Consider the following 57,671-nt stretch of genomic DNA (forward strand, 5'->3'; position numbering starts at 1 on the left):
GTAAAATAGACATGGACATGAATACTCCTTTGTAATTGGTTTCGACGCCTTAATTATAATGATATGAGTAAGCTCATGTCTATTTTTATACAATAAAATCCCGGTATGCCGGGGTTATTTTGTTATATTCATCTTTCAACCTTTAGTTATCATCTTAAAAAAGACGTGGGGGAATTCGATGAAGAATTTGAGGTTAATATTTTTTGCGGCAATGGCTAGTTGTGTGCTACTTTTGGTGGGCTGCAGCAATGGTGCAAATAAATCAGCTAGTGCCGATAAGCAGGATCTGACAGTTAGTTACAAGAATCATTTCGACAAGTCATCTGAAGATAATGAATCAACAGAAGAAGATGGGAATCAAGAATCATCACAAAAAACTGAGTACCATCGATCGAACAGTAAAAAATCGGGACATAAGACTTCAGCTCATACCTTGTGGAACGATGGCAAGGATCGGCAGTTAGAGGAGTTTATCAATAATTGGGCACCGAAGATGCATCAGACTTATGAGAAGTTCGATGGGGTAAATTCTTTGAGAAATTCAGTTGGGGCCGTATACCCCCAAGACTTATCTCGGACCACAGTTAATGGGGAAACCGCCGATTTGGGTTGGAGTAAAGATGGAAATGGCTCACATGATTATAATGTAGTTGCTATTTATAATTACAACAAAACCGTTCCACCATTCCCTGGTCGAATCACTTATTTATTCGCATTTCATAATGGACAACCAATAGCATTGGTCGATGAAAGTCGCGATGGAGGACCTCGAGCATTTGAAACTCAAAATCAAGACGTGAAGAATAATTTTGCTAGAATCGCCAATATGTAAGCCATACAAAAAGTCGACATAGTCGGCTTTTTAGTTTGAGCTTTAATATTCTATATACGGTTTAGGTATGGAACGGCTCAAGTAATCATCTCTATAAAAGTCGTAAATCATATTACAAATATCACGATTTTGCTCAGGGAATTTTTCGTGCTCAGTTCGAACAGATTTTTCCAAAATGACTTTTGAAGGATGCGATATTTTGTAGTCTTTGGAGTAACCCTTCAAGTAATATCCTTTCTGATAAGTTGCTACTCGACCGTCAAAGCCGACAACATCGCCTTTAGTTAAAATGCCTAGTCGATTAAATCCCAGGGTCAAATTTAACCAAATATGATCACTGATTAATTCGATTTTGTCTTCACCGATCAAATAAATTTCCGTCAGCAACAAAGTCGGCTTGGCGTGTTGCTTTTTCCAGTCACTATATTTAAAGCCATATTTCTCAAAGGTCCCACGGAATCGGTGTCGTTTGAGGGCACCGATTTTTTTCAGATTTTTTCGAGACATGATTTTCCTCGTCTTTTCCTAGAGTTGCAAGGTAGTTATAAATATAATTATATTTTTATTTGAAAACGACGCAGTTCAGGCATAAACTTAACGTATACATTAGGGGATATAGGGGGAAATTATGAAATTCAAACGAATTGAACTAGCCGTAACTGTTGCGGCACTTGGCTTGATTCTAACTGGATGTGGCGGCAACTCGAACCAATCCAGCTCACAATCAAAGCAGTCGACCACATCCGTCAGCAAGAAATCCGATTCCAACAAGGACAAACAAAGCAATGCCCTTTGGAATTCGAAAAAAGATGAAAAACTCAAAGATTTCATCAACGAATGGGCACCAACCATGCATCAAAATTACGACAAGTACAATGGTAAAAAGTCGATCGAAACATCAACAGGATTTACTTATCCAGACGACTTTTCCAAAGTAACAGTCGAAGGCACTCACGACTCGATCGGTTACAGCAAAGATGGAACTGGAAAATATGAATACAACGTCGTAGCAATCTATAACTATGTAGGAACACAACCACCTCTACCTAATCATATTACGTATTTTTTCGCCTTTCATAACGGCCAACCAGTTGCATTAGTCGATCAAAGCAGAGATGGAATGCCTAACTTGCATGAAACTGCTAATACAGATGTTAAGAGCACATTTGCTGAGATTGCTGCTGGGGATAGCACTTCTTATGCGGTTAGTAGTTCAACCTCAAATAGTACAACGTCTAATTCAAAATCTGAATCTAGGGCAAAATCAAATAGCAAGGAAGATCCACTCATTCAAGATCCAGTTCTGATTGGATATCTTCTTCGTGTTAAAGTACGCTACCATGGAGAAATAACTGCTGATCAAGGATTAGGAGTAATGCATAATCAAAGCGGTTATTGGATGGGAATAGGTACATCTGCATTCAATACTGGGTATTTAATTGAGGGAGATAAGGTAATCTTCTTGAAGCAAGACTTTAGTGGTGGTCAATCTGCTGCCGAGGCACCATATCTACATATTCCATATAGTATCCGTGATCTTCAAAATGAATATTATTCAACCCCTGCTCAAAAGAAACAGGTTGATCAAATTGTAAAACCAATGGATTCCATTTTAGAAGAAGACGATTAAATTTTTTGAAGAACAGCTGAGAGGCTGTTCTTTTTTTATAAATATATTCATATATGCGTTGCTTTCCCGACCTCACAATCCTAAACTTAAATCAGACTTTAGGGGGAAATATCATATTTAAGGGGATCCAAAATGAAAGCAAAGCATTTCAGTCTAGCAATCGTGCTAGCCTTATCAACCTTGGCACTAGCTGGTTGCGGAGGTCAAAACAATTCCACGCACCAAAACAACTCGGCAAAGAGTGAGAAAATGAGTCAGTCTAGCAATAAGAAATCCAAGGATTCATCCACAAAGAAGTCAGCAGCATTGTGGAATAATTCCAAAGAAAAAAAGCTTCAATCATACATGGAAGCCTTTTCGGGTTCAAGAAATATGGCATTAAATCAATACAACGGGAAAGGCAAGCTAGTAGCCTCAACGTCAGTAACCTACCCAGCAGCTTTTTCAAAGGCAAAAGTCAATGGCACCAAGGATACAATCGGTTGGAGCAAGCAAGGAAACGGTAAATATGATTACAACGTAGTAGCCATTTACGACTACGACAACGAAAAATCAGCCCTACCATCACACCAAACCTACTTCTTCGCCTTCAACAAGAAAAAGCCAGTCGTCCTGATCAGCAAAAGCCAAAGCTCCAAACCAGTAATTGAAAAGGACAATGAAGCACAACTACAAGGCGACTTCTCAAAAATCGCCAAGAACCAACCATATGAAAATCCAATGGTCGGAAATATGAAGAATTATCAACCAAAGGAAGACGACATCAAAAAACCAAGCGATGCCGACATCACCATGACTGATCCAAAATTAATTGGAATCATGACGTTTGCTTATACAAATCCAGGCTATGAACCAAATGATGAACATCCAGTATTTATGTACACCACAGATGATGGCCGATATGAAATCGATTTAGGAAATATGGCATCAGAAATGACATACAAACTAGAAGGAGACACAGTTCATTACTGGATTCACGATTTACAACCAGGAAAATCAATGGCAGAATCAGGCATGAAGGAAAGCACAGTAAGTCTCGAAGAATTAATTTCAAAATACTACACAACAGATGATCAAAAACAGCAAGTACAAAGAGCCGCTGACATTATCGAAGAACAGTAATAAGTTCAAAGAAAAATCTCATTCAGAAAAAGAATGAGATTTTTTGCATTCAAGGTCTTACTCTTCAGAATAGATCTGAGATAGACAAGTGCAAATTAGGAAGCACTAAAAGTGCCGATTTTACCATCAAAAATCGGTAAAACTCAAAAAAAAGGGAAATTGCTACACTATCTAGGTGGAAGGGCGGGGCGCTATATGGGTTCAGTAGCCAGATTATTCTTAGCGGTTTACCGCTTAGAATAAGACTCGTATTTGAAATGCCCGAGTGAACTTCTCGGGTAGTTCAAATCGATGTCGGCTACGTTCCAATCCCATATAGCGCCCCGCCCTGGAACCGGCAATGAACGTCCATCAAAACTATTACCACTATCCCAACCAAACCAAATCAAATCAAATAATCCCACAAGCAATTTCCTTGCAAACATCTTCAAAGCAATTGTTTGAATCATTATCTTTTTTGTTTTACCGTATCGTTGTGACTAAAAAATAGTTAATAATCACGTATACATTTTTATCCTAAAGGAGGATTTTTAATGGACGAAATTAGTGCTTCTAAAGCTGGAACTTTTGAATTTGATAAAGACTTCATCATCAACCGCTTAGGCTACGGCACGATGCAATTAACCGGTAACGGTGTTTGGGGTCCATATAAGGATCCTGACCAAGCAGTCGACTTGATCAAGAAATCATTTGACCTCGGTGTTAACTTTGTTGATACCGCTGATTCTTACGGTCCTTGGCATGCTGACACATACTTGGCCAAAGCTTTGAAGGAATATCCTGACTCTGATAAGATTTTTATCTCTGATAAAGTAGGTCAAGTTCGGACTGGCGAAAATGAATGGACACCAGTTGGTGCACCTGCTTTTTTGCGCCAAGAAGTTGAACTTTCACTTCGTCTCTTCGATCGTGATCACGAAGACTTGTTGTTCTTGCACAGAATCGACGACCACTATCCGATCGAAGACCAAATCGGTGAATTGAAGAAGTTGCAAGATGAAGGTAAGATCAAGCATATTGGTGTTAGCCAAGTTACACTGGATGAGTTAAAAGCCGCGCAAAAAGTTGCTAAGATCGATGCCGTGGAAAATATGTACAATGTTGGACATCACAAGGGTGACGATGCGATCGTCGACTATGCTGAAAAAGAAGGCATGGCCTTTCTACCATGGTTCCCACTCGATACGGGGAATTTGACGAAAGCCGACAGCCCATTAAACGACATTGCTAAAAAGTATAATGCATCTTCAGCTCAAATCGCTTTAGCATGGCTATTGAAACGTTCAAATAATATCATTCCGATCCCCGGAACTAGTTCAGAAGACCATTTGAAAGACAATCTCAACGCTGCCAATGTTGAATTGAGCGATGAAGATTTCGAAAAACTATCAGGGTTAGAAAAATAGCGAGGATTAAGTCATATCTGAAAAGATATGGCTTTTTTTGATGGCTTTATTCGATCGGAAGTAATTCTGAAATTTTCTGGCGTAATCTATTTATGAAGCTAAGGAGGAAATTATGCCGATCAAATACGTCGAAACCGATATTTTTCAGAGTCCAGCACAGGTCCTAGTTAATCCAGTTAATACCGTGGGTGCCATGGGAAAGGGATTAGCTTTAGAGTTTAAAAAACAGTATCCACAAATGTATCCAGACTATCGAAAATATTGTTTGGATGAAACGCTAACGGTGGGAAAATTATACTTATTTAAGTCCGAAGATAAGTGGATCTTAAATTTTCCGACGAAAAAAGATTGGCGAGAACCGTCTAAAATAGCCTATATCGAGCAAGGGTTGGATAAGTTTGTGGAAACTTACCAAGAAAAAGATGTTGAATCAATCTCTTTTCCACAATTAGGTGTCGGAAACGGTGGATTAAATTGGGAAGATGAAGTTAAGCCGTTGATGGAAAAATATTTAGCAGATTTGCCGATCACGGTGTTTGTACATATTTTTCCAAATAAAAAATGACCCTAAAATAAAGGGTCATTTCAAAAGTCTTAATAATCTTTCAATTGAGCTACCGTTTCAGCGATGTCGTCAGCTTGCATGATCTCACTGACCACGGCAACGCCGGCTATATTTATTCCTGAAAACTGTTTTACATTGTGGGTCTTGATGCCACCGATTGCTACGACTGGGATGTCGACGTAAGATATGATCTCTTTGAGTGTTTCCATCGAGGTCCGATAAGTTTTGACTTTGGTCGTTGTGGGGAAAATCGCCCCAACACCGAGATAATCAGCACCTTGTTTTTGTGCTTCGATCGCACGTTCGACTGATTTTGCAGAAACGCCTAAAAGCTTATCTGGTCCGAGCAATTTTCTGACTAGATCGACCGGAAGTTCATCATAACCGATATGAACTCCAGCTGCATCAACCGCTAGACAAATGTCGACTCGATCATCGATGATCAGTGGGATATCGTATCGGTCAGTGATCTTTTTGACGGCTTTTGCCAACCGAAAAATATCCTTAGTCGTGCCAGTTTTTTCTCGAAGTTGAACTAAAGTTACCCCTGACTGGCAGGCATTTTCTACGATGTCTAAAAATTGTTCATCCGAATAGTCGTAACGGGCGGTCACTAAGTACAATCGGTAGTCGATCATATTGAGCCACCTCGAACGTCGAGATACCATTCAGTTTGATTCATCAATAACGACAATTGATTGAGTGTTTCTTGACGGAAGTCGGCTAACCCTAAGGTCGTCTTCATGGCTTTTTCAGCACAAAGATTCAAGTAACTGACGGCGGTAATAGTAGCTTTGATTGGTTCAATTCCCGCTCCGATAATGCTTGTGATCATGGCACCGACGATGTCACCAGTTCCGGTAAAACGGTCTAGCTGCGTTGTGCCATTTTTCAAAAAGACGGAATACTTCTTCGAAACGATCAGATCTTTTTTACCAGTGGCCAGTAAGATGACATCTGGTTGGTTGGTAACGACTTCTTTCATGGCATTGATCAAGGAGTGAAGTGCGTTGTTGCTTTGGTCTTCTGCTAACGTATCAACTCCACGAGCACCACTCTTCAGACCACAAAAAGCCCGCATTTCTGAGATGTTTCCCTTAACAACGGTGGGGTGATATTCCATTAATTGATGTGCCAAGTCGTTACGGCCTTTGGCAGCAGCGACCCCAACCAAGTCGACGACAAACGGTGTCTTAGTTTCTTGTGCCATTTTGGCAGCCTCTAAAATAACGTTGTGTTCACCGTAAAAACGATGTCCCAGATTCAAAAATAAGCTATCGCTTTGTTTCATGAATTCAGGGAATTCTGGTATTTCATCAGCCATGACCGGTTTGGCATTAATGTAAAGGACCGCATTGGCGACCGATTCGACTGTGATGACATTAGTAATGCATTGAACTAGTGGTGATTTTGGTAAAGGTAATACGTCTTCGACAAATGGGTAAAAATAATTATTTGGGCTGTAAATTATCATTGATCAAGCCTCCAAATAATTTTTGTACACGTTTGAATGGACTAGTATTTTTCAACTTGAATAAAACGATGTAGGCGATGATCGAACCGGAAATGGCCCCACCGAAAAATCTTGGTGTGTATAAGAACCAGAACATGCCATTGCTTGAACCGGTGAACCAGACCATGACTGGGTAAGATAAGAGTGAACCGATCAAGCCGGTCCCGATGATCTCACCGAGGACGGCACCCCAGATTTTGCCGGTAAATTTATAACCTAAACCTGCTAAAAGTGCTCCAAAAAAGGCGCCTGTTAGAGCCAATGGTGGGATTCCCATCATCGTCATTCTGATCACCGCACAAACTAAAGCCATGATCGAAACGTAAAAAGGACCGAGCATCACCGCACCGATAACGTTTAAGACACTCGACATTGGTGCCATTCCTTCAATTCTGAAAATAGGTGATAAGACGACATCTAGGGCGATCATGATCGCTAACATCGTCATTTTTTGTACCCCTGAAGCATTTTTCATGTGTAAAACTCCCTCTAGCTTTTTTTTGAAAAAAGACCTGGGATGTCCACCAACAGAAAAAGCCCGCCGAAAAAATCGGTGGGCACAAAAATACCGTGTTCAAACGGTTCGCATTTTCCTTCGCCAGCGTTAACTGTTTCAGGTTCAATGGGTATATTCTCAGCTGTGTGCACCCCAAATGTCTCTATTCAAATGTGGTTTAAGTATAGCATTGATCAAGAGCTATATCATGACATTTTTTAACAAATATATTTATATCAAAGTGTTAAAATAATCACATAAACAGGAGGGGTTAGCATGAAAAAATTAACCATCAGTCTAACATTATTAATTGCACCATTACTTTTAGGAAGTCTTGGAACTGTCAACGCTGCTACAGCTAATACCGATGAAGCAACGACTCAAGTACCAGCAAAGACATGGACCGAAAAGACGACCGATCAAACTATCCATACTAAAGGCTTACTAGGTATGCCGGTTTATGATAAGAACGGTGTGATTCAAGAACGTCAATCAGTTGATGCAGATACGGATTATCACGTAACATCTATCCGCACGAACAATCGGACTGGTCAAATGTTTTATCAATTTGGTGACAACCAATACATCATTTCTGACGATGTTGTCGGTGAGACACCAGATTTAAATACTAGTTACGGTGAGTTAGTCGTCCACACGATCGATAATGCTAACATTCCTTTGTATGACGGCAATTTAAACGAAGTATCTAACGAGAAGCTTGCTGGTGACAGTCTTTGGTATACCAACAAACAGATCGATAACATGGACAACGGGGTTACTTACTATTTAGTTTCTACCGATAGATACGTCAGTTCTGAAGATATCGACCAAGTATCCGGCATTCAACAATAGACTTGCCTTCGAGTTCAGTCGAGGCTATATACTTGAGGTACTAATCAATTAGGAGGACTACCATGAAATATCGTCGTTTTGGTAATACTAATTTCAATGCCAGTGAGATATCACTAGGTATATGGCAACTCGGTTCTAAGTGGGGTGATCCCTTCTCAGAAAAAGATGCCTTAGCAACTCTGGAAGAAGCTTACGATCAAGGAGTCAACTTCTTTGATACGGCTGATGTCTACCAAGATGGCAAGAGCCAACAAGCTATCGCCAAATTCTTGAAGGGCAAACAGGATAAGGTTTTTGTTTCCACTAAAATCGGTCGTCGCCTTGATCCTCACGTTGCCAGTGGCTACACGCCGGAAAACTTGCGTAAGTTTGTTGAAGACTGTTTAACTAATTTAGACGTCGATGCACTCGACAACGTCTTATTGCATTGTCCACCAACGATTGTTTTTTATCGTCCGGAAGTATTTTTTGCGATGGACCCAATGAAAAAAGAAGGCTTGATCAAAAACTACGGTGTTTCCGTGGAAAAAATCGAAGAAGGTATCAAAGCTTTAGACTACGATATTTCTTCAGTCGAGATCATCTACAACATGTTCCGTTTACGCCCAGCAGAAAACTTTTTCCAAATGGCTAAAGCTCACGATGTCGGAATCATCGCCCGTGTGCCATTAGCTAGTGGTTTGTTAACTGGTAAGTACACCCTTGATACTAAGTTTGGTGCCCACGACCATCGAACAACGAATCGTCACGGTGAAGAATTCGATGCTGGAGAAACTTTCTCGGGAGTCGACTACGCAACTGGTGTCAAAGCAGCCGACGAATTGAAGAAACGTCTAGGTGCCGGAGACAAATTGGCAGCCATGGCCTTACGCTACATCTTAATGTCAGATGCAGTCAGCACAGTTATCCCAGGAGCATCAAAACCTGAACAGATCGAAAAAAATACCATCGCTTCCGACATGCCGGCCTTGACGCACGAACAAATGGGAATCGTAGCAGATGTTTACGATGAATACATTAAGAATCCGGTTCATTATAAATGGTAAAAATATATTCATTCTACTTTGGTAGGATGGATTTTTTTTTGCAGTACATTTTAATTTTTCGGCGTTTTGAGCAAATGTAATGCACTTTTAAGCAGTACATTTTAATTTTTCAGCGTTTTGAGCAAATGTAATGCACTTTTAAGCAGTACATTTTAATTTTTCGGCGTTTTGAGCAAATGTAATGAACTTTTAAGCAGCACATTTTAATTTTTCGGCGTTTTTGGCAAATGTAATGAGCTTTTAAGCAGCACATTTTAATTTTTCGGCGTTTTTGACAAATGTAATGCACTTTTAATCATCACATTTTGATTTTTTATCGTTTTTAGAAAATGTAGAATAATTTTTCGAATATATTCAGTTTTTCTCATGCTAGTATAAGCGTAATATTTTTGTGATAACACCCGCGATGAGATAGGCAAAACCACCAAGTCGTCACTTGCTGGCCTGCAATTAGAGTATGTTTTCAAGAGGCAGACATCACCGTGTCCGACTTTGCATACTTTAAAGTTTTTCACAATAGTTAAAAACACTGATCCTATCCAAGATCAGTGCTTTTTTTGATGGCTTTGTAACCAGCTAATGAGAATTGGTTCAGCAGCTGCAATTCTCGATACCATTCGTCATCTTTGACGAATTTGTGGCGCTTGTTGATGGCAAATGATCCGTGGATAACGTAGTTGAACAAGACGTCGGCATCCGCATTTGAGAGTCCGGTCTGGCGCTGGATTGAAGGGACTACTCGGGGGCGTTCGTGTTTGATAATTTTGCCAATGATATACTCGCTCAAGGCGGGGTCTAGTAAGAGTTGTTGATATTTCGATGAGTTGCCGACTCTTTGGCAAGCTGGTAAGAGTGATTCATTGGATTTTAGCATGTCGATATTAACGGCATCTTCGTCAGATATAACAAGATTGCTCTCGTTATCGAAGGCAAAAATATCAGATAAAATGTCATCTAAGACGTCGGTCAAATTATTAAAGTGCAAGTAAAAAGTCGAGCGAGTGATCTCGGCTTTTTTGCATAGGGAAGTGACGGTCATTTGGCTGTAGGTTGTTTCGTTGATCAACTCTAAAAAGGCATCTTTGATGACGTTGATTGTGTAGGTTGTACGGCGGTCAGTTTTACGGTCCATAAAAATCTCCTAGACAGTTTTTGCAAAGTGTCCATCAATCGGTCAATTTGGGAAAACTGTTATTAAGTTTCACTTTATTTTTTAGTATCTTCAAAGAAGTCCGATACAGGTTGTAGTCCATTGTACAACTTGTTCAAAAATAATGAAACAGAGGAGTTTGCTGATGACATCTATCAAACAAGCACAAGAAATGATAAAAAACAGTCCAGCAATTTTGATCAGTGCTAGTAATGGCTTGTCGATTGCCGAAGGATATAACATTTTTGCCGATGATGAAAATTTTCGGAAATATTTCAATGAATTTAAAGCCCTATATGGGATCAACGGTTTGATCCAAGGTGTTTTCGCTCAAATTCCTGAAGCAGATCACAACGTATTTATGAGTAAAGTTCGTCAATATTTGATCGATGACTATCAGCCAACATCGGTTTTTGCCGATTTGAAAGAACTAGTTTCTGGCAAAGACTACTTCGTGGTCACATCTAATGCTGACACGCATTTTCAAATGAACGGCTTTGACGAAGATAAAATTTTTGAAGTTGAAGGTAATTTTGACGGGTTGGAGATGAAGTCTTCCACCTGGGAAAAACAGCAGGAACGTTTTGAAAAATTTGTGGCTGATCATAAAAATGACAACGTATTGCAACTGGAATTAGGTATTGGTGCCCGCAATCAGATGATCAAAGGTCCACTGATGAAATTAGTTGCCGACAATCCAGAGTGGCAATATTTAACGATGAATATGCCTCAAGAAATCAACGTTTTACCTGATATTGAGGATCGAGCAGCCACTTTGACAGGTGACATTGGAGCAAACTTTCAACAATTACTTTTGGAGGTCAAATAATGGAACAATCAGTCTATGAAAAATTAGTCATGCAAACACAAATGAACTATCAAAACTACTTTGAGGCATATGCGAGAAAGTCGACACCAGTCAAATTGACGGAAAAAGAACCTTTACCTTACGATGAGCAAATCAAGATCTTCGCTCAAAAAGTCGAACAAGCTGAGCACATCATTGTCGGATCAGCTTCCGGATTATCCGCTGCTGGTGGTGGTGATTTTTATTATGAAAATAACGATTCTTTCAAAAAATATTTTGGTCCCTTTGCTGAAAAATATAAGATGCCAGGAGCTTTTGCGGGGATGTCATATCCGTTTGAAACTCGTGAAGAATTTTGGGGATATTTAGCAACTTTCTTATACACGACTCAACACGCTGAGATCCGTTCGCCATACAAGGACTTGCAAGCAATCTTGCAGCACAAGGATTATTTCATTGTGACGACTAACCAAGATACTCAAGCTATCAAGGCTTTCCCTGAGGATAAGGTAGCCGAGATCCAAGGCGACCACCGCTATTTCCAATGCTCACAACGTTGTACCGATGAAGTATATGACGCCGTTGGACCAGTAGCTGCAATGAAAGAAGCGATGGGTGATGGAACTAAGGTGCCAACAGAGTTGATCCCTAAATGTCCTCACTGTGGTGCAGAGATGTTCCCTTGGGTCCGTGGCTACGGAACTTTCCTTGAAGGAACTAAGTATCATGAAGAATACAACAAGATCTCAAACGATTTGATCCAACACTCAAATCACGACAGATTATTATTCCTTGAACTCGGTGTTGGTCGTTTGACACCAATGTTCATCCAAGAACCATTTTGGGCTTTGACGACCTCATTCCCAGGTGCCTATGACATCATGATCAATCGTGATTACCAATTCTTGCCTGAACAAATCGAAGACAAGGGTCAAGCTATTAAAGCTGACCTTGGTCAAGCATTGCACGATGTCCGTGTTGAATTAGGAAGATAGCAAAAACCTCGTAGTGACTAACTAAAGTCACCGCGAGGTTTTTTTATGTTCTTTAAATGTCTTTAACGTAAAAACCGTCCATTGCACCACTGTGGTGGCTTTGTTTAATAGGACCGTCGAGTCGTGTGAAACCGGCTTTTGGGTAAATGTGAATGGCAGCTTTTAAGTTATGATGCGTTTCGATGTAAAGCTTTTTGTAGCCAGCTTCTTTGGCGTGCTTTTCCACCGTATCGATCAATCGGTAGCTCAAGCCATGTCCGGTGGCAGATTTGTCTAAGTATAATTTTTGCAGTTCAGCGATCCCAGCATCCAGATCAAATTCAGCAAAACCAGCACCACCAACAACTTGACCGTCATCATCAACAACCACGAAATAGCCACGTTGAGGGTTGTCATCGTAAAAATCATTCAGAGTATCCAAGTTGTCATCAAAATAAGCTGTCCCAGGAATATCGAGATGAGCCTCTTTTAAATCAGTCTGCAAAATATGCTTGATAGTTTGATTGTCGCTTTTTTGAATAGGTCTAATGATCATGATCTGCCTCCAGGAAATAATGCCATATTTTAGCATATTTTGGGAAAATTGACTGAAATTAGGATCCGTGGTACTTTCGTATTAATAAATTTTTGGAGGAACCGCTTGATGATTGCTTAAGACTAAGGATCAACGGTATTACCGCAGAAGGTATCGCAAGATACTAATCCTTGTGCAGGCACACTGCAATTTTTTGTATTCTGCAAAACAATTCAGGAGAATACAATGACAGAAAAAATAGATTTTACATTAAGAAACGAAACTGTTGCTGACTATGCAGAGACAGAGAACATGACTCGAGAGGCATTTTGGAACCAATTTGCCCCTGGTTGTGCGGAACATTATTTATTGCATCAAATCAGAAACATCGATGCTTTTGTTCCAGAGCTCGATTTTATAGCGGAACATCGTGGCCAAATTATCGGGAATGCTGTTTACACAAAAAGTATCATTAAGACCGATAACGGCGAAGAAGTTTCCGTACTTTGTTTGGGACCGATCGGCGTTTTGCCGAAGTATCAAGGCCAAGGCATTGGCACAGCCTTGATCAAGCATACGCAACAAATTGCTTATCAGATGGGTTATCGTGCTATTTTTATTTTTGGTGACCCCAATTTTTATAAGAGAGTTGGCTTTGTCCCCGCTGAAAAATATCAAATTAGAACGAGTGATAATGTCTTCGCCACAGCACATCAGGTTTTGCCACTTGATGAGACGTTTCTATTAGATAAATCAGGCCAATATTTTGAAGACCCACGATTTACAATCGATGAAGTTGCCACCGAGAAATTCGACCAGCAATTTCCACCGAAAGAAAAAATCGTTGGGATCAAGTCGCAACCTATATTTAACAAGTTGATCACGATGACCAAAGAATATCACGGCTAGAAAAAGCAGTCTGGAATAATTTTCCAGGCTGTTTTTTTATGCAAAAATCCACGCTCGATGGCTACTATTTTGAGCAAGACTAATACCTCTGTGAACCCCGTCACAATAGGCCTGAGAGCCCGAAAATATTTTTTAAAAAAGTAGTGTTTTTTACCCATTACATGTTATATAATTAGCTTCTATATTTTATATGTACGAGGGAAAGTATTATGTTAAGAACTAGACTTGCTACTACAGCAGACGCGCAAAGACTTTTGGAAATTTACGCGCCATACGTCCTGGATACGAGCATTACTTTTGAATATGAAGTACCAACAGTATCCGAATTTGAGAATCGCATTGCGACTACTTTGAAAGATTATCCGTACATCGTCGCTGAAACGGAAGAGGGGACCGTCGTAGGATATGCTTATGCACATCGAATGCGCGAGCGCAAAGCCTACGATTGGACAGTCGAAGAAAGCATCTATGTTGACCAAAAGGCCCGAGGATTGGGAGCTGGCAAGAAATTGTACGCCGCTCTAGAAAAGGAGTTGGCGAGGCAAAACGTCGTCAACCTTGCTGTTTGCGTAACCGAGAAGAATCAAAACAGCATTGAATTCCACGAACATCTAGGCTACGAACAAACGGGCAGATTCATCGACTTTGGCTATAAGTTTGGCGAATGGTACGATGTCGTTTGGCTTCAAAAACGCTTGGGAGACCCGGAGCATCCGGGTGCTTTTATTCCTTATAGCAAATTACCTGAAAATTACATTCAAGAAGCTATGTAAAAATCCTTATTGGTTTATGACCAGTAAGGATTTTTTAATCGGATTTAGCATACGTCATACGTATGCTTCCATAGCTTTAAAGTAATTTTTTTATCAAAACGCAGGCCTTATACTAGATTCATCGAAAGCAATAAAGGAGATTCTTAATGATAAATACAAACATTCCCACATTTAAATTAAACGACGGTACAGAAATCCCATCATTCGGATTCGGAGTTTTCCAGATCCCAGCTGATGGCACAACTTATCAAGCAGTTAGCGATGCCCTCAAGCTAGGCTATCGTCACATCGACACTGCTGTGGTCTACTTCAACGAACAAGAAGTCGGCAAGGCTATCAAAGACAGCGGCATTCCTCGTGAGCAAATTTGGGTGACTTCAAAATTATGGTTACAAGATTTCGCCTATGAAGATGCGAAAAAAGCCATCGACACTTCACTGCAAAAACTCGGCTTAGACTATATGGATCTTTACTTGATCCACCAGCCTTATGGCAAAGTTGATGAAGCTTGGAAAGCTATGGAAGAAGCTAAAAAAGCTGGCAAAATCCGCTCAATTGGTGTTTCAAATATGACACCTAAGATCTGGAATAAGTTCGTGCCAAGCTTCGACACCATGCCAAGTGTCAACCAAGTTCAATACAACCCATACTTCCAACAAAAGGAATTGCGCAAGTTGATAGCTGAAAATCACGTCACACTTGAAGCCTGAGGTCCATTAGGCCAAGGTGATAAAGACTTGTTCAACGAAACAATCTTGAAAGACATGGCTGCTAAATATGGCAAAGATGTCGGTCAAGTTATCCTACGTTTTGAACACCAGGAAGGCATCATCGTCTTCCCTAAGTCAGTTCACGAAGCAAGAATCGAATCGAATAAAGATATTTTTGACTTTGAATTAACATCAGACGAAATGGATGCTATCCGTGTACTGGATAAAAACGGTGCAGGAATGCATGATCCAGATGCTGACGGTGTGCAAGATATGTTGTTGAACGCTTTTGATGTTCATGCTAATGACTAGAATTTTTATCCTTATCAGAAATGGTAGGGATTTTTTTGTGTCTCGAAATGCTTCAAATATAAAAAAGCTATCATCTCATTGTGGTTGAGATAATAGCTTTATTTTAAGCCTAGGCAGAGCTTATAATATAACTGAATTAATTATTGGGGGGTTCTTATATGAAAGGGTTAAAAAAAATTCTTATATCTATGTGTTTGTGTCTTGGCCTGGTTCCGGTCTCAGTTCCAAGTATTCCAGCCCAAGCTAGGGTGCTAACTGATGATGAAGGAGATCAAATAGATGTTCCTGATGATTATTTTTTGGATGATAAAGTTATTAGGGAGACTAAATTATGGATCAAATACGCATTACCTTCATTTCAAAATTGGGTGAAAAATCCAGATACTAAAATGTCAGATATATCTTCGATTGTCTCAAAGTTTTACCCTGATTTAACTACCTTTAATAAATTTATTGATGCCTATGCCGATAGTTACAAGAATGGTACTAATGCTTTTTATAAGGAAAACTTGAAACGATATTATACATCATTAGCCTTTAGCCCTGACGTCGTCAATGAAATGGCTGATAGTCTAGATGATGGTAATATTCACTTTTTTACATCCAGCATATATGGAAGCATTGTTAAGCCAAAGGATATTACAGTATACAATGCCACTAAGAACAATAGAGTAAATGACGCATTAAAAATATCAATTAATGAATGGAAGAAAGATCAACGATTCCATTTTAGAATCGTTGATAATCCTCAAGAAGCCCGTATCATTTTAACGGATACAAATTTGAATCCTGAATTTGAAAAGAATTTTGAAAAAAATATTAATGCGACATTTGTACCAACGCAAGTTTATAATGAAGTACTACTAAAGGGATATATTGTATTGTCGCCTGACATAGAAAAAGATTCAACAAGTGATACTAAATTAACCCATGATGTCATGCATGAAGTTGGTCACGTCATCGGTCGTCGAGATATAGTTTGATGAAGAAGGATCAATCTGATGAAGGGAATTCATGATTGATTCTTTTTCGTCTTCAGTGTAGGAATTTAAAATACTGTCAACGTATTCCTGGTTTTGCACTTTTTCTCCCACGTTATTAATATTGTCTGATAATTTTTGATCGTAGGCCTTATTCCATTCAATGTTTTCATCAACTTCACTATTAGTGACGTGAGTTTGATTATTATCTTTATAATACATAACGTCATCAGATGGAGTTTGGGAGTGGTCAATGTATTGAGAGCCATCTTGCAATAATTCATCATACGTATAATTTTGTGGATATTTTCCATAAAATGTTCCCAGAAATTGATCATAGTAATTTCCATTTTTCAAAATTATGTAGTGATGTTGAGTACGAAGATCATTTTTTGAACTATCATTTGTGGTTTCATCATGTGTTGGATCAGAAGTGTTATTCAAAACGTCTTTATTATGATTACGGATATCTAAGGTGTTGTAATCTTTATCATTTTCATGGTTATTGAGTTGAGTATATGTTTTTCCGGTGTTGTTATCCACGTAAAGCCCATTTTGATTTTTAATGAATGTCATTGATTGAGTATCAATTGAATTGCCTATCGGTTGTACTGCTAAACGAGTATTAGATTGTTGCAGGCTTGCATTGAAATACTTGTATTCCGGATAAACGGCACCATTAGCTTGTGTACGATATAAATAAACCCCATCAGAACCATAAGGATGGATAGCAATGATTCGATCAGGATTTTTCGTATCCTGGAGGAAGATGTTGCTATCCTTTTTGTTTGGTCCTTTGTGGTCTTTCTTGGGTGATTTCTGACTTTTGGTTGATTTAGTATTGGTAGTCTCAACCTTCGGATCGTCACCACCGACCCCAATATTGGTGTAGCTTTTGTACGAAGTGTAGGCTGCTAATAATACGACGATCACTAATCCCCCGATTATGATCGATAATCCTGTGCGTTTCTTTTTCATATTTATCCCCTATAACATATTAAAAATATTATATTCAAAGACAATTATAGTTGTTAAAACGGGCGATGCTAACCCCAAATCAATTGTTTATTTAAAAACGTCAGATTTTTTGAAGTTAAAATTTTGATAGGCCTTTTTTAAAAAAGTTGGTACGTGTGCATATTGAAACTCGGCCAGCTTTTTTATTTGGTCTGAGTTGCCGTTTTGAATCCATTCTTTGAACAGTCCCATCATGCCGTATGAGTGATGTTTGATTTCAGCTAGTTGATCACTGGTGACTGGTTCTTGGTAAAAAGCTTCAATGGATTCTACGGCTGTTTTGACATTGAAACTTTGGATGTATTGGTCGATGGAATTTTGTGATCTTTCGGTATAAGTCTTTTGGTAAAAATTTCGATGCTTGTACATATCAGTCAAATTTTCAGAGATGCTTTCAATTGAATACTGTTGGGGTTCATCAACATAGGTGTTGGAGAAGTCGTACAAAAATTTCCAAGCGACTAATTCGTATTTATCATGAAAGTGATAGTAAAACGACTGTGGGATGGTACCGGCTCTGCGACTCAATTCGACAACGCGGACCTTATCCATTGGCATAGTCTGTAACATTTCTTCGAGTGTTTGGGCAAAAAGTAGTTTAGTTTGATTTTTTAGTGACATGATTGCTCCTTATTTGATAAATAATCAATAATGTCTATTTTTTATACATTTTAGCATTTTTATCTAAGGTAATTAAGCCAAACTGCCATTATAGTAGAACAACAGATACAGAGGAGGTACGATGTATGAACATTATGGTGACAGGCGCTAACGGTGGATACGGAAGTTATGCAATCGACTATTTGAAAAAATTTGCTCCCGATGCAAATATTTTTGGCTTAGTCCGAAACGAGGCTAAAGGAGTAGCCTTAAAGGAAAAAGGTATCAATGTACGAATTGGTGATTTTTCGGATAAGGCTTCGCTAATTGAAGCTTTCAAAGGAATCGACCGACTTTTGTTCGTGTCTGTTTCAATCCCAGGAATTCAAAAAAATGTCGTAGACGCTGCGGTTGAGGATGGAATCAAATTCATCTCCTATACTAGTATTTTTCAACCTGCACTCGATCGCTTTGGTTTGGAGATCAACCACAAGCAAACAGAAAACTGGATCAATGAGTCAGGTATCAAACACGTCTTTTTGCGGAATAGCTGGTATGCTGAACTAAATCAAGCAGTATTTGATTACGCTCAAAAAACTGGCAAGTTTGCTTATTTTGCTGATCAAGGAAAGCTTTCGTTTGCCTTGAAACGTGAATACGCTGAAGCAGGTGCTCGAGTGATCGTTGATGGATATGATCAGGAAGTGTTAAACCTAGCAGGGAAGGCTCGTAGTTATGCAGAAATAGCTGTTGGTACGGAAGAAGCAGTGGGAAAAGACTTAGACATCGAAATAACTACTGCTAATAATTTTGTGCCAACCCTTGTGGCTGCAGGAATTTCTCCTAATTGGGCTGGAGTTTCGCAAACTTATCAGGAACATACACTGGACTTAGACAATGGTGAAGATAATGCTGATCCAACTGAATTTGAAAAAGTCTTAGGTCATCCGCTGGCTAATATGGAAGAAATTGCTCGTGAGTTGATGAGTAAATAATATTTTAAAAGCAAAAAATCTCTGACGAACAAGGTTAATACCTCATTTAGTCAGAGACTTTGTTTTCCCAAGCTGAAGTCATTTTCTCTGCGATCGGAGAGATGACTTTTTTGTTTGCCTTCAAATAGGTGGCGTAAAAATCGATCGAGCTGAATTCACCTGTGATCGGTATTTCTACTTCATCACTATCAGCTCTTTTGCGGTCAGGGTCGATCTGGGACATGTTGGTGCTGAAGTAAGGGAAGTCAGAATATTTGGTGATCTCGGTGAAGGCTTCGTATTGATTTTGGTATAAAAATTTTGCATCAGGGATGTTGTCCTCAGCGTTTTTCTTCCAGACGCCGATGTCGGATAAGACGATGAAGCTGAAGCCTTTCAGGTCCTTGAATGTTACGGATTTTTTGTTGGCCAAGTAGGTGAACTTGTTGAGATTGACAGACAGTTTTTCCGTCCCGATGTATCGCGATTCGACCTCGTCAGTTTGGATTTCTTGATTTGTGATTATCATTGAAAAATCATTAGTTTGGAGCTTGTTCAAAGCTACTTCTGGTTCCAACAAAGTTTTGTTGATATCGATTTGTTGAGGTAAGTCCGATAGGATCGATTTGAGTAAGATCACTGGACCGGGTGCGACTGATGCTACTGTAATGTGGTGTTGGTTGTAGTCGTATTTTTGAACGGCTTCGATCATGTCCTGATTGAGGGCCAAAACTTTTTGGGCTTGTTCGGCTGCTAATTCGCCAGTTTTAGTAAGGCTGATCTTGTTGGGCTTTCGGTCGAAAATTTGTACACCGAATTCCTCTTCGATTTTTTGCATGCCCCGAGTTACGGTCGGTTGGGTGATCCTTAAATGTTCCGCCGTGGCTGCTAAGGTGCCGTACTTTTTAAAAGTTACGAGTTCTTCTAAGAGATAATTGTCGATCAAAATTACACCTCCAGTATACGTTGGATGCATAGTAGCATATTTATTTGGTAATTTTCAAATCGGCTTTTTGCCCCTAAACTGGATTCATAAGTTAAACGAAGAGGTAATGAATATGCAAAATGTGAAATTAAATAACGGCGTCGAAATTCCCCAATTGGGCTTCGGCGTTTTCCAAATTACTGACTTGGCTCAGTGCAAGCAAGCGGTTCTCGATGCTATCAACAGTGGCTATCGCTTGATTGATACGGCATCAGCTTACCAAAATGAGACGGCTGTCGGTGAGGCAATCAAGGAAAGTGGAATCGATCGCGACGATTTGTTCATCACATCAAAACTGTGGGTTTCTGACTTCACGTATGAAAAAGCTAAACAAGGAATCGACACTTCTTTAAAAAATCTTGGTCTCGACTACTTAGATATGTACTTGTTACACCAGCCATATGGGGACACGATTGGTGCTTGGCGTGCTTTAGAAGAAGCTAATAAAGCTGGAAAAATTCGTGCTATCGGTGTTTCGAATTTTTACGCCGATCAGATGAAAGACTTGGAACTTTCTAGCCACATTAAACCAGTCGTCAACCAAATCGAGGTCAATCCTTGGTATCAACAAACTTCAGAAGTTGAATTTAACCAACGGGAAGATATTACTGTTGAAGCTTGGGCACCTTTTGCGGAAGGTAAGCATGACATTTTTACTAATGAGACTTTGAAGTCGATCGGTGAAAAGTATGGTAAGGCTAATGGGCAAGTTATTTTGCGTTGGCTGTTGCAACGTGGGATCGTTGTGATTCCTAAGTCGGTTCATTTGGAACGGATGAAGGAAAATATTGATGTGTTTGATTTTTCGCTTAGTGATGATGAGATGTCAGTTATTAGTGGGTTAGATAAAAATCAAAGCCAATTTTTCGACCATCGTGATCCGGTTACTATTGAGCAGATATTTGGTTCTAGTTTGAATGAGATGAAGAATTAGATAGAGGTAGTAGTTTGGTAGGTGGTTCACTGCCGGTTCCGGGTCGGGGCGCGATATGGGACTGGAACGCTGCGGGCCAACTTTGAGCTATCCAAGGAAGATCGCCTTGGACATCTCAAAGCTTGACCTTTTTGTAAGCACGGCTTTTGCCGTGCAAACAAAAATTTCGCGGCTGAGCCCATATCGCGCCCCGACCCTCCACCTAGATTGGTGTCAATCTAATCGTCTTTTTTGAGTGGGTTTTACCGATTTTTGTTGGGGAAGTTGGCACTTTTGGTGCTTCCTATTTCTTACTTGTCTATCTCAGGTTTCTTCTTGATGGTAAAATCGGAAAACAAAAACAAAAACAAAAACAAAAACAAAAACAAAAAAGGAACAAATGCCATTTTTTAGACATTTGTTCCTTTTTGCTTCTATTATTTTTTACAGTTCATCATTCTGTAATTTAGAATGTTGCAAGCCATAGGCGAAGTAGAAGATTACTCCTAAGATCAGCCATGATGTTACTGAGATCTTTGTTAGGTTCGGTAACATTATTATGAAGTAGACGCTTAGTAGGCCTGATAGTATTGGTAGGAATGGGTACCAGGGCATTTTGAAGCCGTCGTTTACTATGTCTTTTCTTCTTCTTAGCGGGATGATCCCGAAGGAGATGAAGGCGAAGGCTAGTAGGGTTCCGGCGTTTATTAGGGATGCTAGTTGGGTTAGTGGTACCATTCCGGCGAAGAATGTTTGTACTATTGTGGCTATGATGATGGCGTTGGTTGGTACGGCGTGTTTTTTGGTGATCTTGCCCATGAATTTTGGTAGGAGACCGTCTCGTCCTAGGGCGTAGACTAGTCTTGACCCACCGAAGAACATGGTGATCATGGCCGTGAAGATTCCGATCAAGGCACCGATGGTGATGATCTTGTTCCAGCCGCTTAATCCTACTACTTGTAGGGCGTAAGCTGCTGGGTCATCGACATTTAATTTTGAATAGTTTACTACTTCGGTTAAAACGAAGGAGAAGGCTACGTACAAAATAACGGCTACGATAACTGTTCCGATGATTCCCTTGACAACGTTTTTTCCAGGGTCGACTGTTTCAGCCGAGTTGGCTGCCAGTGCATCGAACCCGATGAAGGCAAAAAATACGGTCGCTGCTGCAGTCGAAATTCCGCCTAATCCCCAAGGTGAGGAGTGGAATTGTTTTGGATAAAACGGTACGTAGTTGGATGACTTAATATAGAAGATACCGACTACGATGAATAAGATGATGATGGCTACTTTAATGACCACCGCAGTGTTTTCGATCCGTTTGGATAAGTCGACGCCGTGAAAAATAATTACGGCTACGACTAGTACAATCAGAGCAGCCGTCAAGTTGATGACGCCACCTTCCATCGGACCGGCTTGTAAGGCTTTCGGAATGTGTATCCCGATAGCTGCTAGGATGTTGTTGTTGAAGTACGAGGCAAATCCGGTCGCTTCTGCCGAGACGGCTAAAAAGTATTCTAGGATCAACGCCCAACCGAGGAGCCAACCGACGAATTCTCCGTAGATGACTGAACCGAAGGAGTAGGCTGATCCCGCAACTGGCATGGCGGAAGAGAATTCCGCATAGGCCATTCCGACCATTCCTGAAACTAGTGCTGCGATCAGAAAGGCAATGGAAACTGCCGGTCCTGCGTGTAGTGCTGCTTCGTGACCGGGTAGGATGAAGATACCTGTTCCAATCACAGCGCCGATACCTAAGGCTACTAGGTCTTTTGCGTGGAGAGACCTCACTAGGTGAGAGTCGGCTTTGACGTAGTTTTCGACGCTTTCTTTTTTAAATATGTTTTTCATGATAATGACCTTTGTAATTTGATAGATGTTTCCTATTTTTGAAATGCATATACCATTATGGTGGAGATGTGATTGAAAAACAATGATTATTTTAATAATGTGATAATTGTTTTAATAATGATTGGTTTTGTACTTGAGGTGAGAGAGCAGCGCAGACAGTGGCGTTTTGTTTTGATTGTCGTTGGTGATTTTAGGTGGTTTGGTGTTGAGGTGGTAGTTTGGTGTGAGGTTCACTGCCGACTCCGGGGCCCGGGGATACAGCCGCTGGAACGTGGTGGGCACATTTTGAACCAATCGAGCATAAACCGCTCGCTTGTTTCAAAACTGCACCTTCCTCTAAGCTCCTTCGTCGCTAAGAGGAATTTCACCACTGAGGGCTGTATCCCCGGGCCCCTCCGTCTAGATAGTGCAACATCACCTTCTTTTTGTTGGTGGAGACCGAGTTTTTTTGATCAAATTGGCATTTTTTGCGCGTCCTAGGTTTTGCGGTCTATCTCAGATTCTATGATTGTTGGTAAGATTCAGACCAAGACCAAGACCAAAACCAAAACCAAAGCATTATTTTAAGGATTAATCTGAAGTAAAAAAGCTCATCTCACTTTGTGGGGATGGGCTTTTAGATTTTTTATTTGTTGATTTCTTTTACTTGTTCTCGCAACTTATTTTGGCTTTTGATCAACCATAATTCGTCAGGGTATTGGGCCATTATTTCGTCGCAGAATTTTACTGGGTCGTTGCCGATTATGTTTTTTACGGGGACATTTTGTTCGGCGTTTTCTTGGAAGATTTCTAGTATTTGTTCCAGTATCTGTAGGAAGCCGTCTCCTTTGGCGAAGTTCCACATGTATTTTTCTAGGGCTTCGAAGGTTTCTTTGTAGGGTGTTGGTAGGGCTGCTACTTCTGCTTTGAATTCGCGGTATCTTTTTTTGTCTCCTACCATTTTCTTTAGTAAGTTTTCCATGGTTATTTCTCCTTTAATTGTTCCATTTTTTCGGCTAGGAAGGTCCATTTAGTCCAAAATTCGGCTAGATAGTCGGTTCCTGCTGGTGTTAATTTGTAAAACTTTCTGGGTGGTCCGACTTCGGATTTTCTTTTTTCGCTGTCGATCAAGCCGTTTTTCTCCAGTCTTAGTAGGACGGTGTAGACGGTTCCTTCGACGATGTCTTCAAAACCTAGGTCTACTAGGTAATTAGTTATTTCATAGCCGTAGGTTTCGCCTTTGCTGATGTGTTGGAGGACGATTCCTTCCAGGGCGCCTTTTAGTAATTCGGTTAAACCTTTCATATTTAAATACCTCATTTCAACTACTTAGTGATACTAAGTACATGTATATAGTATTACTAGGTAGTCACAATAGCAAGGAAAAAATCCTTATTCTAATTCTTTTTTCAACTGCTCGATAAAAAGTTGACCAGCTTCAGGTAGTTTGCGTTTCTTGGACCAGATCAAAGATGCCCCTTCGGTCAATGATGGGCTTAGCCGTTTGAAGACTAGTTCAGTGTTAGTTGTGTCAATCAGTGATTCGTAGGTCAAGGCCATGCAGGCTCCAGTTTCTACTAATAACATGGCGTTGAAAATCAAATTGTAAGTTCCGATGTAGTTATATTGCAGGCTTAGCCCGTGGCTCCATTCTTCAAAAAATTCACTGGTTTGTGATTGCCGCGAAGTGATCAAAGGTCGACCGACTAGATCAGTTGGACTTATCTCATCTAAACTAGCAATTTGTTCATCTTTTCGCATCAAGACACCCCAGTGATTGACCGCTGGAAATTTGAGACTGTGATAATTTTCGTACTTTTTATCACCCATCATGGCGGAAAATTCTAGGACACCAGAATCTAGTTCGGCCAAGGTGTTTAGCGAGTCCCCACTGTGAATATTGACTTTGATCTCAGGATTTTGGTAGATGACTTTTTGGATGGCCGTCATCATGGGACGTAAGGCGATACTTTCTCCAGCACCGATATCTAAAACGCCACTTATGGTGTCTTGTTTTTGCAAGTTGAAAGTTGTTTTATCGACTAATTTGAGGATCTCGTTGGCTTGTTCTTGTAAATAATAGCCGTCTTGGGTCAGTTGGATCTGGCGATTTCCACGCACGAACAGTTTTGTTCCTAATTGACTTTCTAGTTCAGCGATTTGACGAGATAAAGCCGGCTGTGAGACGTGTAAACGAGCGGCTGCATGGGAGAAATTCAATTCTTCGGCGATAGTTACGAAATAGCGTAAAACACGGATGTCCATAATAAGCTCCTTTTTAATATAACGAAATGTAATAACTGGATATTGATTATAAGTATTTAACATTATGATATTCAGCCCATATACTGTAGTCAACCCTTAAGGAGTGAAAACAATGCAATCAAAAATGGACTTAGGAACTAAAGCTTATGATGAGATCGAAAAGATAGTTCAAAAAAATCAAGTTTTAGTTCAACAACTAAACACTGGTGTTCACAATAGCGGAGAAGTTCGCGATGTGGTCAGTCAGATCACCAACGAGAAAATTTCTGACACGACTGAAATCAGATTGCCATTCACAACTGATTTTGGGCGGAACTTACATATCGGAAAAAATGTTTTTATCAATAGTAATTCAATGTTTACCGACATGGGTGGAATCTATCTTGGAGACAACGTCTTGATCGGACCAAATGTGACGATTGCTTCGGTTAATCACAACTTGGAACCTAGTATTAGGAGAAGCTTGCAACTGAAGCCAGTTTATATTCATCAAAATGTTTGGCTGGCTGCTAATGTGACCGTGGCCCCAGGGGTGACCATCGGTGAGAACTCTGTTGTTGGTGCTGGAGCTGTCGTTACTAAGGATGTTTCTGCTAACTGTATCGTTGCTGGAGTGCCAGCCCGTTTTATCAAAAAAATTGAAAAATAATCCTTGTCTTCGAGTTAACTCAAAGGGATAAGATACAAAACACAAATAAGAAATAGCTACTAAGTAGCTTGAAGGAGAAATATATGACAATCGAAAATAAAGTAGTCGTAATCATGGGAGCATCAAGTGGTATCGGCGAAGCAACGGCCAATCTTTTAGCAAGTAAGAAAGCTAAGTTAACTATTGCCGCCAGAAGAATGAGCCGTTTAGAGGAGATCCAACAAAATAATGCTGGAGCAGATATTTTAGCTGTTGAAGCTGATGTTTCTAAGGCTGACGAAGTCCAAAATGTTATCGACAAAACAGTTGAAAAATACGGTCGGGTCGACGTACTTTTTAACAATGCCGGGATCATGCCAGTCAACAACTTGAGCGTATTAGCTCGAGATGAATGGAAGAACATGCTTGAAACTAACGTTGAAGGTGTTTTGAATGGGATTGCTTCAGCCCTTCCAGTAATGAGAAAGCAAAAGAGTGGCCACGTGATCACTACCTCATCTGTTTTGGGATATGAATTACTTCCTGGCTATGCTACATACTCAGGAACTAAATTTGCTGTTCGTGCCATCATGGAAGGACTTCGCCAAGAAGAACGTGGCAATAACATTAAGACAACAGTTGTCGCACCAGGAAGCGTTAAAACAGAATTGTTCCAATCAATCAATAACAAAGATATTCGTGAACAATTAGAAAGTATGCAAGACTTGCCAGGTGCCGAAATGCAAGCTCTACAACCGGAAGAAATTGCTCAAGCAGTAGCTTTTGTGATCGATACGCCAGCTAACATGGCAGTCAATGAAATGATCATCAGACCTACAGGACAAGAAATTTAGTTTTTTAAAAGCTTGCCTTAAAGTCTACTAGAGGGTTTATTATCTAGTCGTTAAATAAATATCACATCCAATTATAAAAAGGAGAAATTATATGAGTATTTTTGATGAAACAATCACATTAAACAGTGGCATTAAGATCCCTAAATTAGCACTTGGAGTTTGGGAGATCCCTGATGACGAAGTCGCTAAAGCAGTTGAGTCTGCTATCGAGATCGGCTACAAGCATATCGATACGGCCCAAGCTTACGGTAACGAACGTGGCGTTGGTGAAGGTGTTAGAAATTCTGGTGTTGACCGTGACAAGCTTTTTGTTAACTCAAAAGTCGCTGCCGAATTGAAAAATTATGACGATGCTAAAAAGTCAATCGATGAAACACTAAGCAAGATGGACATCGACTACTTAGACATGATGATCATCCACAACCCACAACCTTGGAAAGAAGTTAACCAATCAAACGACCGTCATTTTGAAGGAAACCTTGAAGCTTGGCGTGCTTTAGAAGACGCTGTTAAAGAAGGAAAGCTCAAGACCATCGGTGTCTCAAGTTTCAATAAAGAAGACTTGGACAACTTGATTAAGAACAGTGATACAAAACCAGCTGTCAACCAAGTTCAAGTTCATATTGGTGATACACCATTAGATATCATCAAGTATTCACAAGACAACGACATCGCTGTCGAGGCATTCTCACCAGTTGCTCACGGTGCAGCATTGAAAGATGACCGGATCGTGGAAATGGCTAAGAAGTATAACGTTAGTGTTCCACAATTGTGCATCCGTTATGATTGGCAATTGAATACTATCGTTCTTCCAAAGTCAGCTAACCCAGATCATATGAAGTCAAATGCTGAACTGGATTTTGAGATCAGTGACGAGGATATGAAGACATTGGCCGGAATTGGCAATATGGATTATGGTGATGCGAGTGCTTATCCTGTGTTTGGTGGAAAAATTTAATAGTTTTAGAGGTCATCCGGATGTTCGGGTGGCTTTTTTTGTTGGATGTTCACTTCCGGTTCAGCGGGAGAGTTCCAGGAATTGCGCTGTGGAACGGTGTGGGCGTCGATTGAAGCTCACCGAAGGAGACAACTTCGGCAATCTCCAATACGAGCCTTGTTGTAAGCGATGAATCGCTAACAACAATTTCACACCTGACAGCGAATTCCTTCCACCCTCCCGCAGAACCTAGGTAGAGAAAACTCTACTTTGAGTGGGGGTACGGTACTTATTTTTATGGGGATCGATTTTTTAATTAGGTTTGAGTTCCGATTTCTGAAGTTGTCTTAAGATTTTTATTTTTTCGACTTATCTTATTCATCTTTGTCGAGGACATCATCGGTGCTACGTTATGAGGGATGAAATAGACTCTTGAATTGATTCCCAAATAATTTTTTTGATTACTCAATATATTGAATGTATTTAATTTTTTGTATTAGAATGGTCTCATTAACAACTTGCTGGAGGTTTTGGTATGGATGTTGAGATTATGCGTGATGGATTGACGTTGCGGGGGACGCTTTGTTTGCCTCAGGCTGATTCGTTTGATTTGGCTATTTTGATGCATGGATTTACTTCTGATCGTGGAATGAAGCCTGATCAGTTGCTTTATCAGATTGCCGATCGATTGAACGCTGAGGGATTTGCTACTTTGCGCGTTGATTTTAACGGTCATGGTGAAAGTGATGGTGCTTTTGAAGATATGACTGTTTTGAATGAGATCAGTGATGGTAAGGCTATTTTGGATTATGCTCGAGGGCTTTCCGGCGTGCAAAAAATCTATTTGGTCGGTCATTCCCAGGGAGGGGTGGTCGCTAGTATGTTGGCCGGTTACTATCATGATTTGATCGAACGTGTGGTTTTACTGGCTCTAGCTGCTACGTTGAAAGATGATGCTCTTAAGGGGAATACTCAAGGTTATACTTATGATCCACAAAATATTCCTGATAAATTGCCTATTAAAAAAGGTTTGACTCTGGGGGGATTTTATTTGCGGACTGCTCAGACTTTACCGATTTATGATGTGGCTCGCCAGTTTCATGGGCCTGTTCAGTTGGTGCATGGATTGGATGATTTAGTTGTCGATCCTGTGGCTTCTAGACGGTATGATGAGGTTTATGAGAAGAGTGATCTGGCTTTGTTGCCTAATGCTGATCATGGGTTTACTGAGGGGGAATCTCGGGAAGAGGTTTTGGATATTGTTTGTAGTTTTTTGGGGGAAGATAAGTAAAGTAAAGGAAAGGAAAAGACATGCCGGTCGGCATGTCTTTTTTATTGATACTTGGTGTTATGGTTAATTTCATGTAGTAGCTTTATTTTGTTGTAGTGGATACGCGTTCTACTTTTATAGTGGAAACGAGTTCCGGGAGATAGCGGCCTCCGGTTTAGAAACTGTCAGCAGGCACGGCTTCGCCGCACCTTGGGTGCTGACAGTCCCTAAATCCTCAGCAGCTGACCATCTCCCTCCACTCTCTATTTTTATAGTGGATACGCGTTCTATTTTTATAGCGGAAACGAGTTCCGAGACGCAGCGGCCTCCGGTTAACACAGGTGGTCGAGGCACGGCTTCGCCGCACCTTGTTCGACCACCCGCGTTAATCCTCAGCAGCTGACCGCGTCTCTCCACTCTCTTTTTTTTATTTTGGCAACTCTATTTTAGCGTTCCTTATAGCCCCTAAATATTTTTCGAGTAGTTTGTTTTTAACATTATACTGAGCCCCAGGTCTGGTGTAAGCTGCGACTTGTAGTACTAGTGTTCCGTCATTTTGGTTGGAGAAGCCTACTATATATGGACGTTTGGTTATTTGTAATTTTTCGATGTCTAGGTTTTGGTTGATGTTGTTGATCAATTTGGTGATTTCGTTGAAAGGTGCGTTGCTGGAGATGGGGATCTCCATTAGTGCTTGCATGCTGTTTCTCGACATGTTGCTGACGATGGTGATGTTTCGGTTAGGGATGTAGTTTAAGGTTCCGTCGATGCTTTGAACTTGGGTGGTTCTGATGCCGACGTATGTTACTCGACCCTCGATCGTGCCGATTTTGATCATGTCACCGACACTGATTTGTTGCTCTAACAAGATGAACATGCCGTTGACCATGTCGGAGACGAAGCCTTGAGCTCCAAGACCTATGGCCAAACTGAAGATCCCGGCACCAGCTATCAAGGTTCCGACCGGAACGCCGATGGCTGATAAAAAGGCGTAGATCCAGAAGAATATTAGGACGTACTTGAAGATGTTTAAGACTAGCGTGTAAATTGTGTCTAACTTTTTTGTTGGGACTTTGGCTAGTGATTTCCAATTATTTTTAAAAATATGTCTGATGATCTTATTACCGATCCAGTTGATCAGCAATAATACTACCGTCAAAAAAAATAGCTGGATGACGACGCTAGTTACGTGTTCTAAAACTTGTTCCCAATCGATCTTGAGAAACATTTTTTTGGCGATGTTGAATACGTTAAATGACAAGTTCAAAATAAAAAATCCTCCGATAATGTCTATCAGACTATCTTATCACAGAGAACTTAAAACATTTCTGATAGAATAGTGACGATGATCGAAAGAATTTTGGGAGAAACTTGTGAGTAAATTAGAAATCAAACCTTTGAAAAAATCTGACTATCAAAAATGTATTCAATTCGCAAAAAAAGGGATGCATTTTGATAAGTATACTAAGAATCCCATCGGATTAGAGCTTTACAGCCGTTACTTTTGGTATAACGAACTGATTTCCGCTACGAAAATATATGCCGCTTATCAAGGTGAACAGCTAGCAGGGGTCTTGTTGTTGAATGAATTTGGCAAGCGTAAACCATATGCGACTTTTTCAAAACGTCTTTTCGTCAAAATTATGGAAAAGCTCGTTCACAACTTTGACCGAGCCAATCCGTATGATGACGTGAATCAGACAATGTTGGCCGATTATCGAAAGCATTACACGCCGAAAGCTGAGATCAACTACTTAGCTGCTGACCCGGATAATCAGACTAAGGGGATCGGGACTTTCTTGTTGGAGCAAATTGCACGAGATTTTGTTGGGCGAGAAATTTATTTGTTTACCGATACTGATTGTAGTTACCAGTTTTATGACCGCCGTGGCTTTGAAAGGTATCGTGAAGCTACTATTAGATATCGTCACGGAGAAAAATTTGTGCCGTTGACTTGTTTCTTGTATCGTCGAAAATTTTGAATGTTTGAAATTTTAGATAGACTTGAATTTCAACAAATTATCAATGTTGATCTAAACCGCGATCATTCAAATATTTTTTCATGAAATCTCTAGGATGAGTTTCTAAGCTTTTGATTGCTGTGTCAGCCCAAGTTCGATTGGACTTTTTGCCCGAACGGTTTTGGTAATACTTTCTTGTTTCTTGATTGTATTGTTTGATGATCGATAATTTGCCAGGATCATAGTGATTTTTGTGATAAATACCATTGAATGGGATGCGAGGCTTGGGATCATTTTTCTGAGCGGGATATCCTACTAATAGTCCAAAAACAGGGTAAACTTCATCTGGTAAGTGTAGTAATTCGGAAATACCAACGATGCCATCGCGTACGCCACCGATGTAACAAATTCCCATACCCATTGATTCAGCAGCAAGTGTCATGTTTTGAGCTGCAATTGAAGCATCAACAGCACCGACAATTACTGCATCCACGCCAGTAATAGTTTCACTGATATTTTTATCTAGTTCTTGAGCAATCAAATGATTTCGATTCAAATCGGCATTAAAAATGAATAGATGACCACAATTGATAAAATCCTGATCCCCAGCCATTTTGGCGATTGGAGCTTTAACGGTGTCATCGTCGATGTCAATGATCGAATAAGATTGCTGATAGCTAGAAGTTGACGCCGCTTGTGCTGCCTGGACCAATTGTTTTATCTGATTATCTGTTAATTTCTGGTTAGTAAATTTTCTGACGGAAACGTGATTAAAAATTGTTTGTAATGTTTGATTCATTTTTTCTCCTTTTTTGACCAACTGGTACAAAATTGATTTTTAAAAAAGCAATCAGATCAATGCAAAGATGCCATCAGTCCGTTTACCAAAGATATTGCTTGTTGTTTGTCTTGCAAAGTTGCATTTAGTGTTCGTAAGCCATAGTAAATACACAAGACGTTACTGGCCATGGCACTAGCATCAGTAGAACTTGCTAGTTCGCCAGTAGAAACACCCTCATCAATCACTGATCGTAGCTTGTTTTCCAAAAAACGAGCGTGTTCGCCAGACCATTTTTGAACGGTGATGTCGTCGTGACCACGTTCCATAGAAGCATTGATTAAGAAACAGCCATTGCTTGATTGCTCGAAGTCCTTTTCGATGGCCCAGTCGAACAAAGTCCTGATTCTTTCGATAGCTGAAGTTGGTCGGCTTAAAATAATATTTTGTTCTTCCATCCATTGTTGGTGATAGAGTTTCAGAGCTTTTGCATAGATTTCGTGTTTACTGCCAAAAGCGTTATACAAGCTGCCTTTTCCTAGACCAGTTGCCTGACAAAGGTCAGCAGTGGAACATGCTTCATAGCCTTTTTCCCAAAAAGCATTCATGGACTTGATCAGAACTTCATCTTGATCAAACTGTTTAGGTCGGCCAATTGTATTTGCTATAATAATCCCTCCTCAGCAATGAAATTAACCTCACTGTATCATTTTTTGTACCGAACGGTCAACAAATGAGGATAAAAAGAAAACAGCGACATTTTCTTTTTATTAGATAAATTATTTAACAAAGTTAGTTTTAAATCGCTTCAATGAAATAGCACGAGGCGAGAATTCATAGTCGGTCAAGCCTAGTGTGATGGCGAAGGTTGGTGTGAATCCTTCAGGGATGACGCCTTCTGGAATCGAGCCTAGACATGCCATGTTCAAGTTAGCTCCTACTCGTTGATTTTCTGCTTCTAGTGCCATGTTTTGGGCCACGCAACCAGTCGAGATGAATTCCATTTGACCGGGATCTTTGACGGAAATTACGATGACGGTTGGTGCATCGTAGATGCCGTTCATTTTTGAAAGAACTTTTTCGTCTTGGATGACGGTGAAGCGGTAGTTTTCGTATTCACCCATGCCGACTGGTCCGGCGTAACCAGCTTTTAAGATGCTGTCGAGTTGCCAATCTCTCATTTGTCCTTTGTATTCACGGATCGCCTTGCGCGAGTTGATCATATTGGTAGTTTCCACGGTGATTCCTCCAATCATTTACTATTTCTATCATAAAGCATTTTCTTTAAATAATGAAACCGCTATCGGTCAGGTTAAAAAAATTTTCACGGATAACATGAAAATAATGCCCATAACAATAGTCATTGTGGTCTATTTGTTCAAAAAACTATAAATAAATTTCTATTTATAAGTTATTTGGTATAGCATGATATATAATTTTCTGATAAAATATTAATTAGAGGGATATAAATAATTAAGTTACGAGTAATTTGATGATTATTTTTTGAAAATATTTTTTAAATGCTTGTTTTCACTTAAAAACATGAAAGGATTGATTTTCTGACTAAATTTCACCAACTAACAACTACGGATGTTTTAGACGAGCTATTAGTCGATGAAAAACGTGGCCTGAGTAACGACCAAGTCAAACAAAATCGCAAACTATATGGCACAAATAAATTAGACGAGAAAAAAGAAGACCCTATGTGGAAAATTTTTCTCCGTGGCTTTAAAGAACCAATAGTAATCGTATTGCTCGGAGCAGTACTGCTATCATTACTAAGTTCTTTTTATGCTTTTAATTTTCAAGCGGATCCTAAGCACGGCATGGAAGCCTTATACGAGGCCATTGCCATCGGGATCTTAGTGATAATTAACGCTTCAATCGTTTTTTATCAAGAAATGAGTACGAAGAAAAGTCTCGATGCTCTAAAGGAGATGAACGACCGATCCAGTGTCGTTTTACGGGACTTTGAATGGAAGAGTGTTCCGACGACTGAATTAGTCGTGGGTGACATCGTCAAAGTTAAGATGGGAGACTTCGTCGAAGCTGACGTGCGTTGGCTCGAGAGTTCAGAACTGCAGGTTATCGAATCCCACTTAACTGGTGAGCCCGACGCTATTGAAAAAGATATTCACCAGATCGAAGAAGACGTCCAACTAGCTGACCGTAATAATATGGGATATTCAGGTTCAACGGTCGCCAATGGACAAGGTGTTGGTATCATCGTCGGAATCGGGAGTAACACCGAATTAGGAAACATCGCTTCAATGCTGCAAAACACCGTGAAAAAACCGTCACCGCTGCAAAATACGATTAAAAAGCTAACTAGCAGTTTGATGAAAGTTTCCGGCTTGATCATTTTCCTAACTTTCGCCATCGGCATTATTAAAGCCGGTGAATTGAGTGTATCTTCGATCACATCGGTGCTTTCGACGTCGATCTCTCTAGCCGTTGCCTCGATCCCTGATGCAATGCCGATTGTCTTGTCGATCGTATTAACTATCGGTGCGACCAAAACTGCTCTCAACAACGGTTTGATCAAATCGCTCAACAGTGTTGAGACTTTAGGAAGTACGTCTTACATTGCTTCCGATAAAACGGGAACACTGACGCAAAATCAAATGACCGTGACAAAATTTTATGACGGAACTAACGATCATGAAGTTGAAGGACTCGGTTATGATATCAACGGTACGATCAAAGACAGCAGCGGACAATTCGACAATCACACGTCCGAATTTTTAAAAGGAGCTGTCTTGAGTAACGAATCAAGTGTTAAAGAAGTTGACGGCGAAATCAAGCCGTTTGGTAATCCAACTGAAATAGCCTTGAATGTGCTCGGTCAAAAAGCAGGAGTGACGAAAGAATCCCTCTTAGAAAAAACTGAACTCATGCGAACATTGCCGTTTACTAGTGCTCGAAAGATGATGAGTGTCATCGTCAAAAATGAAGGAGGATATCGCCTGTATACAAAAGGTGCTCCGGATGTATTACTAAAAAATAGCCAAAATGTATTAATAGATGGAAAATTGCAAGATAGTCAACATCATGAAAAATTTACTGAGATCGTTGACGGATACGCTAAAAAAGCTTTAAGAACTCTAGCCGTCGCATATCGAGATATAACGCAACACCAAGCCGAAACTGGCAGCGTGGAAGAGTTAGAGCAAGAACTAAATATTGTCGGAGTAGCCGGCATTATCGATCCACCGAGACCGGAAGTTAAACAATCGGTCAAGACTTTAAACGAAGCCAAGGTCGAAGTAGTCATGATCACGGGTGACCACGCACAAACTGCTCGTGCCATCGCTTATGACCTAGGCATCGTCAAATCAAAAAACGCTCGCGTGATCGAAGGAACAGAAATCGAGCAAATGACGGACGATCAGCTTTTTAACGCCGTGATCGACACGAATGTATACGCGCGAGTAACTCCAGAACACAAGCAACGGATCATCAAGCAGTTGCAAAAACACAAACAAGTAGTTGCCATGACGGGTGACGGTGTCAACGATGCTCCAGCACTAAAAGCCGCCGACATTGGGATCGCCATGGGGATCACAGGAACTGAGGTCACCAAAGACTCAGCCGACTTGATCCTCCTAGACGACAAGTTCACCACCATCGAAAAATCCGTTCGCAACGGTCGCATGATCTACGCCAACATCAAAAACTTCATGCGCCACGAACTAACGACCAACGTGGCCGAAGTATCCGCCTTACTCTTCGTACTATTGTTCACCCAATCAGTGGGCCAAGTAACTGCAGGAACAGCTACCCTAAGTGCTTTAATGGTCCTTTGGGTCAACATGATCAGTGACTCCTTACCATCGTTTGCCCTAGGATATGACGTAGCGGAATCAGATATAATGAAAGAAAAACCAAGAGACGTCAACGAATCAGTTCTAGCAAATCACACCTGGTCCAGAGTCTTGATCAGAGGTCTAGTAATGGGAGCAACAGTATTCCTAGCCTTCACACTAGCAGCCAGAGCAGGCTTCACCAGCAACCAAGCACAAACAGTAGCCTTCCTGACCCTAGTATTCGGTCAACTATGGCACGTATTCGATGCCAGAAGCTCCAAATCGATCTTCAGAAGAAACCCATTCGAAAACAAACACCTATTACTAGCAGTAGCCTTCGCCAGCGTAAGCTCGATCCTAGTAACAGCCATACCATTCTTCAACATGGTAATGGGAACAGCTCAACTGCCGTTCGTAGTTTACATAATGGTAGTATTCTTACCAGCAATACCAACATTGGTATTGTCTGGGATTAAGGAAATCTTTGGGGTCAAAATTTGGTAAAAACACAGAGAGCGGAAGGCGACGGTCAACTGCTGAGGATTTAGGGACTGTCGGCACAAAAGGTGCGGCGAAGCCGTGCCTGCCGACAGTTTCTAAACCGGAGGCCGCTGTCGCCTGGAGCTCGTTTCAACATCCTTGAGTATAAAAATAAACAGCACTATCCAAACCGCTGCAATTTTAACCAGCAAAAATGGATAGTGCTATTTCATTGCAGCAAATTTCAGAATTCCCCTTAGTAATCCAGACAAAAATAACAATCAAGCAACAATAAAACACCAACCCAAGAAAACTTCAAAACAGGGAATGGTGTTTTTTAATATAAACAATCTGTTAAACTAATTATCAACAAACAAATAATAAACAACGTAGGGGGGCAACAATGCCAATCCAAACCACGATCCTAATAGTAATAATAATAGCAATAGTCCTACAATACCTATTCGGCTACCTAAAAAATCCCTACCTAGGATCAATAGTACCAATACTATCGATAATCCTAGTAATATACTTATTCACCAAAGGAACCATGGACTTAAATGTAAAAAATATCCTAATGCCAATAATAGGCCTATCGGCAATGGGCTTCCTATACAGCGACGGAAAATCGAAACGACTAAAAAAAGAAGAAAACGATGCTAACTAACTTACTAAAAAAATACCAAGACACGATTCCATACTTATTTTTTTGGAGTACTAACGACCCTAGTAAATATAATCTGTTTCTGGCTATTCCACTACCCATTGGGCATAAACTATCAAATAGCAAATATAATAGCCTACTTCCTATCAGTACTTTTTGCCTACGTAACAAACAAACTATGGGTCTTCAATTCACACACAACAACGTGGAAAGCATTCTGGCTAGAAATGGCCTCATTTTTCATATTCAGAGCAGCCTCATGGATATTTGACCAAGGGACCATGACAATAGGAATCTCACTAATGCATCAAAATCCAATGTGGACGAAAGTCCTAGCCACAGTAATAGTAATTGTCCTAAACTATTTCTTCAGCAAATTCATAATCTTTAGAAAAAAAGAGAAATTCAAAAGATAACCAAATAAAATAAAAGAAACCTTTTCCCGGCAGGAAAAGGTTTTTTCATTGATCTGGAACTTGACCTTACTATTAAGAAGAAAACTGAGATAGACCGAATAAGGTAGGAAGATCAAAAACAGCCAACTTAACAAGAAAAAAATAGGACCCACCCAACAAAACAAAAATATTGATTACAATCTAGGTGGAGGGGCGGGGCGCTATATGGGCTCAGCCGCGAAATTTCACTTAGCGGTTTACCGCTTAGTGAAAGACCCAGCTTTGAAATGATCGAGCGCACTTTGCTCGGTTAGTTCAAAGTGGGTCCGCAGCGTTCCAGTCCCATATAGCGCCCCGCCCCGGAACCGGCAGTGAGCCACTACACCAACAACTACCACTATCCAAAAAGATTTTCATACAATCAATATCAAAAACCAGAAAACTTTTTAAAACTATAATCATACCAACATCAATCTTTCACAAAAACATTTCTTATCATTTTTAAAAGTAATATCTAACTCATCATTGATAAAATCAACCACTAGATATCAATTAAAATGATAGGAGACCACGGTATGAAAAAAGTTTATTCCGCTATTTTAGTATTTATTTCATTGCTAGCTTTAGTAGTAGCCCTGGGTTTTACCAACAAAGAACCCGCGGTGAAAGCTGTAGAACCAGTAACCAACAGCGTCAAAGTCAGCAAAACAGAAACTACCAAAACCGGTAGTAAAAGTACCATTGCATACCAACTAGATAAGGCGCAACCGATTTTGCATTTGTCATCACCGCAAATCAAAGACGTCGATATTGAATCTTTACAAAAAGAATTGGGTAAAGAAAACGTCGGTATCGACGTGGAAAATCAACAGATCCACCTGAATTTAAAAAATAAGGTGGACGAAAACGGTAAAGGTACGTTCACATTGGTTACTAATGGATCTGAGCAAGTAATCATGGGATTCTCAGATATCGCCGAGGAACAATTATTAGTGACGATGCTGAACTCAGACGGAACTAGTTCTGAGGCTAGAAAGCCAAGCTCAAATGAGGAAGAGAACGGGGATGAAAATGAAGAGCCTGGAGAAGATAACGATGATGGCGTTGATGAAGATGCCAACATTTATGAAAATGAAGATGATCCTACAAAAGGATGGACTCGCTCTGATAGAATGATGATTTCTCCTGGCCACGTCAAGGTTAATGCGGATGGTTCAAAAACTTATCCTGTGATTTACTTTGGTGCAATCAATTATGCCTTACAGGGGATAACTATTAAAGACGCAGTTGCAGGACGTCCACTGGCCACTGGTCTTTTAGGTGTCGTAGGGAAGCCACCGATCGGAATGGGAAGAAAAGATAATGTAACCGCTGCTAATACCTCACTCATTCAAGTTCCCAAAAATGGTAGTATGAATGACCTGCAAACCAATAAAAGAGGTGAAAAAAATCAATTTTTTACCAATACTTTTGGTGACGGAATGTTAAAGCCAGCTCCATTTCCTCAAAATCTAGTTAGTACAGGTCAAAAACCATATCGTGGAACGCAAAGAAATTTTGTCACGACTAATATTTTTAATTATTACAAGAATCCTGAACCGGTAGATAAGCCCAAAATTTTTGGACCAGATGAAAAGAATATTGGTGATTACACTGGTCTTGTAAAAAAACAAACGCGACTGTATTACAAAATGTATCATGATCCAGAATCTGATGAACCGACAATCATGCAACGATTGATTTTTTACCAAAAACTGGGTGATTATCAGGTCAGAGTTAAAATCACTCAAAGATTTGACGAAAATAATGGGGTGATAGTTAACCAAGAATTTTTCAATGTTGGTAATAAATATATCGATAGTTTCCAAGGATACGTCTTTCGGGACATTACGTTCATGAAGAACCATGATACGGATAACTCTGAACAGGCCAATGTTATTAGATCATTAGGTGACCATCAAGGTGTTTATTCATCATCCAAATTGTATGGGCAACGTATTGAAATGAAATTTGATGGATTTGAAGATGATCCATACGCGTGGTCAAGTTCAGGAACAAGAACTACTTATTATAAAGCTAGCAAGGACGATCATTTCCCTTGGAATTTTAATGGTCCGATAAACAAATATGATGCATTTAAAAATATTCATGACCTGGGAGATAAGTCAACTGAGCCTGGTCGTGGAAAAAGCTGGGTCGACGAAAATCTTAAATACGATTCCGGCGTCTCCATGCATACCAAAGATCAACCGTTAGCTCCAGGGCAAAAAGTTACAATGAGTTATTTGGTCAATGCTTGGCAAGTTAAATTTGAACCAGAACTTGAAATCATCAATGCTTCAAAAAAATCCAGACCACATGAATTAAAACCTGAAGATAAGGTATTTAAAGTCGATGGTGAATGGAGATCCGCTCACAATAGATTTGTGAAGGTCAAATATTTGGTCAGGCCAGTAGAAGACTTTTTTGAAAACGACAAGGACAAAGCAGAATTATTGGAAAAAGGTATAGATGTAACAAAGAACTTTCAAAAACAATCTGACCATGATAAAAATTCTGGAATTCCACAAAAGTGGTCAACTGAAATAGCGCTAGATCAACTTCAAGCTGGTATTAACGAAGTTTACGCTATTGCCATCGATAAAGAAGGCCGAACCTCTGAAATCAGACGTACCTATGTCAACTTACCAGAACGTTCTGATCCGGTGTTTATTCAAGTAAAATCACCAATGGAAGGATCAACGAGAAGTAACGCTTATGAACCAAGAACTGATAAGAAGTTTGTCGACAAGATAGATATCGAGGGTATAAGTTATAGTCCTAGTGGTAATTACAAGATTCATTATTTTGTCGATGACGACCCAGAAGGAAAACTAGTTGAAGAGAAAACAGGATCAAAGCCAAACGAAGTTCATAATTGGATTTTAAAAGATTTCTCATTGAAGCCTTACCTGAAAGATACCAAAACGCATAGTATTCGTTTTGTTGTTTATAGTAACGAAGCTGATGCTCACGGCAACGAGATAATTAAAGCAGAATGGGATGCTTTCCACTTCCGCATGAAACCAAAAGAACTACCAAACGGCGGTCGTTTCGAGATCATTGCTCCAGAAAAAATCAACTTTGGAACATTGAACTTAGCGACAAACAGCGAAAAAGACGCCCGACCAACAGTCGAAGGTAACTTATTCGTCGACGATTATCGTGAACCCGACAAGAAAGCAAATCCCGTTCGTGTGACTTTAGAGCATGAAGCGTTTGTAAAAAAAGCGGGCAGTGAGTCTGAAGTGTTGAAAACAGAATTACTTTGGGATAATTACAAAGTCGATTCCACTCGTTCATACGACATCAAACCCGATGACGTCAACAACCGTACCGTTTTAACAGATATTCTCAAGGAAAATCTCCATCTAAAAGTTAAACGAGATCAAGCTACAACTGATGGGCAGTTCAAGAGTAAGTTTTATTGGAATGCCACTGATTCACTTTAAAAAACATGAACACTTTTTGTATCGGCAATGATACGAAGAGTGTTTTTCATTGGAAAAACTTGTCACTTCAACTTTAAAAATGCAAGCGTTTCATAATTTGTAATCAAATTGTAACTTATGAAAAAAATTTTAACATGCTATATTTAGGCTCTGTGATAAAAATAGGAGTGTGTAAATATATGCCACGTAATTTTAAAGAAGAAGTAGTTTTCACTGCCATCATGGCAGGCTTAATGGTATTAGTCATGACAGGATACAACGTTGCCATGGCTCAAGGAATCAGTAGTGAATTGCCAATGGCCATCTTAAAGGCTTATCCATTAGGACTTTTAGTAGCCATCATCTTAGACTTGTTGATCGTCGGACCAATCGCCAAAGGATTAGCTTTCAAATACATCATCAATGACTACATGAAGAAAAAGACCGTCTTGATCGGTATCACTATCTCAGTTTTGATGGTATTAGGAATGGTAACATTGATGTCACTATTCGGAATTACTGTTGAAGGTAAGCTACCACAAGGACATGTCCTTGCAACTTACGGCCACACATGGATTTTCAACTTGATCGTTGCTTTACCATTGCAACTATTGATCGTTGGACCAATTGCCCGCGAAGTATTAGGCAGAATGCAACGAGCTGCCGCTAAAAAAGCCGAAATTGAAAGTGTTGAAGAAGAAGTTTAATCATCGTAGTTTCCCAAGTGTTGGGAAGCTTTTTTTATTTGCAAAGGTATTAAAAAAGCCGGACATTAACTGAAGTCCGGCTTTTTCGTGGTTATGATTTCGTTAAATAAGTGATCTAAATCTCTAGATTGAACGTGAACAACGTGTCTTATTATTTTTCTTGGGGATTGATCAAGTGGTAATAAATATAGTTAAAAGCAGTGACTAGCAAAGTGATCGAAAAGATATTTTCCAAAAGACTTTTGCCAGTGCCGATGCCCAAGCTGATAGTTACGTTGGTCAAACCATGGGCTACCCAAATTTGTCTAAATATAAGGACGAGTATTAATACCCAAAGAACCTTAGTCAGTATGGAAAAGAATTTACGCATGTTTTTGTATCCCTCCGGAGTCATGTTAGTCATGATATTGAGAAATCATCCGCTGGACTTCTTTTAAATATCCATCTTTTAATTCTTGCGGATAAATGATTTTTACGTTATTCCCTAATGATATCAAATATTCAATCATATAAGAAAATTCGTTTTGGCTGTAACCTCCAACCATGAACAATTGATTGGATTCAGTCTTTAATGACATATTAGGGTAATTATTTTTTTGAAAGAGTTCACGACCTTTTTCGGTTAAGGCACATTTGAATTGGGTGGGATGATTTTCTGCTGTGTCTTTTTGTTTTTTCTTCCGCAACTGAGCTCGAGTAAGAGGCAAAATTTGGTCGATAGTAGATATATCAGTTATTTTATCGATTCGGTAAGTCCACCAACGGTGGTTCTCAAAGTTGTAGGCATCAAAAAACCATATCCCGTTACGATACAGTAGGTCATAAGGTTGCAGTGATAATGTTTCATCAAGAAATTGTTGAGTTTTGAGTTTGATAACTTGTTCTTTTAAAGTTGCCTGCAAGACGGCCTCTAAAAAATTAGTTTGAGCAATCGTTGGAGCATTGTAGTATTTGATAACTTGCTGCATCCTCTGAACTTGGTCTTGTTGCAACTGTGGCAAAGTTGCCATCAACTTGTCATAAATGTGGGAATAAGACTTTTCAAACGGTGTGGCAGATAAAAGATTCAGTGACTTAATAGCAAAGAAGATAGCATTGACCTCTTCTAAACTGAAAGTTATCGGGATCATCAAGTTGTGACTAATAATATGGTAGCCACCGTTGCGACCATTTTCGGCATAGATCGACAGCCCCATTTGTTCCAGCTCGGCAATGTCTCGTAAGGCTGTTCGCTTAGAAATATGGAATTCTTCCATTAAATCTTTTACTTGGAAAAAGTTTTTATAGTTTAAAAAAATCAATTCTTGATTGAGTCGTTCAGCTTTATTCATAAATGTCCTCGTTTTTTTAAAAAGGTGTCATTAGTTGTCACCTTTAGATTGTATGCTTATTTCATAGCAAAAAACAGTGAGGGATAATATGAAGACATTAATTATTAACACACATCCAGATTTTTCTAACGAGAATCATTTTTCTAAGAGGATGGAAGGGATGTTTTTGAAGTTATACTACGACCAATTTCCAGGACAAGACGTGGATATTTTGAATTTATACGACGAGGAAATTCCCCAGATCACTAATGAACAATTGTTAGGGATTTGGAACAAGCAAGTTGCTGGGATCACTTTGAGTGCTGAGGAACAACGAGTATTTGAGTTGAATCAAAAGTTATTGGCGCAATTTAAAGAACACCATCGGATCGTGATCGTGGCACCAGTTCATAACTTTAACGTTACTTCAAAAATGAAGGATTACATCGATAACGTATTAGTTGCTCGACAAACTTTCCGATATACAGCTGAAGGTTCAGTTGGTTTGATGACGGATGATTATCGAGTGATGTTATTGCAGGCTAGTGGCTCGGTTTATACTAACGATGATCGTTATACTCCCTTGGAATTTCAACGGACTTATTTGCAAGCTATGTTTAAAGAAATGATGGGATTTGATGAATTCTCAATCGTTCGTTTGGAGGGGACACAGACTAGTGGGGTGGATGTTGAAGAAGCTACTGAAGCTGCTCGCCGTGATTTGGAAGTTGAGTTTGGGAAGTTTTATAAGTAATTTTATTTATCTAGTGATAAATGTATGATATGGTTAGATTGTAGTTAAATATTTAGAGATTGGTGGAATGTGTTTTCTGCTGGAGAGTGTGCTTTGTTGGATGATTGAGCTTGTTGCTGATTTGGTGATTTCGCTCTTTTGTTTTATCCGGGTGCGCGTTCTAGTTTTATAGTGGAAACGAGTTCCGGGGGATAGCGGCCTCCGGTTAACACGTGTGGTCGCGGCGCTGCTTCGCAGCACCTTGTGCGACCACTCGCGTTAATCCTCAGCAGCTGACCATCCTCCTCCACTCTCTTTTTTTATGGAGGGTTTTATATGGCAGACAAAGAATTTACGCTCGAAGAGTTGAAGAAATTTGATGGTTCTAACGGTAATCCCGCTTATGTGGCTATCGAAGGGACTGTTTACGATGTAACTAACGTTGAGCCTTGGGCTGGTGGCAAGCATCACGGCAATACTGCGGGTAACGATTTGACGGAAGCTATCATGAAATCGCCGCACAAACACTCAGTTCTCCCCAAGTTGCCAGTTGTTGGTAAGCTAGCTTAATCAAACAAAAAACGCATCTTATTCAGGCGAATAAGGTGCGTTTGCTTTATCAAAATAAGTTTCCCAGTTGTTTGCGTGGTGACATTCAAAAGCTAGCTTGAGGTCGTCTGGCAAGATTCGACCCAGCGACAAGTTCAGCTTCAACGCTTCATCCAAGGTGAAGTATTCGGCATCAGAAGTTTCTACGCCACCGTGGAGTTCGTCGCCATCAGGAGCACATTCAAAAAGCAATTTATAGATGTAAGCAAAATTTTTCTTAGGATAGTTATTTTTTTGCATATCTTTGACGGCTATCAAACGTTTCGGCTTTACTTGGATGCCGGCTTCTTCGAAAGTTTCCTTGACGGCAATTTCGGCAGGGGGAAAACCTGGATCAGCCCAGCCTCCTGGGATCGACCAGACTTCACCACGTTTTTCTTTCACGAGCAAGATCTTGTCATCTTTAAAAGTCGCCGCACGGACGTCGACTTTCGGAGTCACATAACCGACATCGGCATCAAAAAACAACGATAGATTTTTCCAGTCAGCATTGTCGACTAATTGGCTAGTCAGTTTTTTAGCGACACGTTCTAGTTGCTCGTAACGTTCGCGGTCAAAAATATCTTTGCCGTAATGCTTGCCTGATTGGGCGATAGCTTGCAGTTGTTGGATCAGGGCGTCTATATCTTCCATATTAGTTCCTCCACTGATTTGTTATGATTATATCTATAATCAATTATACGTTAATGGAGTTAAATAATGAAAATCACAAATGTATCGATGTCAGATCTCGCTGATATTTTGCGGATCGAAAAATTGGGCTTCAACGAACAAGAAGCAGGCACTGAGGAGCAATACCGCGACCGGATCGAAAAGTTGCACGATACTTTTTTAGTAGCCAAGATTGATGATAAGGTCGCCGGATTCGTCGTTGGTCCAGTCACTAAAGAACCTTACGTTGAAGATTGGATGTATGAAAAAACGCCCAACAATTTAGAGAAGGGTGGTAATCAAATTATCTTCACGATCGCAGTAGATCCGCAATATCAAGGCCAAAGCATTGGTTCCAAGTTGCTCGATGCCGTTGAAGACAACGCGAAAAAGCATCAACGTGAGACGATAGCTTTGACTAGTCTGGAGAAAAATGTTCCGTTTTACTTGAAAAACGGCTTCGTCAACATAGGTATGGCCGATTCAGAACATGCTGGGGAGACTTGGTATAACTTGGTTAAAAAACTTTAAAAATCGATGACATAAAAAAGGCTACTTATTAATTTTGCGAATAAGTAGTCTTTTCTTTTTTAAAACTAATAAAAAGCTAATTCAATCAAGTGTTCTTTTAGTCAAAACTGATTTCATCACTTGAGACAAATTCATTTGTTGAAACTCTGTAATGGAGCTTGCCGTTGATTGTGACAGAACGGTCAGTAGACCATTTTGAGTTAGGAGCTAATCCACGATCAGCAATTTTCTCTCCTTTTGAATTTACCAAAGTAACGATTTTTTCTTTTGGTGTGTTCAAAACTTTGGAGTGATTGTCGAATTCATAGACGTCGTTTTCATGTACCCATTCGTTTGATGATACTCGATAGTACTTAACGCCGTTTTTGATCATGATCTTATCGCATGACCAGTCGGTACCACTAAGAAGAGATCTGTGACTGATCTTGTTCAAGTTTGATGTGTATAGAGAAACTGTCTTGTTTTTACCTGATCCATGCAATGAAATTACTTTGTTAACGTCAATAAACTTATCATTGTTAGCTAAATCAACTAAAATTTCCACTCCATCAGTAGTTGAAGCCATTGCTTGTTGAAGAGTTAATTCAGATTGATTGCCTTTCTTTAATTCAATGGTTGCTAGATCTGTTGCCAACGTTGTATCAGAACAAACCGTTAGTCTTAATTTGCCATTTTCAATTTTTTGACGAAGTACCTTAACACCCTTAGCAGCAGTTACTTTATCGATAGCTCTACCAGCTAAGTCGATTTGCATATCTACTGTGTTAATTTTGCACTGTTTCTTTAGGTTAATTAAACTGATTTTTGCTGTGTTGCCATTTTGGGCTAACTTAACGGTCTCCACATTACGATGTTTTTTCAAAAGCTCTGTTTGATTTAAAAAGGCAGATTTATCAAACACCTTAGCTTGATATGAGCTAGGTTGTTCAACTTCCAATCCCTTTAAAATCAAAGCCGAGATGTCAGCGTTACTACCACCGTTTAAGCGTAGACCACTATCAATTGTTTCGCCACCTAAAGCAATAAAGATATTTCTGTTTTGAAGTTCATAGTTTTGGCCGTGTCCCTTATGATCGCCACCGTGATCGGAATTAGCAATCACCAAGGTGTCATGTAAATGACCTGTAGCTTCTAGTTTATCCATTACTTTTTTGAATAAAGCATCATATTGTTTATATTTTGCCCAGTAATTATCATTGAACCAGCCATGACCATGTCCTTGGCCGTCCATATAATCACTTTGCATGTAAACTAATGAAGTGTTTTTGAAATCATTAGTTCCAATATAATCGGCCACATCGTCAAAGGATTTTAATTTACCTGATTGCTTAGTCTTTGCAGCTGCATCGGGTTCTACGATTGAGTTAATGATTGGTCCCCATTCTGAAAATGCAGCAGCTTGTTGATGAGGATTGTTTTTTTGTAAAACTTTGAAGACAGAAGGGAACTGTGCTGTTTCTTTGCCAAAGTCAGCAAAGTATTGTTGTCCCATTGTTCCGTTTGTACCTTGATATTCCTTAGGTAATGATCCCCACGGACGACCGTGTAACATAGAAATATAATTTTGAGCAGAAATAGATGGATTTACGGAATTAGCAGTAGTACTCATAGCAAATTTATTATTAAATAAATCCATTGTGTATTGGTTAGTACGTTTACTCATAATATTGGGGTCAGTAGTCCATTTTGGAGTTTGAGTTTCTCCATCATGTCCTTCAGCATAAAACATTCCATTTGGATCCCAAGGGTTACTACCACCATCTGTTGTTAATACAATAACGTGCTTATATGGTTTGATTTCTGCTTTGGCAGCAACAGCAGATTTTTTATTTTTAGGAGCAAGTGCAATATCGCCAGCACCAATAATACCGTCGCCGTTATAATCAAAAGAATTCTTAGCTTGGATATCGACATTAAGTGGTGAAACTAGTTCAACTTTTTCCAAACCGTTTGCTGATTCAATTTGGATATCTGTTTTACCAGATGCATTTGCCTTTGCACGTAAGTTAATATGTGCTAAACGAGTTTTCGCATAGTGTAAGAAATCGGAATCTGATAAGTCAGCTGAAGTAGTAATGCAACTCTTCCAGGCGTATGTTCGAGGGCAGTAACGGTGGTTTTCTTACCAGCCATTGTTCTATCAGCATCGACATATTCAAACAAAGCAGGATCAAAGACAACATCGAATGACATGGACTTAGCATCCTCATCAGTTAGTTGACTAGCTTGGACGTTAAATCCATATGTAGCACCTGCAGCGATTTGTTTAGGACCGACTAATTTTGTATGGATCGTTTTGTCAATCGAAGTTTCAGCATGGAGATCCTTTTGTGCACTTTGGTTCAACTGAGCAATTTGTTCAGCAGATAGGGCCTTATCAAATAGGCGAGCTGATTTGATTTTCCCAGTCATTTGTGAGGATACTGCTGGTTTCTTTGAATCTGTTTTATTTACTGCGGCATCTCCACCTAATACTAGGTTCTTAGTACCTTGTGCGAATTTTAAATCGCCGGCCATATCTTTGGAATCCACTTTGGTTCCATTTATATAGAGACTAGCTTGCTTGTTTTTATCGATCACACCAACGGCATGGACCCATTTACCAAATTCTAGTTTGGCTGATGGTTGTTTGTATTCATTGCCATCATGAGCAGAGAAGAAAATTCTGGCATCTTTAATGCCTAATCCAAAGCCACCGTTTTCTTGGCTAGAAAAAATGTCGTGTTCAAGGCCACTATTGTTAGCCATTGGATCGTATTTAAAGTAAGCTTCGATTGTTAAGCCATCTTTTAATTTGTTAATTTGCTTGTCAGTCAGAGTTTTGTAGTAAGCCGATTGACCGTCAAACTTTATAATCTTACCTTTCATTGAAGTGTCAGCTTTAACAGTTGGATTGCCAACTTTTGCCCATGTACCATATTTCTTTATGTCTTGGAAGTCGTTGCCATTGATACCCAAATCAGCAACCGCAGAAGATCTTACGTCATTTTCTGGTACTCGTAATTGTGTTGCTTGTGTGGCGCTAGCTGTCGTAGATACAGCTGCTACGGCAGGGGTTACTGTAGTTGCTAATGTTGCTGAACAAATCAATAAAGTTGTTAAAATGCGTGGTTTCATTTAAATCTCTCCAAGTTTTTAAATTTAACTAGCACAATATTTATCTGTATTCATACAAACTCGTTAATATCAGTGAAATATTGTGTAAATCGATAGTTTGTTATAGGGCTATCGATTGAAATGCTTTGTTCTAAAAAGTTGTTATATTTCAGTTGAAATCCAATGTTCATTGAATTTGATATTTTTTATGAGTTTAGAAGTTATGTTCAAAATAAGTGCCCTGAATGTTGCTAAGACTTGGAGTAATTGGAAAATTACTTTTTTGTGTATATCTAATTTTCGGATATACGACGAATTGAGTTTGTTACATTCCCCCTTAAATATTGGATAAATTCAATTTATCATTACAATACGCAATATTAAAAATTTAAATTTTGGTGGAATATATAAACGGATGTAATTAGTTTATTGTTTTCTGCAAATAATTTTTGGATAAAAAATCTGGAATTGTGCATATTTTCCAAAATGAAAGCGTGTATCAAATTGGCTATTTATTCCATAAAATCAATCAGGGATGACCATTTAGAAAAATAATATTTGTAGGATATATAAATAAAAAATACTTAAGGACATGATGGGAAGAATAAATATTAAATATTTTTTGAAAAAAACAGACTACTCATTGTTCGTGTTTGAACGATATTGAGTAGTCTGTTTTAAGATAAAACTTTCTGATTTTAGTTTTTAACGAATTTTGGTGATTAGTTTTTCAGCAACGGCCCGAGTAGAAAATGGATTTTGTCCCGTGATCAATTGTCCATCTTCAACGGCAAAACTCTTATAAGCACGTTTTGTCATGAAGTTGGCGCCGTGTTCCTTGCCGACTTCTTCATTCAAGAAGGGGACAACTTTTTTCTTTCCTGCCAAGACTTCTTCACTTGTGGTAAAACCAGTGATGTTTTTACCAGCGATCAAGTATTGACCGTCTTTGTTTTTCACGTTCAATAAGCCAGCGATACCATGGCAGACTGAGGAAACGTAGCCACCTTGGTCGTATATTTGGTTAGTGATGGTTTGAAGTTCCTTGCTGTTAGGGAAGTCCCACATTACCCCGTGGCCACCGGTGTAGTAGATGGCACTGTAATCTTTAGGATTGATTTGTTTGGGTTCCAATGATTTCATCAAAGCTCGGTCCTGGAAGTCGGCGCTTTCGTAAACGTCCATGATCGATTCATCGACGTATTTCATTCCTCGAGGATCTAGTGGGACAAAGCCACCTTTAGGACTGACATAATCGACGTCGATATTAGCTTTTTGCATTTCATCGACGAATTCGGCAGCTTCTCCAAGCCATAATCCAGTTGGGTCTGTTGTTCCTTGATATCTTGTGGTGTTAGTTAATACGATCAATACTTTTGTCATGATTTATCCCCTTTGTGGTAGTAGGGCAGTAAGCCCTTGTTTTCTAAGCGAGAATCCTAAAGCACCCCAGGCGTTATTGGTGTTAATAATATTTTTGCCAGTGGCGATCCGTTCCATTTGTTGCTGATAATAACTTAAACCGATTAGTGAGCTGACCTTTTTGTCGAAGGATTTTGAGCCGGTTGTTAAATAGTGGACATTTGCTCTGGTGAAGTGACCGGCTTCCATTTGGTTGGGCAGGTCAGGCACCATGACTAGCGGACGAGCTAATCCTACGAGGTCAGTTTCGTTGTTTTCGATAGCGTTGTCAATACCCTCGGCAGTGTTGAAACCACCAGTTACGGCAATTGGTGTTTCAACCAGTTCTTTGACTTTGGCAGCATAATTAATGAAAAAAGCACCTTTGCCAATACCTTGCATAGTTGGATTTTCGTAATTACCACCTGATATCTCGATCAAATCGATCCCAAGCTGGTCCATCTTCTGAATAACTTTCAAAGAATCTGCTTCTGAAAAACCATCTTTACTGAAGTCGGAAGAGTTGATCTTTAATGCGATGGAAAAGTCTTTGCCGACTTTTTCGCGGATACCTTGATAAATTTCAACGATGATCCGCATCCGATTTTCCAAACTACCACCATATTCGTCGACTCGTTGATTATCGTGAGGTGACAGGAATTGATTAAGCAAGTAGCCATGTGCTGCGTGGATCTCGACTCCTGAAAAACCGGCTTTTTCTGCTACTACTGCGGCATTGATAAACTTTTGGATGATCTCTTTGATCTCAATGTGATTGAGTGCTCTCGGTGGATTGAAGCCCAAAGCATTATCACCCGTAATCGGAACAGCACTAGGCGAAACAGGTGTTTTGCTGATGGTCTTTGGTGATTGTTTTCCCGGATGATTTAATTGTAAAAATATTTGAGCTCCATTGTTTGTGGCTGCTTCGGCCCATCTTCTGAGTCGATCTAAATTGACCGTGTCTTCAACGACGACATTGCCAAATTCTCCTCGAGCTGAGCTGTCGACCATCACATTTCCAGTGATGATCAAGCCGGTGCCGCCTTTAGCCCAAGCACGATACAGATCGATCAGCTTGTTGGTTGGCCGATAATATTTGTCGCCGAGTGTTTCGCTAGTAGCAGCTTTCATAAATCTGTTCTTTAATGTAGTACCGTTTTTTAAAGTTAGTGGTGTGAATGGTGTTGTCATGATTTCTCCTCTATATCAATAGGTTTAAACATATAAACATATCTTTTAAAAAAATTTCATCCTATTTGGATGAAAGGCTGTTCTCCAATGATTTTGTCAGATCCTTTAAATATTGAACAGTATCATCGAGTGATACTTGGTAGTACCGTTCTTTGCCGACTTTTTTAAAAGTGATCACGCCAGCGTCGAGCATCAATTTTAAGTGATGGGAGACGGCGGGGCGCGATAGTTCTAGTTGGTCGGTGATCTGGTTGACGGTCATTGATTTATTGTCGCAAAGAAGCAGGATGATCTGTTGCCGATTTTCGTCTTGAAAGACGGAAAACAAGGGCATTCCTTGTCGAAAAATTCTTAATGGTTCTTCTGCCATATAGTTCAACTCATTTCCATATGTTTAAATGTTTAAACGTATAATAATATCTTTTTATACAATTGTCAAATGTAATTTGAAATTAATTGGATAATATTATTTTTGAATAGAAAAACTAAAAAATGCCAATCCCGTTTTGTGCTTATCGGGATCGGCATTTTGTAAAGCTATAAATTTTTGACTATGTCGTTCAATTAACTTTTAGTATCCACCAATGAAGTCTTGAGCAATGTAGATACATTTGTTTTCGGGATTGTAGTAAACACCTAACCCTAGTAAGTTGACTGATGATGACATTAAATTAGTATAGTGATTTGAAGGTCCTGTTTCTTTTCTAAAGGTATCCATTATTTGCTCAGCTAACTTTTCGGCACTACCGTTAATCATATTGACTGAACACATGTAGATGTTTTCTTCAGAGGAACCCTTTCTGTTGCTAGGAAAGGCTGTATAAGTTGATTCTCCATTTGGACGAGTGTGTGAGAAGACGGTTGAGATCTCTTTAGCACGGACCATGGCTGTTTGGTTCATTTGGTCGTCAAGAGCTAGTGGAGCAATTCCTTTGCTAGCACGTTCATTGTTGATCGATTGTAAAATAGCTTGTTGAACGGCTGCAGTATCGGGAACGTCTGATTGGCTTGATGTGTTGCCAGTATTACCAGCATTATTATTAGTATTGCCTGTGTTTCCGGTATTTATATTACCAGCATTGCCGTTGTTACCGGAAGTATTAATATTATTTGCATCCACGGTATGAGTATTATTGTTAGCATCATATTCGTTGGCGCTAGTGTACCCTGGTAAGCCAAAGTTTGCGATGTAAGTAACTTTTTCTGGCAATTTATTCATGATTAATCTTGCAGCGTCAACGTATTCGTGCGTTGAAACTTGATAAAATAGTTGACCTTGGCTGTTTTTTACCAAGCGTCCTAAGGCCCATGCAGAACCGTCTGCTAGAGCACGGTTCGACATTCCTCCATAGTCTTCTCGATAAAGTGGGGCTAGACCATATCTGACAGTTCCGACATGTCCAGCTTCAGCTTGAGCAGTTTGTTGCGAGACGGCAAAAGCCCCTGTAACAGCGATGGCAATAGATGCGATCGCGGTAATAAATTTTGGTGATTTCATTTAATAATCCTCCCCAGGAAAAAATTTTAATCAATCAATTATGATTTAAGTATAAAATCCAAAAAAATATTTATCAATAGATAATATAAATATAATTATTAATAAATGAGTAATCTCGATTTCTGAAAACATTAATTTTTTCCCGATTGTCGTATAATGTTAAATGAATATACTTATCAAAAAATACGGAGGCATTTATGGCACAAATTACACGTTTTTTGGAAACTTTTGAACCTTCACATTACGATGTTTACATCGATGTAAATCGTGGCACGAAAGAGATCAGTGGTAAATCTACTATCACTGGTGTGGCACATACTAAACCAGTTTATATCCATCAAAAAAACATGGATATCGAGTCTGTGACAGTCAACGATTCTGATGTTGCCTTCACAGTCGATAACAAGACTGAATCGATAAAAATCGAAGTGCCTGAAATGGGCGAGATGACTTTAGCCATCACTTATAAAGCACCTTTGACTGATTCAATGATGGGAATTTATCCTTCATATTATGAAGTTAATGGTGAAAAGAAAGAATTAGTGGGTACACAATTTGAAACTACTTTTGCACGTCAAGCTTTCCCATGTGTTGACGAACCCGCTGCTAAAGCTAAATTTGACTTGGCTATTAAGTTTGATGAAAAACCAGGCGAAACGATCTTAGCTAATATGCCTGAGGTCCGTGAAGAAAACGGCGTGCACTATTTTGATACGACCGTTAGAATGTCGACTTACTTGATCGCTTTTGCTTTCGGTGACTTGCAAGGTAAAGAAACTACGACTAAGAGTGGCGTTAAAGTCGGTGTCTTCTCAACCAAAGCTCACCAACCTAAAGAACTCGATTTCGCGTTAGACATTGCTAAACGTTCGATCGAATTTTTCGAAGACTTTTATCAAACACCTTATCCACTACCACATTCTTGGCAATTAGCACTGCCTGATTTTTCAGCGGGTGCCATGGAGAACTGGGGTCTAGTAACTTATCGTGAAGCATACTTGTTGATCGATCCAGACAACACTGCTTTAGATACGAAGCAATTAGTTGCGACAGTTATTTCTCACGAATTGGCTCACCAATGGTTCGGTGATCTAGTAACGATGAACTGGTGGGACGATCTCTGGTTGAACGAAAGTTTTGCCAACATGATGGAATACGTCGCTATCGATGCCATCGAACCTGACTGGAACGTTTGGGAATTGTTCCAAACAACGGACGTCCCAGCTGCCTTGCAACGTGATGCTACTGACGGTGTACAATCAGTCCACGTTAACGTTGAAAATCCAGCCGAGATCGATTCGATTTTTGACTCAGCCATCGTTTACGCCAAGGGTGCTAGAATGCTCGTTATGATGAGAGCACTCGTTGGTGACAAAGCTCTTCGCGAAGGTTTAAAAAATTATTTTGCGGCTCACAAATACAATAACGCCAAAGGTGCTGACTTGTGGAATGCCGTAGGTGATGCTGCTGGTATGGACGTTGCTTCGATCATGAACACTTGGTTAGAACAACCAGGATATCCGATCGTTAATGCAAAGATCGTTGATGGCAAGTTGACCTTGTCGCAGCAACAATTCTTTATCGGTGAAGGTAAAGATTCAGGCCGTTCATGGAAGATCCCATTGAACAGTAACTACGATGTAGCTCCAACCATTTTTGGTGACAAAGAGATCACCTTAGGCGATTACGAAACATTGCGCAAAGAAAATGGCAAGCCATTCCGTCTTAATGTTGGAAACAACTCACACTTCATCGTTAAATACGATGATACTTTGATGAAAGACATCTTGGACAATTTGGATGATGTCGATGCGATCTCACAAATGGCCATCTTACAAGACTTGCGTCTCTTAGCCGAAGCTCGTCAAATTTCTTACGCCGAAGTCGTTCCATACTTGAAGCATTTCAGCGACAATCAATCAACAGTAGTAAACTCAGCCGTTTACCGTATTGCTTACAATTTGCGTAAGTTCATCGCACCAAATACTGATGAAGAAAAAGCTTTGAAGAAGTTGTACGGTCAATTGAGCGAAAAGCAATATGCACGTTTAGACTGGGCTCCAAAAGCTGGCGAATCGATCGATGACCAACTAACACGGCCAACGATCTTGAATGCTGCTTTATATGCTGAAAATTCCAGTGCCATGGCTAAAGCTCACAAGTTGTTCGAAGAAAATAAAAACAATCTTGATGCCTTATCAGCCGACGTTCGGATTTTTGTCTTGAGAAATGAAGTCAAAAATTACGGAAGCCAAGAATTAGTCGACAGCTTGTTGAACGAATACAAGACTACGACTGATCCAAGTTACAAGTCCGACTTGAACGTAGCCATCACCAGCACCAAGGATTCAGAAATGATTAAGAAATTGATCGGTGAATTTGAAAATGCTCAAACGATCAAGCCACAAGACTTACGTGCTTGGTTCCGTGGAGTCTTAGACAATCCAGTCGGCGAACAAGCCGCTTGGGATTGGATCAGAAACGATTGGGACTGGCTAGAAGCAACAGTCGGTGGCGACATGGAATTCGCAACCTTTATCACCGTCATCACAAGCATCTTCAGAACTCCAGAAAGACTCAAAGAATTCAAAGAATTCTTCGAACCAAAGATCAACACACCAGGCTTAACACGTGAGATCACGATGGACATGAGTATCATCGAAACTCGCGTTGAGTTGATCGAAGATGAGAAGAAAGCTGTGAATGAAGCTATTAATGCTGCACTATAATACAGAAAATAGCTATGGACTTGAGCTTGATTCCCAAAAAAGATGATAGAAATGTCAGACGAAAATGTCTGGCATTTTTTTATTTGTGCAAAATATGATTTCTCAGAATGAAAACGTGCCACTAATGTTATTAATTATATTTAACTGATACCATACCTGTATAAAGTTAACTATTAATGAATATTTTTGTGGGGGAATTTTTAATGAACAATTGTACGAATTGTGGCGCACAACTAGCTCAGGGAATGAAGTTTTGTACTAAGTGTGGACAGCAAGTGGTTACTGCTGAAACACAAAATACCGCAACAACAATGAATATGGCAATGAACAATAACCAATCAATTGCTGCCTTGAAAAAACAGTCAGTTAATTACTTTGCTTGGTTCAAACAAAGTATCTTGGATCCGACTACAGGAAAAGATGACAATCAATATTTTGGAGTTATCTCATTTTTGATTCACATGCTATTAATTTCATTTGGGATATTTCATGTCGAAAACGGCATCTTAACTCCGTTACAACAAGCAATTCATGGCAACTCTATTGCTGAATCATTTACCAATGGAATCGGCTTAACTTTCACAACCGGATTACCATTATTCTTCAAATTATTCGCTCTGATAGCATTTTTCTACATAGTTTACTTAGGAGTCGGTTTTTTCACTAAAAAGTATTTAGCCGATCCACAGATCAATTTCTTTAATTACACAAATGTACTAGCAAGATATAGCAACGTCTTAGTAATCCTAGAAGCAATTTTTGCCGGGCTAATGATTATTCTGCTGCCGGCAAACTTTACAATGTCCAACATTAATTCGGTTATCATGGCTATGTTTTTCACTTTGGTGATCGGTGGTGCCGCATGGTCAGCAGCCTATGTTGCCTCAATCGTGCTCGATCAAGCTAAAACGAAAATCAACAAGATCTATATTGCAATGATCGCCCTAATTTCTAGTCAGTTCGTAATGTGGATCGTTGCCAAATTTATGATGGATGGATTAGCTCATAAATATGGGGATGTAATCAAGACTGTTTTAGAACAAATTACGGAACTTTTTGGATAAATCATGAAATTAAGGATGATAACCGGATTATTGATGTTGCTTGTGATTACCGGGTGCAACAATCAACAGGCTACTGCGAAAAATTCAACTAAACCTGTAGAAAAAACGGAAATCAAAAAGAGCAAACCAAAATCCAAGACAAAACCTAAAGTAAGTTCGATTTTAGATAATCTAAAATCTTCACCAGAAAAGCAACTTCAATATTATGCACTAGGGGATTCGCTGTCAGTCGGATTATTTTCCGATAGTCAAGCGACAAGATTTTCAACATTATTCGCCAAGTCACTAGAAAGTAAAACGGGAAAACCGGTCATCGAGTCTAATGCTAGTTCTGTGGGAAAAACGGTGACAAATTTTGGCGTTCATCATATTCAAGATGTCGTCGCCAAACAGCCGGATATCATAACAGTTGAATTTGGGACTAACGATGCAGCATACGGTGTCGATCCAACGAATGTGAATAACTTTGTGACTAACTTGAATACTGTGATCGCACAGTTGAAAAGTCAGACAAAAGCACAAATCATTTTGATGACTAGTTGGTCATCTAGTAACGGTAAGTACATCAGAAACGATCAACTATACGATCAAAAAATCAAAGAGATTGGGAACAAATATCAAGTGCCAGTGGTTGATCTATCAACGATTTGGACGAACAATCCAACTGTTACTAAAAATGACTATGGCGTTAGCAATGTATACAACATACAAAAAGACGAGTTTCATCCCAATCAACAAGGACATCAAGCAATTGCCGACCTGTTGATAAAAACTGTGGAAGAAACTAAAACCAATTAGGGGGATGTTATGGGATCAACGAGTTTTTGCCCAAATTGTGGAAACAAAATAGTAACTGACGAAGCTTTTTGCGGAGAATGTGGATTCAATGTTAAAAAGTTTTTAGCAGAACAAGTAAAAAGTGTTACGAATGAGACTTATCCAGAAGATATCCACACTGAAGTTAAGAGTGAATCGGTGGATGACTCGGTTTCAAAACCAGTTGGATCAAATTTGTCAGATAATCTATCGGAAACTACATTTGAAGATGAGAACGTTAGAAACTATCAAGAGACAACTCAAGTTTCTCAACCAGCATCGAACTATCAATCGACAGCTGATAATCAAATGTCAAAGCCAAGAAAGAAGAGCAAAAAAGCACCGATTTTGATCACAGCATTATTGTTGGCAGTAGTCATTGGTGGTGGATACTTTGTGGGAACGACCCATTACAGTCGGGCTAGCCAAGTGACCGCATTAAAGGATGAAGTAACTAGTGGCAAGACTTCGAAAATGAGAGCAGCTCTAGTTGATGCTAATGGCAAACCGTTATCCAATAGTCAAATTGATGCTTTAAAACGTCTATACTTATCCAGTCCCGATGCCACAAAGAAAATCGAACAAGAAATCGATGGTCGTAGCAAAGATATTTTCACAGTGACCACATCTGGGAAGATTTTCGGTTTATTTGATCAGTACAAAGTCCAAGTGACACCGAAGATATTGTTCATCGATACAAATATCGAAAATCCGGCTTTTTACCTCAATGGAAAAAGCATTGCTGCAACACATACCTCAGGTGAATATCGGATATCAGACTTGACTCCTGGAGTTTATGACCTGAGGATCAAAGGGGCAGACGATTCTAAAACGGAACAAGTCAAGATCACACCGTTTAGAAAAGACGACACGACACAATTATTAGTCGAGA

The 57,671-nt window shown here is 39.7% G+C and carries 57 protein-coding genes, 1 pseudogene and 1 riboswitch (1 of these 59 running past the window's edge); of the genes and pseudogenes, 31 read left to right on the forward strand and 27 right to left on the reverse strand.

The genetic code is table 11. The annotated features are described in order from the left end of the window. Positions 1–178: 178 nt before the first annotated feature. Positions 179–832, forward strand: a complete 654-nt coding sequence (locus tag EKM69_RS07720; protein WP_225423866.1) for a DUF4767 domain-containing protein — start codon at positions 179–181, stop codon at positions 830–832. Between the two features lie 42 nt (positions 833–874). On the opposite strand, the gene EKM69_RS07725 is transcribed toward EKM69_RS07720, so the two are convergent. After that, positions 875–1,339: a hypothetical protein gene (locus EKM69_RS07725; RefSeq protein ID WP_125709828.1), complete on the reverse strand. Its 465-nt coding sequence runs from the start codon at positions 1,337–1,339 to the stop codon at positions 875–877. A 121-nt stretch (positions 1,340–1,460) separates the two neighbouring features. Between EKM69_RS07725 and EKM69_RS07730 the strand changes: the two genes are divergently transcribed. Both EKM69_RS07730 and EKM69_RS07735 read left to right on the forward strand, forming a co-directional pair. Then, complete coding sequence (locus EKM69_RS07730) at positions 1,461–2,462, forward strand: Lreu_0056 family protein (RefSeq protein WP_125709830.1); 1,002 nt, start codon at positions 1,461–1,463, stop codon at positions 2,460–2,462. A 132-nt stretch (positions 2,463–2,594) separates the two neighbouring features. Further along, positions 2,595–3,584, forward strand: coding sequence for an Lreu_0056 family protein (locus tag EKM69_RS07735; protein WP_125709832.1), 990 nt, complete (start codon positions 2,595–2,597; stop codon positions 3,582–3,584). Between the two features lie 227 nt (positions 3,585–3,811). Here the strand turns inward: EKM69_RS07735 and EKM69_RS07740 are convergent, their stop codons facing one another. Continuing rightward, positions 3,812–4,033: a hypothetical protein gene (locus EKM69_RS07740; protein ID WP_125709834.1), complete on the reverse strand. Its 222-nt coding sequence runs from the start codon at positions 4,031–4,033 to the stop codon at positions 3,812–3,814. A gap of 84 nt (positions 4,034–4,117) precedes the next feature. Between EKM69_RS07740 and EKM69_RS07745 the strand changes: the two genes are divergently transcribed. Together EKM69_RS07745 and EKM69_RS07750 are read left to right on the forward strand one after the other, a co-directional pair. Further along, complete coding sequence (locus EKM69_RS07745) at positions 4,118–4,990, forward strand: aldo/keto reductase (RefSeq protein WP_125709836.1); 873 nt, start codon at positions 4,118–4,120, stop codon at positions 4,988–4,990. A gap of 112 nt (positions 4,991–5,102) precedes the next feature. After that, complete coding sequence (locus tag EKM69_RS07750; protein ID WP_125709838.1) at positions 5,103–5,555, forward strand: macro domain-containing protein; 453 nt, start codon at positions 5,103–5,105, stop codon at positions 5,553–5,555. A 29-nt stretch (positions 5,556–5,584) separates the two neighbouring features. Here EKM69_RS07750 and thiE read toward each other — a convergent pair whose 3' ends face one another. The 3 genes from thiE to thiW are packed head-to-tail and all read right to left on the reverse strand — an operon-like array spanning position 5,585 to position 7,543. Continuing rightward, a complete protein-coding gene (gene thiE / locus EKM69_RS07755; RefSeq protein WP_125709840.1) occupies positions 5,585–6,193 on the reverse strand; it encodes a thiamine phosphate synthase in 609 nt (202 codons plus the stop codon). Further along, positions 6,190–7,029, reverse strand: coding sequence for a hydroxyethylthiazole kinase (locus tag EKM69_RS07760; protein WP_125709842.1), 840 nt, complete (start codon positions 7,027–7,029; stop codon positions 6,190–6,192). Before EKM69_RS07760 ends, thiE begins: the two co-directional genes overlap by 4 nt. Beyond that, a complete protein-coding gene (thiW, locus tag EKM69_RS07765; protein WP_125709844.1) occupies positions 7,007–7,543 on the reverse strand; it encodes an energy coupling factor transporter S component ThiW in 537 nt (178 codons plus the stop codon). Before thiW ends, EKM69_RS07760 begins: the two co-directional genes overlap by 23 nt. 98 nt (positions 7,544–7,641) lie before the next feature. Beyond that, a riboswitch (TPP riboswitch) is annotated at positions 7,642–7,730 on the reverse strand. Between the two features lie 110 nt (positions 7,731–7,840). Here thiW and EKM69_RS07770 point away from each other — a divergent pair. Together EKM69_RS07770 and EKM69_RS07775 are read left to right on the forward strand one after the other, a co-directional pair. Continuing rightward, a complete protein-coding gene (locus tag EKM69_RS07770; protein ID WP_125709846.1) occupies positions 7,841–8,416 on the forward strand; it encodes an SLAP domain-containing protein in 576 nt (191 codons plus the stop codon). A gap of 62 nt (positions 8,417–8,478) precedes the next feature. Then, positions 8,479–9,462: an aldo/keto reductase gene (locus tag EKM69_RS07775; RefSeq protein WP_125709848.1), complete on the forward strand. Its 984-nt coding sequence runs from the start codon at positions 8,479–8,481 to the stop codon at positions 9,460–9,462. 535 nt (positions 9,463–9,997) lie between these two features. Here the strand turns inward: EKM69_RS07775 and EKM69_RS07780 are convergent. Further along, positions 9,998–10,594, reverse strand: a complete 597-nt coding sequence (locus EKM69_RS07780; RefSeq protein WP_125709849.1) for a TetR/AcrR family transcriptional regulator — start codon at positions 10,592–10,594, stop codon at positions 9,998–10,000. Between the two features lie 163 nt (positions 10,595–10,757). On the opposite strand from EKM69_RS07780, the gene EKM69_RS07785 reads away from it, so the two are divergent. Together EKM69_RS07785 and EKM69_RS07790 are read left to right on the forward strand one after the other, a co-directional pair. Then, positions 10,758–11,441 carry an SIR2 family NAD-dependent protein deacylase gene (locus EKM69_RS07785; RefSeq protein ID WP_125709851.1) on the forward strand — a complete coding sequence of 228 codons (684 nt, stop codon included), beginning with the start codon at positions 10,758–10,760 and terminating at the stop codon, positions 11,439–11,441. Continuing rightward, positions 11,441–12,415 carry an SIR2 family NAD-dependent protein deacylase gene (locus EKM69_RS07790; RefSeq protein ID WP_191988689.1) on the forward strand — a complete coding sequence of 325 codons (975 nt, stop codon included), beginning with the start codon at positions 11,441–11,443 and terminating at the stop codon, positions 12,413–12,415. Before EKM69_RS07785 ends, EKM69_RS07790 begins: the two co-directional genes overlap by 1 nt. A 52-nt stretch (positions 12,416–12,467) precedes the next feature. On the opposite strand, the gene EKM69_RS07795 is transcribed toward EKM69_RS07790, so the two are convergent. Then, the gene (locus tag EKM69_RS07795; protein WP_191988690.1) at positions 12,468–12,950 is read right to left on the reverse strand and encodes a GNAT family N-acetyltransferase; all 483 of its coding nucleotides are present in this window, start codon (positions 12,948–12,950) and stop codon (positions 12,468–12,470) included. A gap of 225 nt (positions 12,951–13,175) precedes the next feature. Here EKM69_RS07795 and EKM69_RS07800 point away from each other — a divergent pair, with 225 nt between their 5' ends. The 4 genes and pseudogenes from EKM69_RS07800 (at position 13,176) to EKM69_RS07815 (ending at position 16,616) form a co-directional block, all read left to right on the forward strand. Further along, positions 13,176–13,838, forward strand: a complete 663-nt coding sequence (locus tag EKM69_RS07800) for a GNAT family N-acetyltransferase (RefSeq protein ID WP_225423867.1) — start codon at positions 13,176–13,178, stop codon at positions 13,836–13,838. 209 nt (positions 13,839–14,047) lie between these two features. Beyond that, positions 14,048–14,611 (forward strand): GNAT family N-acetyltransferase, encoded by a 564-nt coding sequence (locus tag EKM69_RS07805; protein WP_125709855.1) that lies wholly within the window; start codon positions 14,048–14,050, stop codon positions 14,609–14,611. 146 nt (positions 14,612–14,757) lie between these two features. Continuing rightward, positions 14,758–15,633, forward strand: a pseudogene (locus tag EKM69_RS07810) (aldo/keto reductase). A gap of 158 nt (positions 15,634–15,791) precedes the next feature. Then, positions 15,792–16,616, forward strand: a complete 825-nt coding sequence (locus EKM69_RS07815) for a zinc metalloprotease (RefSeq protein WP_125709857.1) — start codon at positions 15,792–15,794, stop codon at positions 16,614–16,616. Here EKM69_RS07815 and EKM69_RS07820 read toward each other — a convergent pair. Together EKM69_RS07820 and EKM69_RS07825 are read right to left on the reverse strand one after the other, a co-directional pair. Then, complete coding sequence (locus EKM69_RS07820; RefSeq protein ID WP_125709859.1) at positions 16,557–17,591, reverse strand: hypothetical protein; 1,035 nt, start codon at positions 17,589–17,591, stop codon at positions 16,557–16,559. The two genes, EKM69_RS07815 and EKM69_RS07820, sit on opposite strands and share 60 nt — an antisense overlap. Positions 17,592–17,678: 87 nt before the next feature. After that, the gene (locus EKM69_RS07825; protein WP_125709861.1) at positions 17,679–18,251 is read right to left on the reverse strand and encodes a TetR/AcrR family transcriptional regulator C-terminal domain-containing protein; all 573 of its coding nucleotides are present in this window, start codon (positions 18,249–18,251) and stop codon (positions 17,679–17,681) included. A 125-nt stretch (positions 18,252–18,376) separates the two neighbouring features. Here EKM69_RS07825 and EKM69_RS07830 point away from each other — a divergent pair, with 125 nt between their 5' ends. Beyond that, complete coding sequence (locus EKM69_RS07830) at positions 18,377–19,225, forward strand: NmrA family NAD(P)-binding protein (RefSeq protein ID WP_125709863.1); 849 nt, start codon at positions 18,377–18,379, stop codon at positions 19,223–19,225. 46 nt (positions 19,226–19,271) lie between these two features. On the opposite strand, the gene EKM69_RS07835 is transcribed toward EKM69_RS07830, so the two are convergent. Beyond that, complete coding sequence (locus EKM69_RS07835; RefSeq protein WP_125709865.1) at positions 19,272–20,150, reverse strand: LysR family transcriptional regulator; 879 nt, start codon at positions 20,148–20,150, stop codon at positions 19,272–19,274. A 112-nt stretch (positions 20,151–20,262) separates the two neighbouring features. Here EKM69_RS07835 and EKM69_RS07840 point away from each other — a divergent pair, with 112 nt between their 5' ends. Further along, positions 20,263–21,123 carry an aldo/keto reductase gene (locus EKM69_RS07840; RefSeq protein ID WP_125709867.1) on the forward strand — a complete coding sequence of 287 codons (861 nt, stop codon included), beginning with the start codon at positions 20,263–20,265 and terminating at the stop codon, positions 21,121–21,123. Positions 21,124–21,546: 423 nt separating this feature from the next. Here EKM69_RS07840 and EKM69_RS07845 read toward each other — a convergent pair whose 3' ends face one another. The 4 genes from EKM69_RS07845 to EKM69_RS07860 all read right to left on the reverse strand — a co-directional run bounded on the left by EKM69_RS07845 (position 21,547) and on the right by EKM69_RS07860 (position 25,197). Next, a complete protein-coding gene (locus tag EKM69_RS07845) occupies positions 21,547–22,953 on the reverse strand; it encodes an APC family permease (protein ID WP_125709869.1) in 1,407 nt (468 codons plus the stop codon). 625 nt (positions 22,954–23,578) lie between these two features. Further along, positions 23,579–23,914 (reverse strand): DUF1048 domain-containing protein, encoded by a 336-nt coding sequence (locus EKM69_RS07850; protein WP_125709871.1) that lies wholly within the window; start codon positions 23,912–23,914, stop codon positions 23,579–23,581. 2 nt (positions 23,915–23,916) lie between these two features. After that, a complete protein-coding gene (locus tag EKM69_RS07855) occupies positions 23,917–24,237 on the reverse strand; it encodes a PadR family transcriptional regulator (protein WP_125709873.1) in 321 nt (106 codons plus the stop codon). A gap of 87 nt (positions 24,238–24,324) precedes the next feature. After that, the gene (locus EKM69_RS07860) at positions 24,325–25,197 is read right to left on the reverse strand and encodes a LysR family transcriptional regulator (protein WP_125709875.1); all 873 of its coding nucleotides are present in this window, start codon (positions 25,195–25,197) and stop codon (positions 24,325–24,327) included. Between the two features lie 112 nt (positions 25,198–25,309). On the opposite strand from EKM69_RS07860, the gene EKM69_RS07865 reads away from it, so the two are divergent. The 4 genes from EKM69_RS07865 to EKM69_RS07880 all read left to right on the forward strand — a co-directional run bounded on the left by EKM69_RS07865 (position 25,310) and on the right by EKM69_RS07880 (position 28,907). Further along, complete coding sequence (locus tag EKM69_RS07865; RefSeq protein WP_125709877.1) at positions 25,310–25,846, forward strand: DapH/DapD/GlmU-related protein; 537 nt, start codon at positions 25,310–25,312, stop codon at positions 25,844–25,846. Between the two features lie 83 nt (positions 25,847–25,929). Beyond that, positions 25,930–26,679 carry an SDR family oxidoreductase gene (locus tag EKM69_RS07870; RefSeq protein WP_125709879.1) on the forward strand — a complete coding sequence of 250 codons (750 nt, stop codon included), beginning with the start codon at positions 25,930–25,932 and terminating at the stop codon, positions 26,677–26,679. A gap of 91 nt (positions 26,680–26,770) precedes the next feature. Continuing rightward, a complete protein-coding gene (locus tag EKM69_RS07875; protein WP_125709881.1) occupies positions 26,771–27,637 on the forward strand; it encodes an aldo/keto reductase in 867 nt (288 codons plus the stop codon). 514 nt (positions 27,638–28,151) lie between these two features. Then, entirely contained in the window at positions 28,152–28,907 is a 756-nt protein-coding gene (locus EKM69_RS07880; protein WP_125709883.1) for an alpha/beta hydrolase, read from the forward strand. A gap of 406 nt (positions 28,908–29,313) precedes the next feature. Here the strand turns inward: EKM69_RS07880 and EKM69_RS07885 are convergent, their stop codons facing one another. Next, positions 29,314–30,153, reverse strand: a complete 840-nt coding sequence (locus EKM69_RS07885) for a mechanosensitive ion channel family protein (protein ID WP_225423868.1) — start codon at positions 30,151–30,153, stop codon at positions 29,314–29,316. 106 nt (positions 30,154–30,259) lie between these two features. On the opposite strand from EKM69_RS07885, the gene EKM69_RS07890 reads away from it, so the two are divergent. After that, on the forward strand, positions 30,260–30,868 hold the full coding sequence (locus EKM69_RS07890; RefSeq protein WP_125709885.1) for a GNAT family N-acetyltransferase: 609 nt from the start codon (positions 30,260–30,262) through the stop codon (positions 30,866–30,868). A gap of 40 nt (positions 30,869–30,908) precedes the next feature. Here the strand turns inward: EKM69_RS07890 and nfsA are convergent, their stop codons facing one another. The 3 genes from nfsA to EKM69_RS07905 all read right to left on the reverse strand — a co-directional run bounded on the left by nfsA (position 30,909) and on the right by EKM69_RS07905 (position 32,863). Next, positions 30,909–31,646, reverse strand: coding sequence for an oxygen-insensitive NADPH nitroreductase (nfsA, locus tag EKM69_RS07895; RefSeq protein ID WP_125709887.1), 738 nt, complete (start codon positions 31,644–31,646; stop codon positions 30,909–30,911). 56 nt (positions 31,647–31,702) lie between these two features. Beyond that, the gene (locus EKM69_RS07900) at positions 31,703–32,233 is read right to left on the reverse strand and encodes a TetR/AcrR family transcriptional regulator (protein WP_125709889.1); all 531 of its coding nucleotides are present in this window, start codon (positions 32,231–32,233) and stop codon (positions 31,703–31,705) included. A 171-nt stretch (positions 32,234–32,404) separates the two neighbouring features. Then, positions 32,405–32,863, reverse strand: a complete 459-nt coding sequence (locus EKM69_RS07905) for a nitroreductase family protein (protein WP_125709891.1) — start codon at positions 32,861–32,863, stop codon at positions 32,405–32,407. A 321-nt stretch (positions 32,864–33,184) separates the two neighbouring features. Between EKM69_RS07905 and EKM69_RS07910 the strand changes: the two genes are divergently transcribed. The 4 genes from EKM69_RS07910 (at position 33,185) to EKM69_RS07925 (ending at position 41,147) form a co-directional block, all read left to right on the forward strand. Further along, the gene (locus EKM69_RS07910; protein ID WP_125709893.1) at positions 33,185–35,935 is read left to right on the forward strand and encodes a cation-translocating P-type ATPase; all 2,751 of its coding nucleotides are present in this window, start codon (positions 33,185–33,187) and stop codon (positions 35,933–35,935) included. Positions 35,936–36,676: 741 nt separating this feature from the next. Next, a complete protein-coding gene (locus tag EKM69_RS07915; protein ID WP_318530658.1) occupies positions 36,677–36,991 on the forward strand; it encodes a GtrA family protein in 315 nt (104 codons plus the stop codon). A gap of 554 nt (positions 36,992–37,545) precedes the next feature. Beyond that, complete coding sequence (locus EKM69_RS07920; RefSeq protein WP_125709895.1) at positions 37,546–40,461, forward strand: hypothetical protein; 2,916 nt, start codon at positions 37,546–37,548, stop codon at positions 40,459–40,461. 179 nt (positions 40,462–40,640) lie between these two features. Then, positions 40,641–41,147, forward strand: coding sequence for a DUF2798 domain-containing protein (locus EKM69_RS07925; protein ID WP_125709897.1), 507 nt, complete (start codon positions 40,641–40,643; stop codon positions 41,145–41,147). Between the two features lie 151 nt (positions 41,148–41,298). Here EKM69_RS07925 and EKM69_RS07930 read toward each other — a convergent pair whose 3' ends face one another. Both EKM69_RS07930 and EKM69_RS07935 read right to left on the reverse strand, forming a co-directional pair. Beyond that, positions 41,299–41,517, reverse strand: a complete 219-nt coding sequence (locus EKM69_RS07930) for a hypothetical protein (RefSeq protein WP_164505896.1) — start codon at positions 41,515–41,517, stop codon at positions 41,299–41,301. 25 nt (positions 41,518–41,542) lie between these two features. Next, entirely contained in the window at positions 41,543–42,478 is a 936-nt protein-coding gene (locus EKM69_RS07935) for a helix-turn-helix transcriptional regulator (RefSeq protein ID WP_125709901.1), read from the reverse strand. A gap of 88 nt (positions 42,479–42,566) precedes the next feature. Between EKM69_RS07935 and EKM69_RS07940 the strand changes: the two genes are divergently transcribed. Continuing rightward, positions 42,567–43,211, forward strand: coding sequence for an FMN-dependent NADH-azoreductase (locus EKM69_RS07940; protein WP_125709903.1), 645 nt, complete (start codon positions 42,567–42,569; stop codon positions 43,209–43,211). 315 nt (positions 43,212–43,526) lie between these two features. Continuing rightward, entirely contained in the window at positions 43,527–43,760 is a 234-nt protein-coding gene (locus EKM69_RS07945; RefSeq protein ID WP_125709905.1) for a cytochrome b5 domain-containing protein, read from the forward strand. Positions 43,761–43,778: 18 nt separating this feature from the next. Here the strand turns inward: EKM69_RS07945 and EKM69_RS07950 are convergent, their stop codons facing one another. Next, entirely contained in the window at positions 43,779–44,432 is a 654-nt protein-coding gene (locus EKM69_RS07950; protein ID WP_125709906.1) for an NUDIX hydrolase, read from the reverse strand. Between the two features lie 66 nt (positions 44,433–44,498). Between EKM69_RS07950 and EKM69_RS07955 the strand changes: the two genes are divergently transcribed. After that, positions 44,499–44,981 carry a GNAT family N-acetyltransferase gene (locus tag EKM69_RS07955; RefSeq protein ID WP_125709908.1) on the forward strand — a complete coding sequence of 161 codons (483 nt, stop codon included), beginning with the start codon at positions 44,499–44,501 and terminating at the stop codon, positions 44,979–44,981. A gap of 97 nt (positions 44,982–45,078) precedes the next feature. Here the strand turns inward: EKM69_RS07955 and EKM69_RS07960 are convergent, their stop codons facing one another. The 6 genes from EKM69_RS07960 to EKM69_RS07985 all read right to left on the reverse strand — a co-directional run bounded on the left by EKM69_RS07960 (position 45,079) and on the right by EKM69_RS07985 (position 52,170). After that, the gene (locus EKM69_RS07960) at positions 45,079–46,926 is read right to left on the reverse strand and encodes an alkaline phosphatase family protein (RefSeq protein WP_125709910.1); all 1,848 of its coding nucleotides are present in this window, start codon (positions 46,924–46,926) and stop codon (positions 45,079–45,081) included. A 71-nt stretch (positions 46,927–46,997) separates the two neighbouring features. Continuing rightward, positions 46,998–48,098, reverse strand: coding sequence for a LamG domain-containing protein (locus EKM69_RS07965; protein WP_125709912.1), 1,101 nt, complete (start codon positions 48,096–48,098; stop codon positions 46,998–47,000). 684 nt (positions 48,099–48,782) lie between these two features. Further along, positions 48,783–49,460: a type 1 glutamine amidotransferase domain-containing protein gene (locus EKM69_RS07970; RefSeq protein WP_125709914.1), complete on the reverse strand. Its 678-nt coding sequence runs from the start codon at positions 49,458–49,460 to the stop codon at positions 48,783–48,785. Between the two features lie 3 nt (positions 49,461–49,463). Next, positions 49,464–50,672 carry an NADH:flavin oxidoreductase/NADH oxidase family protein gene (locus EKM69_RS07975; protein WP_125709916.1) on the reverse strand — a complete coding sequence of 403 codons (1,209 nt, stop codon included), beginning with the start codon at positions 50,670–50,672 and terminating at the stop codon, positions 49,464–49,466. A 61-nt stretch (positions 50,673–50,733) separates the two neighbouring features. Next, on the reverse strand, positions 50,734–51,042 hold the full coding sequence (locus EKM69_RS07980) for an ArsR/SmtB family transcription factor (protein WP_125709918.1): 309 nt from the start codon (positions 51,040–51,042) through the stop codon (positions 50,734–50,736). 201 nt (positions 51,043–51,243) lie between these two features. Beyond that, the gene (locus tag EKM69_RS07985) at positions 51,244–52,170 is read right to left on the reverse strand and encodes a CAP domain-containing protein (protein WP_125709920.1); all 927 of its coding nucleotides are present in this window, start codon (positions 52,168–52,170) and stop codon (positions 51,244–51,246) included. Positions 52,171–52,367: 197 nt separating this feature from the next. Between EKM69_RS07985 and EKM69_RS07990 the strand changes: the two genes are divergently transcribed. The 4 genes from EKM69_RS07990 to EKM69_RS08005 all read left to right on the forward strand — a co-directional run. After that, a complete protein-coding gene (locus tag EKM69_RS07990) occupies positions 52,368–54,899 on the forward strand; it encodes a M1 family metallopeptidase (protein ID WP_125709922.1) in 2,532 nt (843 codons plus the stop codon). A 203-nt stretch (positions 54,900–55,102) separates the two neighbouring features. Beyond that, positions 55,103–55,963, forward strand: a complete 861-nt coding sequence (locus EKM69_RS07995; RefSeq protein WP_164505897.1) for a zinc ribbon domain-containing protein — start codon at positions 55,103–55,105, stop codon at positions 55,961–55,963. A gap of 3 nt (positions 55,964–55,966) precedes the next feature. Next, complete coding sequence (locus tag EKM69_RS08000; RefSeq protein WP_125709926.1) at positions 55,967–56,761, forward strand: SGNH/GDSL hydrolase family protein; 795 nt, start codon at positions 55,967–55,969, stop codon at positions 56,759–56,761. Between the two features lie 9 nt (positions 56,762–56,770). Continuing rightward, positions 56,771–57,671 carry the 5' portion of a zinc ribbon domain-containing protein gene (locus tag EKM69_RS08005; protein WP_125709928.1) on the forward strand. 359 nt of this gene lie beyond the right edge of the window, so the window shows 901 of its 1,260 coding nt (coding positions 1–901); its start codon is at positions 56,771–56,773; the stop codon falls past the right edge of the window.

The sequence above is a fragment of the Companilactobacillus zhongbaensis genome (assembly GCF_003946515.1).
Classification (GTDB): Bacteria; Bacillota; Bacilli; order Lactobacillales; family Lactobacillaceae; genus Companilactobacillus; species Companilactobacillus zhongbaensis.

Bases quoted from the DNA above. Each gene is read 5' to 3' on its own strand.
- EKM69_RS07720 (WP_225423866.1), top strand. From the start codon at position 179: ATGAAGAATTTGAGGTTAATATTTTTTGCGGCAATGGCTAGTTGTGTG.
- EKM69_RS07725 (WP_125709828.1), bottom strand. From the start codon at position 1,339: ATGTCTCGAAAAAATCTGAAAAAAATCGGTGCCCTCAAACGACACCGA.
- EKM69_RS07730 (WP_125709830.1), top strand. From the start codon at position 1,461: ATGAAATTCAAACGAATTGAACTAGCCGTAACTGTTGCGGCACTTGGC.
- EKM69_RS07735 (WP_125709832.1), top strand. From the start codon at position 2,595: ATGAAAGCAAAGCATTTCAGTCTAGCAATCGTGCTAGCCTTATCAACC.
- EKM69_RS07740 (WP_125709834.1), bottom strand. From the start codon at position 4,033: ATGATTCAAACAATTGCTTTGAAGATGTTTGCAAGGAAATTGCTTGTG.
- EKM69_RS07745 (WP_125709836.1), top strand. From the start codon at position 4,118: ATGGACGAAATTAGTGCTTCTAAAGCTGGAACTTTTGAATTTGATAAA.
- EKM69_RS07750 (WP_125709838.1), top strand. From the start codon at position 5,103: ATGCCGATCAAATACGTCGAAACCGATATTTTTCAGAGTCCAGCACAG.
- thiE (WP_125709840.1), bottom strand. From the start codon at position 6,193: ATGATCGACTACCGATTGTACTTAGTGACCGCCCGTTACGACTATTCG.
- EKM69_RS07760 (WP_125709842.1), bottom strand. From the start codon at position 7,029: ATGATAATTTACAGCCCAAATAATTATTTTTACCCATTTGTCGAAGAC.
- thiW (WP_125709844.1), bottom strand. From the start codon at position 7,543: ATGAAAAATGCTTCAGGGGTACAAAAAATGACGATGTTAGCGATCATG.
- EKM69_RS07770 (WP_125709846.1), top strand. From the start codon at position 7,841: ATGAAAAAATTAACCATCAGTCTAACATTATTAATTGCACCATTACTT.
- EKM69_RS07775 (WP_125709848.1), top strand. From the start codon at position 8,479: ATGAAATATCGTCGTTTTGGTAATACTAATTTCAATGCCAGTGAGATA.
- EKM69_RS07780 (WP_125709849.1), bottom strand. From the start codon at position 10,594: ATGGACCGTAAAACTGACCGCCGTACAACCTACACAATCAACGTCATC.
- EKM69_RS07785 (WP_125709851.1), top strand. From the start codon at position 10,758: ATGACATCTATCAAACAAGCACAAGAAATGATAAAAAACAGTCCAGCA.
- EKM69_RS07790 (WP_191988689.1), top strand. From the start codon at position 11,441: ATGGAACAATCAGTCTATGAAAAATTAGTCATGCAAACACAAATGAAC.
- EKM69_RS07795 (WP_191988690.1), bottom strand. From the start codon at position 12,950: ATGATCATTAGACCTATTCAAAAAAGCGACAATCAAACTATCAAGCAT.
- EKM69_RS07800 (WP_225423867.1), top strand. From the start codon at position 13,176: ATGACAGAAAAAATAGATTTTACATTAAGAAACGAAACTGTTGCTGAC.
- EKM69_RS07805 (WP_125709855.1), top strand. From the start codon at position 14,048: ATGTTAAGAACTAGACTTGCTACTACAGCAGACGCGCAAAGACTTTTG.
- EKM69_RS07815 (WP_125709857.1), top strand. From the start codon at position 15,792: ATGAAAGGGTTAAAAAAAATTCTTATATCTATGTGTTTGTGTCTTGGC.
- EKM69_RS07820 (WP_125709859.1), bottom strand. From the start codon at position 17,591: ATGAAAAAGAAACGCACAGGATTATCGATCATAATCGGGGGATTAGTG.
- EKM69_RS07825 (WP_125709861.1), bottom strand. From the start codon at position 18,251: ATGTCACTAAAAAATCAAACTAAACTACTTTTTGCCCAAACACTCGAA.
- EKM69_RS07830 (WP_125709863.1), top strand. From the start codon at position 18,377: ATGAACATTATGGTGACAGGCGCTAACGGTGGATACGGAAGTTATGCA.
- EKM69_RS07840 (WP_125709867.1), top strand. From the start codon at position 20,263: ATGCAAAATGTGAAATTAAATAACGGCGTCGAAATTCCCCAATTGGGC.
- EKM69_RS07845 (WP_125709869.1), bottom strand. From the start codon at position 22,953: ATGAAAAACATATTTAAAAAAGAAAGCGTCGAAAACTACGTCAAAGCC.
- EKM69_RS07850 (WP_125709871.1), bottom strand. From the start codon at position 23,914: ATGGAAAACTTACTAAAGAAAATGGTAGGAGACAAAAAAAGATACCGC.
- EKM69_RS07855 (WP_125709873.1), bottom strand. From the start codon at position 24,237: ATGAAAGGTTTAACCGAATTACTAAAAGGCGCCCTGGAAGGAATCGTC.
- EKM69_RS07860 (WP_125709875.1), bottom strand. From the start codon at position 25,197: ATGGACATCCGTGTTTTACGCTATTTCGTAACTATCGCCGAAGAATTG.
- EKM69_RS07865 (WP_125709877.1), top strand. From the start codon at position 25,310: ATGCAATCAAAAATGGACTTAGGAACTAAAGCTTATGATGAGATCGAA.
- EKM69_RS07870 (WP_125709879.1), top strand. From the start codon at position 25,930: ATGACAATCGAAAATAAAGTAGTCGTAATCATGGGAGCATCAAGTGGT.
- EKM69_RS07875 (WP_125709881.1), top strand. From the start codon at position 26,771: ATGAGTATTTTTGATGAAACAATCACATTAAACAGTGGCATTAAGATC.
- EKM69_RS07880 (WP_125709883.1), top strand. From the start codon at position 28,152: ATGGATGTTGAGATTATGCGTGATGGATTGACGTTGCGGGGGACGCTT.
- nfsA (WP_125709887.1), bottom strand. From the start codon at position 31,646: ATGAATCAAACATTACAAACAATTTTTAATCACGTTTCCGTCAGAAAA.
- EKM69_RS07900 (WP_125709889.1), bottom strand. From the start codon at position 32,233: ATGAATGCTTTTTGGGAAAAAGGCTATGAAGCATGTTCCACTGCTGAC.
- EKM69_RS07920 (WP_125709895.1), top strand. From the start codon at position 37,546: ATGAAAAAAGTTTATTCCGCTATTTTAGTATTTATTTCATTGCTAGCT.
- EKM69_RS07925 (WP_125709897.1), top strand. From the start codon at position 40,641: ATGCCACGTAATTTTAAAGAAGAAGTAGTTTTCACTGCCATCATGGCA.
- EKM69_RS07930 (WP_164505896.1), bottom strand. From the start codon at position 41,517: ATGCGTAAATTCTTTTCCATACTGACTAAGGTTCTTTGGGTATTAATA.
- EKM69_RS07935 (WP_125709901.1), bottom strand. From the start codon at position 42,478: ATGAATAAAGCTGAACGACTCAATCAAGAATTGATTTTTTTAAACTAT.
- EKM69_RS07940 (WP_125709903.1), top strand. From the start codon at position 42,567: ATGAAGACATTAATTATTAACACACATCCAGATTTTTCTAACGAGAAT.
- EKM69_RS07945 (WP_125709905.1), top strand. From the start codon at position 43,527: ATGGCAGACAAAGAATTTACGCTCGAAGAGTTGAAGAAATTTGATGGT.
- EKM69_RS07950 (WP_125709906.1), bottom strand. From the start codon at position 44,432: ATGGAAGATATAGACGCCCTGATCCAACAACTGCAAGCTATCGCCCAA.
- EKM69_RS07955 (WP_125709908.1), top strand. From the start codon at position 44,499: ATGAAAATCACAAATGTATCGATGTCAGATCTCGCTGATATTTTGCGG.
- EKM69_RS07965 (WP_125709912.1), bottom strand. From the start codon at position 48,098: ATGAAACCACGCATTTTAACAACTTTATTGATTTGTTCAGCAACATTA.
- EKM69_RS07970 (WP_125709914.1), bottom strand. From the start codon at position 49,460: ATGACAAAAGTATTGATCGTATTAACTAACACCACAAGATATCAAGGA.
- EKM69_RS07975 (WP_125709916.1), bottom strand. From the start codon at position 50,672: ATGACAACACCATTCACACCACTAACTTTAAAAAACGGTACTACATTA.
- EKM69_RS07980 (WP_125709918.1), bottom strand. From the start codon at position 51,042: ATGGCAGAAGAACCATTAAGAATTTTTCGACAAGGAATGCCCTTGTTT.
- EKM69_RS07985 (WP_125709920.1), bottom strand. From the start codon at position 52,170: ATGAAATCACCAAAATTTATTACCGCGATCGCATCTATTGCCATCGCT.
- EKM69_RS07990 (WP_125709922.1), top strand. From the start codon at position 52,368: ATGGCACAAATTACACGTTTTTTGGAAACTTTTGAACCTTCACATTAC.
- EKM69_RS07995 (WP_164505897.1), top strand. From the start codon at position 55,103: ATGAACAATTGTACGAATTGTGGCGCACAACTAGCTCAGGGAATGAAG.
- EKM69_RS08000 (WP_125709926.1), top strand. From the start codon at position 55,967: ATGAAATTAAGGATGATAACCGGATTATTGATGTTGCTTGTGATTACC.